This is a genomic window from Scytonema sp. PCC 10023 (assembly GCF_963920835.1).
Lineage (GTDB): Bacteria > Cyanobacteriota > Cyanobacteriia > Cyanobacteriales > Nostocaceae > Kalymmatonema.
The window spans coordinates 1-57,671 of the sequence record NZ_CAWUDP010000044.1; the positions used below are offsets into that span (position 1 = coordinate 1).

47 protein-coding genes and 2 pseudogenes are annotated in these 57,671 nt (G+C 42.5%); 25 read left to right on the forward strand and 24 right to left on the reverse strand.

The features are described 5' to 3' along the window. Positions 1-280, forward strand: a 280-nt coding sequence (locus ACM0OZ_RS24735; RefSeq protein ID WP_414585481.1) for a hypothetical protein, incomplete at its 5' end; no start/stop codon positions are given. Then, a pseudogene (locus tag ACM0OZ_RS24740) lies at positions 280-708 on the forward strand (RNA-guided endonuclease InsQ/TnpB family protein); the annotation flags it as partial. The gene ACM0OZ_RS24735 and the pseudogene ACM0OZ_RS24740, both read left to right, overlap by 1 nt. Position 709: 1 nt before the next feature. On the opposite strand, the gene ACM0OZ_RS24745 reads toward ACM0OZ_RS24740, so the two are convergent. After that, entirely contained in the window at positions 710-1,540 is an 831-nt protein-coding gene (locus ACM0OZ_RS24745; protein WP_332993917.1) for a carbohydrate ABC transporter permease, read from the reverse strand. 4 nt (positions 1,541-1,544) lie between these two features. After that, entirely contained in the window at positions 1,545-2,132 is a 588-nt protein-coding gene (locus ACM0OZ_RS24750) for a 5-formyltetrahydrofolate cyclo-ligase (protein WP_414585482.1), read from the reverse strand. A gap of 80 nt (positions 2,133-2,212) precedes the next feature. Between ACM0OZ_RS24750 and ACM0OZ_RS24755 the strand changes: the two genes are divergently transcribed. Further along, positions 2,213-2,686, forward strand: a complete 474-nt coding sequence (locus tag ACM0OZ_RS24755; protein ID WP_414585483.1) for a GNAT family N-acetyltransferase — start codon at positions 2,213-2,215, stop codon at positions 2,684-2,686. A 182-nt stretch (positions 2,687-2,868) separates the two neighbouring features. Here the strand turns inward: ACM0OZ_RS24755 and ACM0OZ_RS24760 are convergent, their stop codons facing one another. The 4 genes from ACM0OZ_RS24760 to ACM0OZ_RS24775 form a co-directional block, all read right to left on the reverse strand. Beyond that, positions 2,869-3,813 (reverse strand): GDP-L-fucose synthase family protein, encoded by a 945-nt coding sequence (locus ACM0OZ_RS24760; RefSeq protein ID WP_414585484.1) that lies wholly within the window; start codon positions 3,811-3,813, stop codon positions 2,869-2,871. A 23-nt stretch (positions 3,814-3,836) separates the two neighbouring features. Continuing rightward, entirely contained in the window at positions 3,837-4,916 is a 1,080-nt protein-coding gene (gmd, locus tag ACM0OZ_RS24765) for a GDP-mannose 4,6-dehydratase (RefSeq protein ID WP_414585485.1), read from the reverse strand. A 567-nt stretch (positions 4,917-5,483) separates the two neighbouring features. Further along, a complete protein-coding gene (locus ACM0OZ_RS24770; protein WP_414585545.1) occupies positions 5,484-6,248 on the reverse strand; it encodes a sugar transferase in 765 nt (254 codons plus the stop codon). A 307-nt stretch (positions 6,249-6,555) separates the two neighbouring features. Then, positions 6,556-7,695, reverse strand: a complete 1,140-nt coding sequence (locus ACM0OZ_RS24775; RefSeq protein WP_414585486.1) for a glycosyltransferase — start codon at positions 7,693-7,695, stop codon at positions 6,556-6,558. Positions 7,696-7,968: 273 nt separating this feature from the next. Between ACM0OZ_RS24775 and ACM0OZ_RS24780 the strand changes: the two genes are divergently transcribed. The 3 genes from ACM0OZ_RS24780 (at position 7,969) to ACM0OZ_RS24790 (ending at position 11,600) form a co-directional block, all read left to right on the forward strand. Continuing rightward, positions 7,969-8,907 (forward strand): NAD-dependent epimerase/dehydratase family protein, encoded by a 939-nt coding sequence (locus ACM0OZ_RS24780; protein WP_414585487.1) that lies wholly within the window; start codon positions 7,969-7,971, stop codon positions 8,905-8,907. 427 nt (positions 8,908-9,334) lie between these two features. Next, positions 9,335-10,429, forward strand: a complete 1,095-nt coding sequence (locus ACM0OZ_RS24785; RefSeq protein WP_414585488.1) for an RRXRR domain-containing protein — start codon at positions 9,335-9,337, stop codon at positions 10,427-10,429. A gap of 292 nt (positions 10,430-10,721) precedes the next feature. Next, positions 10,722-11,600, forward strand: a complete 879-nt coding sequence (locus ACM0OZ_RS24790) for an SMP-30/gluconolactonase/LRE family protein (RefSeq protein ID WP_414585546.1) — start codon at positions 10,722-10,724, stop codon at positions 11,598-11,600. Positions 11,601-11,882: 282 nt separating this feature from the next. Here the strand turns inward: ACM0OZ_RS24790 and ACM0OZ_RS24795 are convergent, their stop codons facing one another. The 9 genes from ACM0OZ_RS24795 to ACM0OZ_RS24835 form a co-directional block, all read right to left on the reverse strand. Beyond that, positions 11,883-12,014, reverse strand: a complete 132-nt coding sequence (locus ACM0OZ_RS24795; protein ID WP_414585489.1) for a hypothetical protein — start codon at positions 12,012-12,014, stop codon at positions 11,883-11,885. Positions 12,015-12,401: 387 nt separating this feature from the next. Beyond that, positions 12,402-13,817, reverse strand: coding sequence for a hypothetical protein (locus ACM0OZ_RS24800; RefSeq protein WP_414585490.1), 1,416 nt, complete (start codon positions 13,815-13,817; stop codon positions 12,402-12,404). 158 nt (positions 13,818-13,975) lie between these two features. Then, positions 13,976-15,097, reverse strand: a complete 1,122-nt coding sequence (locus tag ACM0OZ_RS24805; RefSeq protein WP_414585491.1) for a glycosyltransferase family 2 protein — start codon at positions 15,095-15,097, stop codon at positions 13,976-13,978. 168 nt (positions 15,098-15,265) lie between these two features. After that, positions 15,266-16,081 carry an FkbM family methyltransferase gene (locus ACM0OZ_RS24810; protein WP_414585492.1) on the reverse strand — a complete coding sequence of 272 codons (816 nt, stop codon included), beginning with the start codon at positions 16,079-16,081 and terminating at the stop codon, positions 15,266-15,268. Positions 16,082-16,111: 30 nt separating this feature from the next. Next, the gene (locus tag ACM0OZ_RS24815; RefSeq protein ID WP_414585493.1) at positions 16,112-17,311 is read right to left on the reverse strand and encodes a hypothetical protein; all 1,200 of its coding nucleotides are present in this window, start codon (positions 17,309-17,311) and stop codon (positions 16,112-16,114) included. A gap of 247 nt (positions 17,312-17,558) precedes the next feature. After that, entirely contained in the window at positions 17,559-18,344 is a 786-nt protein-coding gene (locus ACM0OZ_RS24820) for a hypothetical protein (protein ID WP_414585494.1), read from the reverse strand. Between the two features lie 334 nt (positions 18,345-18,678). Beyond that, on the reverse strand, positions 18,679-19,284 hold the full coding sequence (locus ACM0OZ_RS24825; RefSeq protein ID WP_414585495.1) for a hypothetical protein: 606 nt from the start codon (positions 19,282-19,284) through the stop codon (positions 18,679-18,681). Positions 19,285-19,334: 50 nt separating this feature from the next. Further along, a complete protein-coding gene (locus ACM0OZ_RS24830) occupies positions 19,335-20,849 on the reverse strand; it encodes an oligosaccharide flippase family protein (protein ID WP_414585496.1) in 1,515 nt (504 codons plus the stop codon). A gap of 102 nt (positions 20,850-20,951) precedes the next feature. Then, on the reverse strand, positions 20,952-23,159 hold the full coding sequence (locus ACM0OZ_RS24835; RefSeq protein WP_414585497.1) for a GumC family protein: 2,208 nt from the start codon (positions 23,157-23,159) through the stop codon (positions 20,952-20,954). Between the two features lie 1,384 nt (positions 23,160-24,543). On the opposite strand from ACM0OZ_RS24835, the gene ACM0OZ_RS24840 reads away from it, so the two are divergent. Together ACM0OZ_RS24840 and ACM0OZ_RS24845 are read left to right on the forward strand one after the other, a co-directional pair. Next, positions 24,544-25,479 (forward strand): hypothetical protein, encoded by a 936-nt coding sequence (locus ACM0OZ_RS24840; protein WP_414585498.1) that lies wholly within the window; start codon positions 24,544-24,546, stop codon positions 25,477-25,479. A 149-nt stretch (positions 25,480-25,628) separates the two neighbouring features. After that, a pseudogene (locus tag ACM0OZ_RS24845) lies at positions 25,629-26,162 on the forward strand (exopolysaccharide biosynthesis polyprenyl glycosylphosphotransferase); the annotation flags it as partial. Positions 26,163-26,427: 265 nt separating this feature from the next. Here the strand turns inward: ACM0OZ_RS24845 and ACM0OZ_RS24850 are convergent. Continuing rightward, positions 26,428-27,507, reverse strand: a complete 1,080-nt coding sequence (locus ACM0OZ_RS24850) for an RNA-guided endonuclease InsQ/TnpB family protein (RefSeq protein ID WP_414585499.1) — start codon at positions 27,505-27,507, stop codon at positions 26,428-26,430. Between the two features lie 60 nt (positions 27,508-27,567). Here ACM0OZ_RS24850 and ACM0OZ_RS24855 point away from each other — a divergent pair, with 60 nt between their 5' ends. Then, positions 27,568-27,756, forward strand: a complete 189-nt coding sequence (locus ACM0OZ_RS24855; RefSeq protein WP_414585500.1) for a hypothetical protein — start codon at positions 27,568-27,570, stop codon at positions 27,754-27,756. Between the two features lie 85 nt (positions 27,757-27,841). Here ACM0OZ_RS24855 and pgsA read toward each other — a convergent pair whose 3' ends face one another. After that, positions 27,842-28,378 carry a CDP-diacylglycerol--glycerol-3-phosphate 3-phosphatidyltransferase gene (gene pgsA / locus ACM0OZ_RS24860; RefSeq protein ID WP_414585501.1) on the reverse strand — a complete coding sequence of 179 codons (537 nt, stop codon included), beginning with the start codon at positions 28,376-28,378 and terminating at the stop codon, positions 27,842-27,844. 219 nt (positions 28,379-28,597) lie between these two features. Between pgsA and ACM0OZ_RS24865 the strand changes: the two genes are divergently transcribed. Next, positions 28,598-30,034, forward strand: a complete 1,437-nt coding sequence (locus ACM0OZ_RS24865) for an aspartate ammonia-lyase (protein ID WP_414585502.1) — start codon at positions 28,598-28,600, stop codon at positions 30,032-30,034. Between the two features lie 70 nt (positions 30,035-30,104). Then, entirely contained in the window at positions 30,105-31,076 is a 972-nt protein-coding gene (locus ACM0OZ_RS24870; RefSeq protein WP_414585503.1) for a DUF362 domain-containing protein, read from the forward strand. Positions 31,077-32,179: 1,103 nt separating this feature from the next. On the opposite strand, the gene ACM0OZ_RS24875 is transcribed toward ACM0OZ_RS24870, so the two are convergent. Further along, a complete protein-coding gene (locus ACM0OZ_RS24875) occupies positions 32,180-32,323 on the reverse strand; it encodes a hypothetical protein (protein WP_414585504.1) in 144 nt (47 codons plus the stop codon). Positions 32,324-32,838: 515 nt separating this feature from the next. Here ACM0OZ_RS24875 and ACM0OZ_RS24880 point away from each other — a divergent pair. From ACM0OZ_RS24880 to rpsU, 6 genes are all read left to right on the forward strand, one after another. Further along, a complete protein-coding gene (locus tag ACM0OZ_RS24880) occupies positions 32,839-32,910 on the forward strand; it encodes a hypothetical protein (protein WP_414585547.1) in 72 nt (23 codons plus the stop codon). A gap of 571 nt (positions 32,911-33,481) precedes the next feature. Then, complete coding sequence (locus tag ACM0OZ_RS24885; protein ID WP_414585505.1) at positions 33,482-33,997, forward strand: inorganic diphosphatase; 516 nt, start codon at positions 33,482-33,484, stop codon at positions 33,995-33,997. A 119-nt stretch (positions 33,998-34,116) separates the two neighbouring features. Next, positions 34,117-34,500: an aspartate 1-decarboxylase gene (panD, locus tag ACM0OZ_RS24890; protein WP_414585506.1), complete on the forward strand. Its 384-nt coding sequence runs from the start codon at positions 34,117-34,119 to the stop codon at positions 34,498-34,500. 12 nt (positions 34,501-34,512) lie between these two features. Then, positions 34,513-35,412 (forward strand): MBL fold metallo-hydrolase, encoded by a 900-nt coding sequence (locus ACM0OZ_RS24895; RefSeq protein ID WP_414585507.1) that lies wholly within the window; start codon positions 34,513-34,515, stop codon positions 35,410-35,412. Between the two features lie 397 nt (positions 35,413-35,809). Continuing rightward, entirely contained in the window at positions 35,810-36,139 is a 330-nt protein-coding gene (locus tag ACM0OZ_RS24900) for an RNA recognition motif domain-containing protein (RefSeq protein WP_414585508.1), read from the forward strand. A gap of 952 nt (positions 36,140-37,091) precedes the next feature. Next, positions 37,092-37,277 carry a 30S ribosomal protein S21 gene (rpsU, locus tag ACM0OZ_RS24905; RefSeq protein ID WP_041040619.1) on the forward strand — a complete coding sequence of 62 codons (186 nt, stop codon included), beginning with the start codon at positions 37,092-37,094 and terminating at the stop codon, positions 37,275-37,277. A gap of 116 nt (positions 37,278-37,393) precedes the next feature. On the opposite strand, the gene ACM0OZ_RS24910 is transcribed toward rpsU, so the two are convergent. The 3 genes from ACM0OZ_RS24910 to ACM0OZ_RS24920 form a co-directional block, all read right to left on the reverse strand. Continuing rightward, positions 37,394-38,482, reverse strand: coding sequence for an anthranilate phosphoribosyltransferase family protein (locus ACM0OZ_RS24910; protein WP_414585510.1), 1,089 nt, complete (start codon positions 38,480-38,482; stop codon positions 37,394-37,396). Between the two features lie 80 nt (positions 38,483-38,562). After that, positions 38,563-39,513 (reverse strand): LysR family transcriptional regulator, encoded by a 951-nt coding sequence (locus tag ACM0OZ_RS24915; protein WP_414585511.1) that lies wholly within the window; start codon positions 39,511-39,513, stop codon positions 38,563-38,565. Between the two features lie 107 nt (positions 39,514-39,620). Continuing rightward, complete coding sequence (locus tag ACM0OZ_RS24920; RefSeq protein WP_414585548.1) at positions 39,621-40,835, reverse strand: HEAT repeat domain-containing protein; 1,215 nt, start codon at positions 40,833-40,835, stop codon at positions 39,621-39,623. 368 nt (positions 40,836-41,203) lie between these two features. Here ACM0OZ_RS24920 and ACM0OZ_RS24925 point away from each other — a divergent pair, with 368 nt between their 5' ends. The 8 genes from ACM0OZ_RS24925 to ACM0OZ_RS24960 all read left to right on the forward strand — a co-directional run bounded on the left by ACM0OZ_RS24925 (position 41,204) and on the right by ACM0OZ_RS24960 (position 52,377). Beyond that, complete coding sequence (locus ACM0OZ_RS24925) at positions 41,204-42,940, forward strand: ferredoxin--nitrite reductase (RefSeq protein ID WP_414585512.1); 1,737 nt, start codon at positions 41,204-41,206, stop codon at positions 42,938-42,940. A gap of 175 nt (positions 42,941-43,115) precedes the next feature. Beyond that, positions 43,116-44,618 carry a NarK family nitrate/nitrite MFS transporter gene (locus ACM0OZ_RS24930; RefSeq protein WP_414585513.1) on the forward strand — a complete coding sequence of 501 codons (1,503 nt, stop codon included), beginning with the start codon at positions 43,116-43,118 and terminating at the stop codon, positions 44,616-44,618. A gap of 494 nt (positions 44,619-45,112) precedes the next feature. Next, on the forward strand, positions 45,113-47,380 hold the full coding sequence (locus ACM0OZ_RS24935; RefSeq protein ID WP_414585514.1) for a molybdopterin oxidoreductase family protein: 2,268 nt from the start codon (positions 45,113-45,115) through the stop codon (positions 47,378-47,380). Between the two features lie 709 nt (positions 47,381-48,089). Then, positions 48,090-48,545 (forward strand): phosphate-starvation-inducible PsiE family protein, encoded by a 456-nt coding sequence (locus ACM0OZ_RS24940; RefSeq protein ID WP_414585549.1) that lies wholly within the window; start codon positions 48,090-48,092, stop codon positions 48,543-48,545. Between the two features lie 16 nt (positions 48,546-48,561). After that, complete coding sequence (locus tag ACM0OZ_RS24945) at positions 48,562-49,011, forward strand: nitrate reductase associated protein (protein WP_414585515.1); 450 nt, start codon at positions 48,562-48,564, stop codon at positions 49,009-49,011. A 206-nt stretch (positions 49,012-49,217) separates the two neighbouring features. Further along, positions 49,218-49,817, forward strand: coding sequence for a DJ-1/PfpI family protein (locus tag ACM0OZ_RS24950; protein WP_414585516.1), 600 nt, complete (start codon positions 49,218-49,220; stop codon positions 49,815-49,817). A 105-nt stretch (positions 49,818-49,922) separates the two neighbouring features. Continuing rightward, positions 49,923-50,702 carry a glucose 1-dehydrogenase gene (locus ACM0OZ_RS24955; protein ID WP_414585517.1) on the forward strand — a complete coding sequence of 260 codons (780 nt, stop codon included), beginning with the start codon at positions 49,923-49,925 and terminating at the stop codon, positions 50,700-50,702. Positions 50,703-50,967: 265 nt separating this feature from the next. After that, positions 50,968-52,377 (forward strand): PrsW family glutamic-type intramembrane protease, encoded by a 1,410-nt coding sequence (locus tag ACM0OZ_RS24960; RefSeq protein WP_414585518.1) that lies wholly within the window; start codon positions 50,968-50,970, stop codon positions 52,375-52,377. Positions 52,378-52,607: 230 nt separating this feature from the next. On the opposite strand, the gene ACM0OZ_RS24965 is transcribed toward ACM0OZ_RS24960, so the two are convergent. The 3 genes from ACM0OZ_RS24965 to ACM0OZ_RS24975 all read right to left on the reverse strand — a co-directional run bounded on the left by ACM0OZ_RS24965 (position 52,608) and on the right by ACM0OZ_RS24975 (position 57,503). After that, on the reverse strand, positions 52,608-53,255 hold the full coding sequence (locus ACM0OZ_RS24965; RefSeq protein WP_414585519.1) for a hypothetical protein: 648 nt from the start codon (positions 53,253-53,255) through the stop codon (positions 52,608-52,610). 149 nt (positions 53,256-53,404) lie between these two features. Further along, positions 53,405-54,988 carry a CHAT domain-containing protein gene (locus ACM0OZ_RS24970; RefSeq protein WP_414585520.1) on the reverse strand — a complete coding sequence of 528 codons (1,584 nt, stop codon included), beginning with the start codon at positions 54,986-54,988 and terminating at the stop codon, positions 53,405-53,407. 181 nt (positions 54,989-55,169) lie between these two features. Beyond that, the gene (locus ACM0OZ_RS24975) at positions 55,170-57,503 is read right to left on the reverse strand and encodes a protein phosphatase 2C domain-containing protein (RefSeq protein ID WP_414585521.1); all 2,334 of its coding nucleotides are present in this window, start codon (positions 57,501-57,503) and stop codon (positions 55,170-55,172) included. Positions 57,504-57,671: the final 168 nt, after the last annotated feature.

Genomic DNA, 57,671 nt, shown 5'->3' on the forward strand with positions numbered 1-57,671 from the left:
TTTGCTAGCTTTGATTCCACTCAAGGAACACCAGACGTTAATTGAGCGATCGCTGTCGGTCGAACCTCAAGAAATCCTCGCCAAAGACAAAAGCCCTGACAATGGTTCTTTGCTAGCTTTGATTCCACTCAAGGAACACCAGACGTTAATTGAGCGATCGCTGCCCGTCGAACTTCAACAAATCGTTGCCAAAGACAAAAGCCTTGACAACCATTCTTTGGCATTAAATAGAAACTCTATTTTGCTGCTGGGAATAGGCTTTGGTATTATCACTAGTTAGGCATGGTTCGTAATCACAATTTGGCAAAGGCAATATCTGATATTGGATGGGGAACATTCACCAACTTCTTAGCCTACAAACTAGAACGTAAAGGCGCAAAGTTGGTTGAGATAAACAGATGGTTTCCCAGTTCTAAGCTCTGTTCTAATTGTTTCTATCAGATGGGTGAGATGCCGTTAGATGTGAGGGAATGGACTTGTCCTCACTGTGGTACTCATCATGACAGAGATAAAAATGCAGCCATCAATATTAGAGCAGAGGGAGTCAGAATGCTAAAGGCGGAAGGTTCAGCCGTCTCTGCTGTAGGAGGGGAGGTAAGACCAAAGATGGGGCGAAAGTCTCATTTGAGGCACTCGCCTATGAGTACAGAAGCCCAACCTACCCTTCGGGAACGGCAAAGCCGAACAGGCGAAGCCAAGGTTGGGTAGTTCACCCTTTAACACCGCTACCAGTTTCTGTAGGGACAATGTAGCGTTGTACAAACAGGAATAATAATAGTACTGGAGCGATAGAAATGACTGAGCCTGCAGCTACCAACCGCCAGTTCAAGGAAAATGTACCCGCCAGCTTCGCGACTCCTAAAGGAAGGGTGTATAAATTTTCGTCTTGAATGACAATTAAGGGCCAAAGAAAGTCACTCCAAGAACCGATAAAAACGAAAATTGCCAGAGTGACAAGTGCTGGACCAATTGCTGGAAGCATGACGAACCACCATATGCCTAACTCCGAACAACCATCCATGCGTGCAGCTTCTTCCATTTCTTTAGGAACGCTCATAAAAGCTTGTCGTAACAGAAAAATCCCAAAAGCAGAAGCCAAGCTAGGAAAAATCATTCCCAAATATGTATTTCTCAAACCCAACTGGACTGTCAAAATGTACAGCGGAATCATCACGATTTGGAAGGGAATCATAATTGTGGAAACAATCGCAATAAAAATCCAGTCTCTTCCAGGAAATGAAAGTCTTGCCAATGGGTAAGCAGCTAAAGCGCAAAAAATCAGATTCAGGCACACAGTTAGCACTGCCACCAAGGTACTGTTAAACAGATATTGTCCAAAGGGGTTGGTTTGCCAAACATTGACAAAATTCTCAATGGTTGGTTGGCTTGGCAACAACTGCGGGGGGAATTGAAAAATATTTTCTGTTGAGGATTTCAACGCTGTACTGATCAGCCAAAACAGGGGAAACAGCGTTACTAGTGCGACAGCCCCTAATAGCCCATAAGTCCAGACCCGATTTTGGATTTTCAAATGAGTCATCTGCTTAAAATTTAATAATTTGTAGTGGGTTCAACCCAAATTCCGTACACACGCCCTGTAACCGTTTATCCCACGGTTCAACAGGTAGCTTTGGCAAATAGGCAAATTCAAAGACAATGCCAATGGTAGGCTTGTTTGCCCATTCAGGAGAACTTAGCATACGGTCATAATATCCCCCGCCATACCCCAAGCGATATCCTTGATAGTCGCAAGCAACACAGGGAATGAGAATTAAATCAACTTGATCAGGAGCTACAATTGGCGCATCAGGCTGGGGTTCAGTAATTCCATAACTCCCAGTGATTACAGAGTCTTTATGTGTCCAAATATGCCAAAAAAGCGATTGACCAACGCAGCGAGGAAAACCCCATCGGTGAGAGGTATCTGTAAATAATAGGCTTAAGTCTGGTTCTTGGCGAAAGCTAAAATAAGCAAGTATTGTTTTTGCTTGGTTAAACAGGGGAGAGGTTAAAAGGTGCGTGCAGATGCGATCGCTCTTTTGTTTCCACTCTGCCACAGACATTGAATGACGTGTTTTGAGCAGCGATTTGCGTAATTCTTTTTTCTCTAGTTGATTATCAACTTTCTCCACAGGTTTATTAAAAAAGCTTATTTCTTAGATGGCATTGTGCGTTCTCATTGTAAATTAGGTATCCAGGAAAAGGAGGATGCTTGGCTAAGGTTCATTTACGAAACGTCACGCTCGATAATTTCCGAGAATGCATCAGCTTGGAAGTGGACGAATCTCAAAAGGGGTTTGTGGCATCAAACGTGAAATCATTAGCTGAGGCTTACGTGAACCCGAATCTGTTTCCCCTAGCTATTTATGATGCCAAAGTTGCGGGTTGGGAACAGCCTCAGTTAGCAATGGTCGGCTTTACAATGTACGAAATCACGGCTGGAGTTGGTTTTATTCTTCGCCTCATGATTGACCACAAATATCAGGGGCAGGGCTACGGACGAGCGGCTATGCTGGAGGTGATAAGGCGTCTCAAGCTGCACGCAGAAGTTGAGTTAATCGCGACGAGCCATCAGACAGCTAACGAGGTAGCATCAAAACTTTACCGCAGCCTTGGATTTGTGGATTGGGACATTGAATGGGCGAGACAGCACAAATCTGAAATTTTCCTAAAATTGAACTTTTGAATCAATACCGTTCAGTTAAGGGGTATTCGTGACAATTTTATCCGTGTAAACAACAAGATTCCCGACTTCTTGAAGAAGTCGGGAATCTGAACCTTTTGAGTCCCAAAAAAACAAACAAATCAGATCTAATAAAAAAGGTGGGCAATGCCCACCCTACGATTATTTTGACGTTTTTACAAAAACTATGCGCCGTGCTGACGCCACCACTCAATCGTATTCTTCAACCCTTGCTTGAAGTCTACTTGAGCTGTGAATCCAAAGGCTTTCTTCGCCCGTTCGGTATCTAAACAACGGCGCGGTTGACCGTTGGGTTTGTCTGTTTCCCAAACAATTTCGCCGTCAAACTCCATCAACTCACAGATAAGATTGATCAAGTCACGGATGGAGATTTCATAACCAGTTCCCAAGTTGACGGGTTCAGAGTCATTGTAAGACTGAGTCCCCATGACAATACCCCGCGCTGCGTCTTCTGAATAGAGAAACTCGCGGGTGGGACTACCATCACCCCAAACTGGGAGTTTCTTTTCTCCCTTTATTTGGGCTTCGTGAACTTTGCGAATCAGCGCTGGGATGACGTGAGAACTTCTGGGGTCAAAGTTATCTTCTGGTCCGTATAAATTCACGGGTAGCAAGTAAATGCCATTAAAGCCGTATTGCTGGCGGTAAGCCTGTAGTTGGACGAGAAGGGCTTTTTTTGCGATTCCGTAAGGGGCGTTGGTTTCTTCTGGGTAGCCCTCCCACAGGTCATCTTCTTTGAATGGAACTGGGGTAAATTTGGGATAGGCGCAGATGGTGCCAACGCAGACGAATTTTTCTACGACCGCTTGATAGGATGCATGAATCAACTGGGTTCCCATCATTAAGTTGTCGTAGAACAATTCAGCCGGTTTTTCACGGTTCAGACCGATACCGCCGACGTGAGCTGCTAAGTGGATAATGATGTCTTGCTGATCTACTGCTCGTTGGCAATTTTCTAGGACACGTAGGTCGCAGTCGCGCGATCGCGGCACTGTAATTTTATCGCGATCCGCTCCAGCCTTACATAGCTGGTCTATCACCTGACGCCCCAAAAAACCAGCTCCACCAGTTACGAGAATTCTTTTGTTCTTCAGTTCTAAGGCGTTCATATTTTCTTCCTCGTTGGTGTATATCACAAGTGGAGTGCACCCAGTTCTTGCCGAATCATGGCATTATCCTGCAACACTTTTGCGACCTTACCATTTGGCGAAGTCAGTCCCAATGCTTGCAAGTCAGCTTCTACCATAATGGCTACGAGTTGCTCAAATGTGACCGATGGTTTCCAACCCAACTTTTCTCGTGCCTTAGTAGAATCACCAATCAACAAGTCTACTTCAGCTGGACGAAGATAGCGTTCGTCAAACTCCAGATGATCTTCCCAATTGAGGTTCACATAACCAAACGCCAGTTCGAGAAACTCGCGCACGGAATGGGTTTCACCAGTAGCAATTACGTAATCGTCTGGCTGCTCATGCTGTAGCATCAACCACATTGCCCTGACGTAATCCTTTGCATAGCCCCAGTCTCGCTTGGCATCAAGATTACCCATGTAAAGCTTTTTCTGTCTGCCGCCAAGGATTCTGGCAACTGCCATTGTAATCTTACGCGTAACAAATGTTTCACCCCGTCGAGGCGATTCATGGTTAAAAAGTATGCCATTACACGCGAACATACCGTAAGACTCACGGTAATTTACCGTTTGCCAATGAGCGTAAACCTTAGCACAAGCATAAGGACTACGGGGATAAAACGGAGTTATTTCTTTCTGGGGAACTTCTTGTACCAAGCCATACATTTCTGAAGAACCCGCTTGGTAGAACCGCACCTGAATGCCTGTGCGATGCCGATAGTCACGAATCGCTTCCAACAAACGTAGCGTTCCCATTCCGACTGCATCCACGGTGTATTCTGGAGAATCAAAGCTTACCCGTACATGGGATTGAGCGCCTAGGTTGTAAATTTCTACTGGTTGAACTTCCTCTAGAATGCGGCGTAGCGTGGTACCATCCGTCAAGTCACCATAGTGTAGAAATAAGCGCACTCCCTCTTTGTGAGGGTCTTCGTAAATGTGATCTATGCGATCGGTGTTGAAAGTGGATGTCCGGCGTATTATACCATGAACTTCATATCCTTGCTCTAATAAAAACTCACTGAGATATGAACCATCTTGACCGGTAATACCAGTAATTAACGCTCGCTTCTTTTGCGTCATGCTTTATTATTCCTTGTCGTTACTGAATAGATCAATACAGGCGACCTGGTACAACCTAACAGGTAATTGCTCAATTTCCCAACGGGAAACCTACGAGTCTCACTTGCAGACCAGCTGATTATTATAAGTAAATCTGCCGATTTGTAAGTTTACAACAAGCCCCTCTTACCCTATGCAGATTGTTTTCTGTTATTTCTGTAATTTTTTTTGATCTTCATCAAAACTTTATAGAAATTTGAAAAATTTTTAAATTATCTTAAAATTATCTTAAAATTAGAGAAAATGTAAGTCATACCATTTCTTTATGAAGATGGGCTTTATTGCGGCTCATAGAGACAGTACAGTCTCTACAAAATTTATTTGGCGCAACCTCACAGAGAATTGGTATTAGTAGTTAAATTGCCGCCAAGCAACAATTTATGATTAAAAATTCGTAATTCATAATGACGACTTCAATTACGAATTACGAATTAGAAATCACGGGTTAACTATTACGAATTTAATTTGTAAAGGCACCGACAGGATGTTAGTTACTATTGGCAAGTCCCGTTTTGAACTTTGAATTGCTTAGTATGCCCCATTGTTTTTAGGCATAACCACAACGCCAATTGTTTTAAAAACTATCCACCAATCTAAGGCAAAAGTTCTGAATTTAGCATAATACAAGTCTATTTGAACCCGCCGAGGATAGGGGATATCATTGCGTCCAGAAACTTGCCACAATCCAGTAATTCCTGGTCGGATAGTTAAAATCTGATCTATGTGACAACCATATTTGGGTAGTTCTTCTGCTACTAAAGGTCGTGGACCGACAACACTCATGTCTCCTTTTAAAACATTCCAGAACTGAGGAAATTCATCCAAACTAGTGATTCGCAAAAAACGACCGATTTTCGTAATTCGCGGGTCGTGCTTGAGTTTAAAATTTGCCTCAAATTCTTCCTGCAAATGAGGAGAAGTTTGCATCATTTGCACAAGGACTTCGTCGGCATTAGTGACCATTGTCCGGAATTTAATACAATTAAAAGGTTTGTAGTTTTTACCAACCCGTTCTTGTATATAAAAAATTGGACCTTCTGAGCTTAAAGCAATCAGCAAGGCCAAAATTAAGTAGACAGGAGAAAACAAAATTAGCACCAACAGGGAAAACAGAATGTCGAATAGTCGCTTAGCAAACTCTCCGTTTAAAATCTGAAAAGACAGACCTTTAGTTTGAACTTTAGGCGTCTTTTTCTGTTGACCGCGTTTGAAGAAAGTACGCGAGCGTCTGTATGTTGCCGAGGCATTTGTCTCCGAAACACCTGCCCTGGGGAGCGGTAATAGGGCAGCCACGTTTCTTCGACTTGGGCGTAAAGACGCTCTATGCGATTGCACGGAACGGAATGCCCTAAAGGGCAATCGCCCGATCAACGGCAACCTTGCTTCAGTTGGTTGTGCCCGTCCTTCGGACAGGCGGACGCTGCTTTTAAAACAGCGGCCAGTACCGGGCGTACTACGCGATCGCTTCCCGGAGAGGAGTGAGCTCTGGGCAGTCATCATACTCCTTAACAATCCACACCACACATAGTCCCAATCTTAAAGCCAAAAGGAGGTGCTTCTGGGGTCAAATTTCCAAAAGCCTGCTAAACTTGACCATCATTCAGGTGATGGTCAAGTTTTGTGTACACTTATTTAAAAAGTCTAGGTAGCGCTGTGCAAAGATTTGCGGGGAAAATTGAGCGGTGTGCACTCGCGCATATTCCGGATTCAATTTTCCTTGATACATTTCAAACTGTTTTATTGTGTCTACCAATGCCTCCTCTGTTTGCTCCTTGAAGAATATACCAGTCGCCTGATCGCCATGTTCGCGTACATCTCGCACAGTTTCTAAAGCACCACCCGCACCGTAGGCGATCACCGGAGTGCCGCAAGCTTGCGCTTCCACCAAGGCAATGCCAAAATCTTCACAAGCTGCATATACAAAACCTTTGGCATGAGCCATATATTTTTTTACCATATCATTGGCTTGCCACCCGAGTATTTGTATATTGGATTTTGCGATCCTCCGGATTTTTTTCATCTCTGGTCCTGTCCCAATTACTACTAAAGGTAGTTGCAATTTATTAAAAGCCCTGACTATTAAACATACTTGTTTATAACTGACCAACCGGGAAACGGTTAGATAATAGTCTTGTTTTTGAGGTACAAATGGGAAACTCTCGATATGAACTGGCGGGTAAATGACTGTTGCTTCTCTTCGATAGCAGCGCCAAATACGACGAGCAGTATGCTTTGAGTTAGCAATAAAGTAATCAACTCGATTTGCTGTCAATACATCCCACTGACGCAAACGGTGCAGTAAATACCGCGCCATCCAACCAGCTAAACCACTTTCCAGGTTGCTTTGCCTAAGATAATCAAAAGTCATGTCCCAGGCGTAGCGCATCGGGCTGTGACAGTAGCAAATATGTAACTGTTCAGGAGTGGTCAGGATTCCTTTAGCAACAGCGTGAGATGAAGACAAGATGACGTCGTACGCCCGTAAATCGAGTTGTTCGATTGCTAGTGGCAACAAAGGTAAGTATTTTTGTACACCATTACGGGCAAAAGGAAAGTGCTGAAGAAACGTTGTGCCAATCTTCTGCTGATATAAATAACTTTCTGGGTTACTTGATTCAAAGTCGATGAGGGCGAACAAATCAGCATCGATGTGGTTGAGAATTTCTCGCACAACGAGTTCTGAACCACCAGTGGCTTTAGGTGTCAGCCATTCATGAACAAGGGCACATTTCAAAGGCACAGCTAACTATAGTTGGTAGAGAACACGCAAGGCGGGAGTTAGAGGTTAGTTGACTGAAAGTTTCCCACTGAATGAATGGGCAACGCCCCACTTCTAGCAAAAGACGTAATCCTTTTTAAAGAGGTTCCAAGGAAATACCGCAACCTGATAACCTCAAAGTGGGGACTGAATACTAGGTCTTGGGTACTAAGTACTGGGTATTGATTCCAGTTGCTAGTCACCACCTCACCAGTCCCTAGCCCCTTGATAAGGCAACTTTAAGATTGGGAATTTATGCGAATTCTAATTGTGGGTGGGACGCGGTTTATTGGTGTCTACCTAACTAAACTGCTGGTAGAACAAGGACATGAAGTGGTTGTGTTTAATCGTGGGAACCGTCCTGCACCCGTTGAAGGGGTAGGGCAAATTATCGGCGATCGCACTGATGCTGCCCAGTTAAAAGAAAAATTATCATCCATAAATTTTGATGCCATTTTTGATAACAATGGACGGGAACTTACTGATACTCAACCATTGGCAGAAATTTTTCAAGATCGTGTACAACATTTTGTGTACATGAGTTCTGCTGGAGTGTATCTCAAATCAGACCAAATGCCTCATGTGGAAGGCGATGCTATCGATCCAAAAAGTCGCCACCTAGGTAAGCATGAAACCGAAGCCTACTTAACCCAACAGAAATTGCCCTTTACCTCAATTCGTCCCACCTACATTTACGGTCCCTTGAACTATAACGATTTGGAAGCCTGGTTTTTTGACAGAATTGTGCGTAACCGTCCCGTTCCGATTCCAGGTCATGGCTTGCACATCACGCAACTTGGTCATGTAAAAGACTTAGCAAGGGCAATGTCGCAAGTCTTGGGCAATCCTACGGCGGTTAGACAAATTTACAACGTGTCCGGCGATCGCTTCGTCACTTTTGATGGTTTAGCCCGCGCCTGTGCTGTCGCTGCTGGCAAATCTCCTGATGAAATAAAAATTGTGCATTACGACCCGAAAAAATTTGATTTCGGTAAGCGTAAAGCTTTTCCCCTGCGGGCGCAACACTTCTTTGCTTCAGTGGATAAAGCGAAAACACAATTGAATTGGCAACCAGAGTATGACCTGATTTCTGGTTTAAGAGACTCGTTAGAAAATGATTATCTTGCTTCTGGACGCGATAAAGCCGAAATTGATTTTTCTGTGGATGAGGAGATTTTGCAAGCTAACAGCTAATTGTTGACGCTTAACAGTTAACTGTCTCCGTACTAGCACGACTTCTTTGATCAAAAGTAAAAAGCCAAAACTCAGATTTTGCACCCAACAAGAGCCAGAGGCTCTTATATCTCGTTACCAGGTTGAACCTGGTAACGAGGGTTTGGAGGCTGAGCCTCCTGACTGTTGCAACTCTTGCAAGATCTCAGAAAAGGTAATTATATAATCGTCAACTACCCACACTAACACGGAGTGTATAGTGTGGGCTTGAAAGAACCAGCTTTCAACGTAAGAGATGACTAGCCCAGGAGACTTGTTTTGTTACGGACTTCCGAATATTTCCCTAGTTCGGATTATCTCCAAGCCTACTGGTTGTAGGCGCTTGTAGAAAGGACATGCTGAACAAGTTGGGCTAAGGGACTTACAACTTTACTCAAGGATTATCTCCATGCGAGTACCAGTATTAGATAAAGACGGAAAACCACTCATGCCAACAAAACCTAGTCGTGCTAGACGTTGGCTAAAAGAAGGTAAAGCCAAAATCATACACAACAATCTGAATATTTTCTGCATTCAGTTATTAGTAGAACCATCTGGTCAAGAACAACAACCTATAGCATTGGGACTAGACCCAGGCAAAAAGTTTACGGGTGTTGGGGTGCAGTCTGCCAAGTTTACTTTGTTTATGGCACATCTCGTCTTGCCATTTCCAGATGTTACAAAAAAGATGTCTGGACGACTGATATTACGACGTGCTAGACGAGGTAGACGCATAAATCGCATGGAGCGATTTCGTAAAAGAGCGCACCGCCAAAAACGATTTGAGAACCGTAAACAGAATAAGCTACCTCCCAGTATTCGAGCCAATAAAGAGTTGGAGCTACGAGTTACCAAAGAGATAGTAAAGCTGTTTCCTGTTACTCAAATCACCTACGAATATGTTAAAGCCAAGGGCGATAAAGGATTCAGTCCGGTGATGGTTGGGCAGAAAGTGATGTTGCAATGGCTCTCAGAAATTGTACCAACCAATATACAAGAAGGTTGGCAGACCTCAATTCTCAGACAACAATTGGGGTTGTCCAAAGACAAAAAGAATAAGGAGAAGCAAATTCCTGAGACTCACGCACATGATGGGATTGCGCTGGCTGCGAGTAACTTTATGACTTTCTCGAAATTTCACACTGCAAACACCCGTGGGCATCACTGGGTGGGAGAGGTAGTGGTAAATCACGCACCATTCCGTGTCGTTGCGCGTCTAAGAGTGTTTCGTCGTCAACTCCATTTTGAGAACCCAGTCAAAGATGTACCAGGTAATAGAAAGCGTAAAGGTGGAACAGTCACACCATTCGGTTTTCGCTCTGGCGATTTAGTCAAAGCACAGAAAGCTCTTAAAGTTTGCATCGGCTGGATTGGTGGTTACACGCAAACCGCAAAAACTAAGAATGTCTCGGTTTATGACCACAATTGGCATCGTATCGGGCAATTCAGCCCGTCAAAAGTACAGCTAATAAAACGGAGTACGAGATTGTGTATTGCGTCCTAAGAGATCGGGAATTTGGGCGCTGCCCTCCTCCCTCCTAAAACTGTGTTTTGAATCAGTTGCAGGACGCGCCCAAATTCCCCCGCAATTCCTCCCGACACCGAATCAAGGATTACGGTGTGGGACTCCTTGCGGGTCTAGTTGACAAATTGCGGATTTCAATTTGTGCAAATGGAAGTAGGCGATTGGCTTTGCCACAGAAGCGAATCGCAATCGCCCGTTGCGTCGCTGGTGTAAATTGTGAGTGGGCAAACGGTCGCAAATTTTAACTCGCACTTGGAACGATTTTGCTGATATGAGTTCACCTAACTACCACCTCGATAACGTTTTAGGGGCGCGTGCCCGTCTGGGTGAAGGTCCAACTTGGGATTCAACCGATAAGCTGCTTTACTGGGTGGATATCTATAACCATAGGGTAAATCAATTCAATCCTGCCACTGGACAAAACTTGTTTTTTGATGTAGGAGACGTGGTCGGTTGTCTTGCCGTAGCAGGTGCAAATCGCTTGATTATGGGACAGCGCGATCGCCTGGCATTTCTCAATACAGAAACAGGTGAGGTAACGCCGATCATCGAGGTGGAAGCAGGTATGCCGGAGAACCGCTTTAACGATGGCAAATGTGATCCTCAAGGTCGTTTCTGGTTTGGTTCGATGTGTCCTGGTAAAAGTCAGGGTAGCCTTTATCGCTATGACCCTGATGGTTCATTGCATATAATGGAAACGGGACTGACTATTTCTAATGGTTTGGGTTGGAGTCCTGACGAAAAGACATTTTACCTGACGGATTCTGCCCACCAAAAAATTTATGCTTACGACTTTGATGCAGTCACAGGGAATATTAGCGATCGCCGGATTTTTGTAGATTTAACTAGTGAATCTTTTTATCCCGATGGGCTAACCATAGATAGTCAAGGATATATCTGGTCTGCCATGTGGGATGGGTGGTGTGTGATTCGCTTTCACCCCAAAGGTGAGGAGATATTGCGGATACAATTACCCGTGCAGCGCCCCACCAGTTGCACCTTTGGTGGTGAAGATTTGCAAACACTTTACATCACTACTGCCTCAGTCGGACTCAGCGAACAGGAGATTGAAAAAAGTTTCTATTCTGGTGACTTGTTTGCTCTCCAGACCGATATTACTGGATTGCCCACGTATGATTTTCTGGGCTAGAACAGGAATATAGCGCTTCTCGTTTGGATGAAGTAATTATAAATCTCGTGTTCCATGAGTGTCCCATGAGTGTCCCATGAGTAGTTCTTATTTCTTGATGTATTGCACTCAACACCACCAAGCGCTATATCTTTGGAATCAATGGCAGTGAGTGTTTAGCTGATCGCCTCGGTTTATGCTGCGCCAGCCGGAAAAACTTGTTCGGCGGTTAAGGTCAGTTCGCTGAACGTTGGTGACGCGCCACCTCTCGTCTCTACACATCACCCAATCTCACCAAAATCCTTAACTGAACCATATTGTATTATGACGCGTGTTGGCGAATTCAAAGTCATAATCACTGATGCGAGTGGTGCTTTGATTGTAGGCGATCGCTAAAAGCGGACGCTCCGCTACAATTTGATACGGTTTTGTCATCTTTTTGGGATTGGATTATCAAAAAGGTGTCCCCTTCTTTTTCAGGAGAAACCGAGTTTGGTTAGCGCTAGTTTTGACTGGATTACTCGTCTTGGTGAAAGCCCTGAAGGGCGATCATGTTTGTGTTTTGTGTTAGCTAGTATCATTCCTAGTAGGATAGCGATCGCCTCTACATGAATTATCTGCGCCTAAGTTAGCTCTGCACTAATAGTTCCTGAAATTCCTCAACAAGCTTGGTATGTAGCGGGAAGCTAGTTAGGTGGAAAACAAACTAAAAGAACTCAGTATGTTACTGTCGTATGCAGGTGTATTTGGGTGCATAAGTAATTATCACCGCCTAAAAATTGGCACGTATTTTTTTACCTATAGATAATCTCAATGGGGAAGTTAGAAAGTAAAACTAGGTTCTAACATATATTCTGGTCTTTTAACACCAAAATAATTCAAAATTGCCGGGGCGTATTCAAGATAATCAACAGTTTGGCTTTTGGCTGAGCTAGTTTTACTATTAAAAATAATCAAACTACCTTGGGGACAGTGGCAACCAGAGTGATGGTCTTCAACTTTAAACTTAACAAAACCTAGTTGAGAATAGGTAAAATGCTTGCCTTTAATGGAATAATATTTAGCGTTAGGTTCTAAAGAAGTTGTTAAGGTAATAATATTGTTATTTAAATCTATGTTCAAATGTATATTCTCTAAATTTTCTATAGATTCCTTGATTTCAAGAAAACACATTTTCGCTTCTTGACAATGGGAAAATGCCAGAGAATATTGAGGAACCATTCCAGCTTCTACATTATATTGGAATTTTATAGATGTAAGTTTATCTACAAATTTCCGAGGTTTTTCTAATCTGAAATCATGATTTCTTAACTTTTGTATTTCTGATGGAAGTTTTGTATTTGCATTTTGCCCCATACTACTTACAATAATTAAAATACTGTTTTTTCTTTTTGAAAACTCAATTAGTTTACTTAAGTAGTAGTCTAATAGTTCAAGTGACTCAATGATTTCATGAGAGTATTTATCTACCCAATCTTGGTCATAAACCTTGCAATGATAATCATTAGGAAAAAGTGCATACCAATAGCGATGCATATTTGCTGCAACATGATTAGTGAACAATATTGCTAAATCAGGCTCATGTTTCTGTAGCTGATGAAGAAATATATCGGCTATCAAAGGAAACTGTAAGTTTCTTAATCTTTCTTTGTTAACTTTATTCAACAATATTTTTGAAACCACACTAACACCATCAAGCATTGTTTTTAGGCGTATTCCATATCTAGGTGAATTGAATACAGTAGATAATGTATCTTGGAGTGGTGCTTTCAGGGTTGATACACGAGCATTCAGAGATGTGGTTTTAAGATTTAACTGTTGAAATGCTTGATAATAATAAGGTTTAGTAAATGCATCTTCTGCAAAGCAATCGGGAAGAACAAATTTATAGTTATCGTTCTGTGCATAGAGTGATGCTGGTGAAGAATGGAGTGTATTAACTAAACCAACATTAAATCCATTTTCTGCCAGTATTTTCCAATACAATGGAAAGTCTTGTGGTTTTGGATCATTGTACCAATGAATTTTATGTAATTCATAAGGTGAACCAGTATTGAATGAAGCCCAGGTTTGAGATGGATATAGAAAAGGCTCATCGACATCGTTAGCTATACTTTCTAAAACCAGGGAATTATCTAATAAATATGATATGGATGACTGACTTTTGATTGATTGATAGTATTTGAATGCTCTAAGCGGAATTTCGTTGGTTTCAAAAACAGTAACCTTCTGGATCATTATAAGTACCTCATTTGGTCAATGCGTAAGTCCTAAGAAGGACAAGTCAGAATCTCGTGTGCAAGTGCTGCTTTGATTGTGGGCGATCGCTGTTGTGGATTTTGACTGGGCGAACTAGAGCGAGTTTTAACCTTCGCCTTGAATGATTTGGATTTTATCTACCAACCGCTTACTCTAAAAACTCTGTGCCTGAGTAGCTGATAACTGTAACCAGAAAAGTGGGCGATCGGCATGGTTATTAGGGCAACTCCGCAGAAGAACCAGCGACTCAGCCATGAGGGAATTTCATCTTCTTCGCTGCGCCAAATTTCCCAACTAAAGTCTTTGCTAAACTTTAAAGTGATTCGCAAGCTCTCCAGAAAGGGTAATAACAGACCAAGCAAAACTAATTTTTCAATGGGTAGTCCCAGGAGAGGAAACAGCAAATCGAGGGACAGCATAAGAATAGTAATAGACAGTACCAAAAACGGTAGCTTCCCTCTTAGTTGAAATGTAGTTGAATGCTTAGTATTTGTTAGGTAGCGACCTCTACCATATTTAAAATACTGGAACCATAGAGATTTCCAACTTTTTCTAGGATAATACCAGACACAAATTTTTGAACTGATGTAGATCGCATGAAGATTTTCACAAAGTAATTCCTGATTTAATTCAGCATCCTGATTAGTAATTTGGGAAGTGTCAAATACATATTTTCGTAATTTTAAATTTAATTCAGCATCTTCATTGGGAGTTACTTCACAAGAATAGCCAGATATATCTAATAAAGCTTTTTTCCAAAAACAGCCTAAGTAGACAGTTTCAGCGTAACCATTGTAGTTTGGATCCCGATATTTTGCGCCTCCATTACCTAAAATACTTCTAGAAGCGAGAGCAACTCCTGCCTGAAAAGGAGTTTTGGCAACAAAGCGCTGTGCACCACCAACATTGAGGGCTTTTGATTCGAGTAACGCTTCAACACACCTTTCAATATAGTCGGGTGCATAGTCTGAATGAGCATCAGCTCTAAGAAAAATATCGCCTGTGCATTCCTTAAGTATCAAATTTAAAGCGGCTGCCTGAATTTTTAGAGGGTTATGCAGAAGTTTGACTCTTGAATCTTCTAAAGATAATTTTTTAACAATGTTTTGAGTGCCATCACTGCTACCACCATCAGCGATAAATACTTCTACTATGTTGGGATAATTAGTTTGTAACAATCCACGTATAACTTGTTTTATATGTAGAGATTCATTATAGGTAGGAATAGCAATAGAAACTGTTGGATATGTATCTGCCATAAAGCTTGTATAGTATATAATTACGACAGAAGCTGCTTTTAATTTACTGAGTACTGCTGACCAAGAATTTTAGACTCTCGTAAAACCTAAAAATATACAAATTCGATGCTTGTTAACTCACAAAAGGAAATCTGTATCTATCTGCAGGAGAGTTAGCACAAATCAATTTTACAGAGTTCTGGATATAGCTATAAAATTTGTTGTTGTAAATACTTCCAATGTTTCGTGATATTCCTTGATAGGAGCCAGACCATTTCTAAGTAATCTATATATAGAGTACAAAGGATTCAACAAATCGAAGAAATCTCGAAAGTAGGTACGCGAGTCTATATTACATCCACCAAACTCGAATTGAATCAAATCAATTCTACCTGCTGATAGCATATTTTTTGCCCCTTTTATAACACTTAATTCATGCCCTTCTACATCTAATTTAAGATAGTGTATGTGCTGAATACCATTTTCTAAACAGAAGTCATCCAGAGCTTTTAGTTTCACTGTCTCTGTCACCTTTATTAGTCCGAAGCTTTTACGATAGTACAGTGAAGCACAACCTGATAGTTCATCATCTGCATACAGCGTCACTTCCTCACTAAACTCTCCTAACCCAAAGTTATGCAATTGAATATTTGAGTATCCATCTAAATTTTTCTCTAAACTAGGGAAAGTGATTAGTGATGGCTCAAAACAATGCATCTTTACTCGTGTACCAAGTATCTTAGATGCTGTCTGGGCAAACTGACCCTTATTTGCACCAACATCAAATACCACCGGAATGTTCTTTGAGTCTATAGATTTTGCAAATTTAGTCAATATGTATTTCTCTCCACTATCTTCTACACCTCCACCTAGACCGATATTCATACTCCAAAGGGATAGTCTATACAAGCCTCTAAATAATGGTTGGAATGGAGTCGTGGCTAAAAGACCAAATAAGTAACGTTTTATATATTTCTTTATTATTAACTTTTGAAATAAGCACATATTTTTGATCCTTTTATGGACTATTGTTAGTTATAACCAATTAAGAAATTCAGGTATATTCTCATAAGTTGATAAACTGACAGAATCAGAAGAATACATTGGAGAAAATAACACTAATATTATAGTAACAAAAATAGAAATATTAACAAGCTTTTTCTTTGTTGTAGATGAATGGATTGCAAATAATGAAAATATAAAAGGGCTGTAAGGAAAAATATAACGAAATGAAAGAAGGGGATTTAAAATGACTACCAAGACAGAAATAATAGTACAAAATAATAGGATAGAGATTTTTTTCTTCTTTTCTAAATATAGCAATTTAGTTCTATTAAAAAATAAAATCACTAATGATGCATTGAAAGGAAGATATAAGTAAGCAACGATAGTATATCCAATGTCAAGTAAAGGAAGTGGTATTTGAAAAATATTAAACGGTCTTACAATAGGAGCAAAGAGAATTATTATAGTTTTAGCAATAAATGCTGGATATTGAAGTAATGCATCTTGACTAAAATTCTTAAGAAGCAATGCTATATCATAAACATTGGATGAACGAAATGATGTAAGATCATCATCTTGTAGCCCTGTAATAAAATTATTACCAAATGGTGTTGAGTTAAATAAAAAAAATAATACAACAAAAAATATAATTAATACTCTTGGTTTATTGAATCTGTATATTACCAAATATGTAACTACGCTTATAAAAAGACAAAATGAAAGTACTGGGCGTATAGTAATAGGTACTGATCCTATAATAATTAAAGCTATTATTCTTTGTATTCCTGTTAACAAAAACAAACTTCTCCAGAATAGTAAATAAATAAAAATCAATATAGTTTCTTTATTAGGTCCAATGACACCAATCAACAAATAGGGATTTCCTACGATAGCTAGTCTAGAATAACTTATTGCTTGAGGGGAAATATATTGAAATACATCCCGACAGATATTGAGTGACATAAATAATAATGATGAATTAAAAATCAGAAAACTTTGAGGAGCAATATTATATAATAGGTAATTAAATCTGTAATATAATGCTTTAGGTAATTCATTAAAGTCTTGTTCTATTAAAGCTTTGATTTCATAGGTATAACTATCAGGAATATAAAAATTTTGTAATTCTATTAGATGAGTTTTTGCTAAATACTGAATAATAATAACTAGAGATATTAAAATCAATAAAAGCAAATGCCAAGATATATTTTTTTTTAGTCTTGTTTTCATATTTTCTTAGTTATTTTATATTTTCAATCTAAAATAAATCCATTGCAGTTATAAAAAGCCTATAGATAAGTAAGTAGGCGAGCAAAAATCAAACTATGTCAAGAAAAGTAAAGCTTGAAAAGTAGATCGTAGTAAGAAAGCGCTTACTACATACCTTTAATTATTTACATCAACCTAATTATTTTTCCAATAACCATCAACTGAATAGAGCGATTTAGACAAAAAAATAGCAAGAAAACTAATTTTTTTAAACAGATTTTTTGCTTTTGATAGTCCACTTTTTTAAAAGCCAAAGTATGTAATAGTATAGCTTCCATAAAATTTCATAGAGTTCAAGGTAGATATTTCGCCACAACGTTGCTGTTGGACGATTTTCTAGATAATGAAAGACCTTCTCACGCTTCAGGAGACTCATGCCTCTCCACATGAATTGCCCTTTAGAGATCAGATGGATATCTATAAGTGGAGGATTAGAGAAAATACTAAGAGCTAAAGCGTAAAACTTATCATCTATTTCATTAGCTCGCTGTACTCCTCCTCGTTTCTCAATATCCCATGCTGTTTCACCAGGTTTAAGAATTGTTAGTAGGGTTGATTTCTTCCATAAAGCAATTGTCATAGAGACGCGGTAACGAGAACCTTTAGGAACTTCCCCAATTTCCTCTCCTTCATCTACTAAAGCTGGAGGATTACAAGGAATCAGCTTCAAATACCCTACCTCTTTAGTTTGAGCTAACTGAATCAATTTGACTAATCGGACAGTATCCACAGGAATAGCGGGAGGGCGATCATCTATCCAAAAAATTAGCCATTCTTGTGGAATCTGAGTAAGTGCTTTGATGAGATTGGAACTATAGTCAATATCGGGACCAATTAACAAAGGCGATACTCGTGGGTTAGAGTACTTGAGTGTGTTTGAAACTAAATAAATAGGGAAAGGGCAATCAGACCAATTTTTAAAAAAACAGTGAAAGAACGGATGCCAAACGTCTTTGTAGGCATCACAAGATACTACTAAGATTGGTATGTTCATCTTATTAACTATAAACAAGTACCTTGAAATTATAGATTTTTAGCTTTTAGCTTACTTGTAAAAAAAATAAATTTCAATTTACGTTAACTAAAAGCAGCTGAATTAGTCTCCTAACTTTCTCAACTCAAACTTTCCGCAACCATAACTCATCATTGGTATTTTTGCTAAATCAGCATTTTCGTAAAAATTTCCTTGGTCATTAACATATGAGAAAGTGCCTTAAATTTGTGATGTCATACTTCTCACATCAAGAACTTCAAGATTCCGAAAAACTAGTACATGAGAAATAAACCCATCAATTCTTGATCCAACGTCTATTAGTATTCATAATTTCTTAATTCTTTGGTGTAACACGAATAATGTCTTCTTTGACATAAGTACTCCATTTTTGTTTATTCGTTTCTACGAGTCTGAATAGTTCCTCAACTGTTGGATAATCATTTGAGCCATTGAAACACCTGGCATCATCAATTAAAATGATATGCTTATTTATAGGATGAACGAATATGTTATGCAATTCATCTACAATGGGTGATTCCTTATCACTGCAAGCAGTTATACCGCCAGAGTAATGTGCATCTAACCAAAATAAACAAGGACTTTTTATTTTCTCCAAGATAGCGGGCAATACTGTTTTGCTATCACCACAATAGAGATGTATGTGAGACTGATTAGCAAATCTTTTTACAGATCTTTTATAAAGAAATTCACTTAATTCAATTGAATGAATTTCTTTAAAGATATTTTTTAAAGCAAATATCATCTCTCCCTTATAGGTTCCAGTTTCTACCAAAACATCAAGATTATATTTTCTGGCATAGCATTTGATAATCTCTCGTTTCACTAGATGCGGTGGAGACAGGCTTCTTTTATAACCTATATCGTATACTAGTTTTTTGATTAATTGTACTATTTCAAGTTTTGCCGCCTCAAGATACATTTATAAGCTCCTGGAGTATGAAAGGAATTAGTATTACGAGTTACTATGCATTAAACTCGTTTCACAAATTTACTCGTAATAAGCCGGAGGTTCATATGCTGCTCCACTAGAAACCATGCAAAAATAACGACACTTTGTAGTGCAGCTAGCAGTAACAATCCTATAAGTGAATAGCTGGATATATCTATAAACATGGTTAGTTCTATGTTAATAATTATGATGATTAAAAACCATATAAATGGAAATTTTAGCCACTTAACCAAAAAAATATTAGATAAACTCAATTTTTGCATGGCAAATATGGGTAGTAATAGTGTTGCAATATAACCAACATTTGCAATAGTTGCTCCCAGAAAACCAAAATTAATAGCCCCTATATATATCAGTATGATTGATAAGACTCCACTAATTGAAACATTAAGCATACAGAGGTTAACTGCATTAACTGTCAAAAGAATAAAGTAACCAACAGCATTAACTGAATAAAGTGAGTAAATAATCGTTGCTATTTGAAAAGCTATTGCATTTTCTTTAGTCAAAGCTCCAGGAATCATTACCTGAACAACTAGCGGTGTAAGTGTTAATAATGCTCCACCAAATCCAAGGGCTACTGTTGCATTTAGTTGAACTGCCTGCTTAATTTTCTGCTGTAGTTCAGCTTGCTTACTACTCTGCTTTGTAAGTAAATAACTTAAAGTTGAGAGTAAGGGCTGTACAGGCAATGCTGAAAAGGTGTTAATTGAGCCTGTAACATCTACAACTGCTGCGTATACCCCAAGTGTGCTAGAACCAAGTAAAGCTCCTACAATTAGGCGATCGCCCCTTAAAAAAAGCATACCTCCTAGTGATGTGAGCCAGGTCATCAAGCTATAGCGTGCTATTGTCAGTCCTCTTTCTCTTCCACAAGTTAATCGTATACGTGTGTTCAAAAGCAGCGATCGCACTACCCAAAAATGGCTCAATAATACCGCTACACTGGTTAAAGCTTGCCACTGCATTAGTGCAACCGTCCGACCGCCTTGCCAAGCCACTGAAAATAGTCCCAAACTAATCAGCACCCATTGCATTGTATTCAGGATATTTAGCAAGCCATAACGCTGATAGGCTTGCTCCACACCAATCAAAACCTGCTGTAGCAATCTTGCCCAAACTGCTAAACCGCCTATCTTCAAAGCCTGTACAGCTTCTAATTGCTGTAGCTGCTCTAACTTCGGGAATAAGCTGACAATGCTTTCAGCACCGATCCAAAGTGCGATCGCAGCCAAGGTTGCTAGTATCAGCATTGCCCCAAAGGTTATTGTCAATGTTTGGGATAAACCGTCTGTATCTTCAGTTGCTAAGTCTTTTGAAACAAATACAGTGGTTGCTGTAGATAAACCCCCCTCAGCTAAACCAACCATGCTCATTACAGCAGAAGCCAGTGTCCACAAACCATACTCCTCAACTCCTAGTATGCGAATTAGTACGGGAATTGTGAGTACAGCTAGTCCAATCCGGACTACTCCACCTACAGCGTTGTAAAATCCATTCTTTAAAAAGCTGTTGTTCGCTAAAACTGTTGCCATTTAATAGGAGAAACTTCAACGGTACGACTGTGTAAAATCATCACTGTGCTGAAATTAACAAAAAGCTTCACCTAAAGATTAGGAAATATGAATTTACGGAAGCTAGACCTCAGCCTTTTGAGTTTTCTCTGAATTTTTCCGCCCGTAGTACTTATAGCCATAGTAGTAGCCGCCGTAGCCATCGCTATTTCTAGCACTTACGCCATTCACCACCATTCCTAAAACCTGCGATCGCGACTGTTCCAGCAGTGTCTTTGTAGTAGTAGTCGCAACAGAGTTAACTACGCCAGGACGTGCAACCAGCAACACTCCATCCACTAGCTTGCCTAATATCGTTGCATCAGCAAACACATTTAAAGGTGGCGTGTCGATAATCACAAAGTCATAGTCTCTCGCCACCTTCTTGATCAACGCAGCCATTCGCTGTGAATCCAGCAGTGCTGCTGGATTAGGCGGAATCGTACCAGCAGTTAGCACCTCTAAATTAATCAGTGTTTCTTTGGCAGTATTTTGTAACTCAGCTTGTCCCACCAAAGCATTGCTCAGCCCTGTCAAGTTTGGTATTTGCCAAATTTCCTGTTGACGTGGGCGACGCATATCTGCATCCACCAACAACACTCGGCGTCCCATCTGAGCTGTAGCTACTGCTAAGTTAGCTGCAACAAAAGACTTACCCTCACCTGGAATGGCACTTGTTACCACAATCACTTTTAGTGTTTTATCAGAGAGTGTGAAACCCAAGTTAGTCATCAGCATCTCAAACGCTGCATTGACTGGCGAATAGGGATTGTTGAGTACGAGCAGTTCTGGCTTATCCTCGGTACTGTCTGTAGTTTTGTGAGTATTTTTATTTTGAGCATAGAGAGGAATCGTACCCAGCAAGGGATAGCCCAAAAGCTCCTTAGCTTCTTCAACCGTCTTCACAGATTTATCGACACTTTCCAGCATCAGAGCTGTTCCTACAGCTAGTAGAATTCCCAAAAATCCGCCCAACGCTAAGTTCAAAGCAATACGGGGAGAAATTGGTTTTTTGGGAATTAAAGCTTCTTCGATAATCCGTGCATTGCCGACATTTTGGTTTTCCACCACCTCCACTTCTTGCAGTCGCTTCAGCAGTTGTTCATAAGTTGCTCGCGCCACTTGTAACTGTCGTTCTACCTGTAGCTGTTTTTGTTCTAGTGCAGGTAACGCTTTTAAGCGTGCTTGAAAAAGCAGGAAGGCGTTCCTTAAAGTGCCTACTTGACTCTCCAATCCCAACCGTTCTACCTCTGTTTGCACTAAATCAGCAGTCAAGGTTTGCTTGAGTTGTCCAATCTGCAAATTTTGCTCTGGTACAGATTGGGAACTCCCGAGGGTTTGAGTAACTCGTTGTCCCAGTTGCGCTCTCAAAGCTTGTTCTTGACTCAACAAATTGATAATCGTCGGATGTTCATTTGTTAGGCGAGACCGTTCCACAGCTAACTGGTCCTGCACCTTCTGGTATTCTATGAGGACTTGCTGCACCGCATTGGATTCACTTAAACTGTTGAGTGCCACAGCCTGCTGCTTATTCAATGCCAATTGACTTTGTAAAGCTTGCGAGCGACTCGTGACATCCATCAGCAGAGCCTGAACTTTGGTAATTTGGTCTGATAACTTACTCAGTCTTTCCACCCCTGCTTTCGCTTCTTCTTGTAAAGCAACAACGCTGTTTTGATCTTTAAAGCGACGCAATGCGGCTTCTGCTTCCAAAACTCTTTTGTCTACCTGAGGTAATTGCTTGCTCAAGAATTCTCGGGCTGCCGAGGCTTCTGCTCGGTTTGTTTTAATATTACTCTCAAGGTAATAACTCATGAGCGAGTTAATCACATCTGCTGCTTCTTGAGGGTTGGTACTGCGATAGGAAAGCTGCAAAACATCCGTCCCTCGGATACTTTTGAGCTTCAATCGTTTGACAAATTCATCTTTTTCTAGGGGTTTACCCTGATTATCCTTAAGCTGGAGATTAGTAATACTTTTCTGGACAATCTCGTGTGAGCGGATGACCTCAGCTTCTGTATCCAAAGGGTTGCTGAGGCTCGTTATACCACTGAGTCCTCCGACCTGTTCATTCAGTCCTTCTGTCAACGAAGATAAGGAAGAAGCACGGTTTTGCTTGTTGAAAAGCAGCTTAGCTTCTGCTTCATAAACTGGTTTTTGAATAAAGGTAATTAATCCTGTCAGTCCAAAGACAAATGCTATGACAGTAGCAATCAGCAGCCAACGCCTTTTTAGGATTAGCCAATACTGTTGCACATTAATAAAGTCTTGGTCTTCTTGCTTAGAAGGCATGGTTAATGTAATACCAGTGACAAAAATTTCGTACTGATTCTCGTTTTTCAAACATTTAAAATTTAAAAGTCAGCCCTTACAGCGCTTTCTTGTAAGTTGGGCATTGCTTCCCAATATCTCAAATGCCCATGACGCAAGCTTTTAGGGGCAATGCCATCCTACCATTTGTGGTCTAATCATTTGAAAAAAACTCCTCTCTAGGAGGCACAAAAAAGGCATGAATTTTGAGTTAATAATTTTGAATTTCCACGTAAGGGTATCAGACTTTTCATTTTGAATTGATACGTGAATTTCAAATTCTCCCGTTCGCCCCATCAGTGCCGAAGGCATAGGAAAAGGCGGCTGATGCTGCTCCTTTCTGAATGCGATTTAGTAGTAAAAACACAGAATAGCGTTACTTGCTGATCAAAAATTATCAAGTATTTTCCTAAGAAAAACCTACGTATTTTTACTGTTTTTTCAATCTGCTTTTACTTATTTTTTGTAAGTATTACATATTACTTGATTGCTATAAGTGATTTGACTTTTCATTCGCCCATGAGACTTCTTACATAAATACCTAGATACCAATTCTCGTTTGGCTGCAGTACACTTTGACCCCACCCCGGTTTTGTCTCGTGCTAAAACCTCCCTACCCCTAATCTCCAGAGGGAGTCCCGAGTTCCCCGAGCTTCGGGGAGGGGCGGCGCGGGGTGGGGCAAACCAACGTGGGATAAACGTTTGAACGTTAAGTTGGCACCAATGTTCTATGCCGTGCCCCTACCGTGTAGCGTGTATTCTATGCGAGTGAGAATCGCTATATAGCAGTTAAATCATTCGTGAACAACAAGATTCCCGACTTCGCAAAAGAAGTCGGGAATCTAAGCCGAAAAATGTCTATTTTTGTCAATCAGTAATGTTACTGAAATATTTCACTTTTCCCATAATGGAGTGATTTGGGGTAGCAGGTTGTGGAATGCTTACCGCAAGATTGTACTCAGAACCGCTTCTAAAAACCTACGCATATCTAGGCATAAATTCGTAAATATGAGCAAGCCCAACTCCACGGTGTAAGTTCGCTCTTAACTGAACCGTATTGATATTCTTTCCAAAAAATACGTAATTTCCACATGATTATTTCGTTGTATTACTGACTATAAATAGGTGTTTCTTATTAAAAAAATGGCTGATTGAAGTCATCCCTTGAACTAAGCTGTCGCGCCTACAAGTTGCAAAGCGACTAATAACAAAGTTCTTGTGGGATGAGCTGGCAGGCCGTCCAGACAATTCAAGTTAAAAGCGCGACAGCTTAAAGGCTTAGATTTTCAGTTTTAGTATTACCAGGTTCCATATTTTGTTTAGTGTTGCCAGTCAACACTATAATCACGTGTCCTAATTAATACAAATGAGTATTACCCTTGCCCTCAGCAATAAAGCAAATAAGTTACATCAAATCAAAAATATCCTGCCTGTATTACTTTTAGTAGGGGATATTCTGGGCTTAGTTCTCAGTTTGACGCTTGTTTCATGGTTGCGTTTAGGTGAAAAATTCGATTCGTTTGATCCAGTTGTTTATGGATTTATCCTACTGGTTCTTATAGGGCTTTATCTGGCAAATACTTACCACCCAGATACTCAAATTGCGGGTTTACGGGCTCCATCTCGTATTTTCATCAGTAATGTGATCGTGGGTGGCATAACTGCTGCCCTGATTTACCTGACAGGGACTTGGGGACAAAATCCACTCTTTGGACGGGGAGTTTTGCTATCCAGTCTGGGAATATTCACAATCTGGGCGGTGATCTCACGTATGTGGACGCTCAAGTGGGTGCGATCGCATGCCCAGCAAAGTCGTTGGTTGATGCTGGGTACAGGCGAGAAAGCGATCCACTTTGGACAAACCTTTCTCAAACTTGACTTATTCGGGCGGTTAGTTGTCCTAGCGGAAGGCGAACAACCTCCAAAACATTTAGCACAGAGCCGTATAGATTGTCCCGGTAGCCTAAGTGACTTGCCAAAATGGAGTCAACAGCCTTGGTCAGGGGTGGTCGTCGCAACCCAAATGGACTTACCTGATACGCAAGTGCGGCAGTTGATGCAAATGCGCCTACAAGGCATCCCCGTTTACACGCTACCAGATGTTTGTGAAACCTTGTGGTATAAACTCCCTTCATCGTTGTTACAGGATAGCTGGCTCGCTTTTGGTGGTGGTTTTAACCTAGCTTCCGGTAGCTTTAATCTGAAGCTAAAGCGATTTGCAGACAAGATTCTCGCATGGCTGTTACCGAAGAAAGGCAGAGGGCAGAGGGCAGAGGGCAGAAGGAAAGAAGGTAAGCTTTGATACAAAAATAAGTCCTCTGTTCTCTGCCATAAGGTTTAAAGCCCCTGAATTTATTTATGGAGAAAAATAAACGCGTAGCAACTTTATTAAATCCCCCGAATTCATTCGTGGGGACGCCTTCTGCCTTCTGCCTTCGTACTTCTGCCTTCTTAATGCTGTTTCTGTCTCCACTTATGCTGCTTGCGGCACTGGCAATTAAGTTAGATAGTCCAGGTTCAGTCTTCTACACTCAAATACGAACAGGCTTAGAAGGTAAACCTTTTAGAGTTTACAAATTCCGCTCTATGTATCAGGATGCTGAAAAACGAGGGGCGCAATGGGCTAATGAACGCGATCCTCGGATCACCAGAGTAGGACGCTGGCTACGTCTCACCCGCATCGATGAACTACCCCAGATTCTCAATATCTTACGGGGAGAGATGAGCCTGATCGGTCCTCGTCCAGAACGACCAGAATTTGATCTCAAACTGAGACAAGAAATTCCTTACTATGACCTGCGTTATTTGGTCAAACCGGGAATCACCGGTTGGGCGCAGGTGATGTATCCCTACGGCGCGTCTGTTGAGGATGCCTACGAAAAGTTAGCTTACGACCTGTACTACATTAAGAATTATTCTTTGTGGTTAGATTTAGCTATTGTGTTCAAAACCATCCGCGTGGTGTTATTGGGTAAAGGCAGATGAAGAATATTTGAAAACCGCAGATGGACACCGAAGTAGATAGACGCAGACAAATACAGATAATTTATCTGTGTGCACCCCCCTCATTTTCCCCTACAAGAGCTATGGTGTACACACAAATCATCAAATGACTCAAAATTTCTTCCCTACACGCACGGAACTTCACCTTGCCCTGTCGGGTATCCCTGCTATATAAAACCTAGACTTGTCTAGACATTTACTTCTTTCTTCATCGGGAGCATGGGAGCGGTTAGCCCTCAGAAAGCATTCACGCCTTAGCCAGACGCGATAAGTTAATTGCGGCATTCAAATCCCTGTCTATTACGTACCTACAATGTTCACACTCGTAAATACGTTGACTTAACAACAGGGTTTCTTTTTTGCAACCGCATCTGCTACAGGTTTTAGAGGATGGATACCACCTAGACGCCAAAACTAGCTTGCTTCCAAACTTCTTGCACTTGTATTCAAGCTGTCTTTTGAATTCATGAAATCCGCAATCAGCTATGGATTGGGCAAGCTTATGGTTTTGCATCATGCCTGAAACATTCAAGTCCTCAATCACTATCACAGCGTGGTTTTTGCATAAGTGATTGGTTACTTTGTGGAGCGAATCTTTGCGAATGTTTGAAACGCTCTGGTGATGCTTTGCTAACTTGATTTTTGACTTATGGCGATTGTTACTGCCTTTGGTCTTCCGTGCCAAAGATGCCGACAGTCGCTTTAACTTTTGAATGTTTTTCTTGTAGGCTTTAGGGTTTGGAAACACAATACCAGTACTAAGTGTAGCCAGTTCTTTTATTCCCAAATCCACTCCTACAACCTCTACGGGCTTTGGCGTAACCTTGGTTTCAACTTCATACGCGAACGCAATATACCAGTCATCAGCTATCCGAGATATTGTTAGTTTGGTAGTCGTTGTGTGAGGCAATCCCTCGTAAGTTTTAACCCATCCAATGGTTGGTAGTTTGACGCGCACACCACCCACAGGTATAGGCTTTCCGCTAGCGTCAATAGTGAAAGCATCGTTCTGACCTTTCTTTTTGAACTTTGGATAGCCGCCCAGTCCTTTAAAGAATCGGTCGTAAGCTGCACCTAGTTGCTCAAAAGCGTATTGAGTAATCTTCTGACAAATTCCTTTCTCTTTTATCCATTCCAACTGTGTCTTAACTGAGTTGTTAAAGAACTTCTTGAGAAGGTATTTGTTAGGCTTAAGTCCATCTTCATACAAGCTTTTCCAAGTTGCCAAACCCCAATTGTAGGTAAATCGCGCTATACCTGCGTGTTTACTCATTATAGTTTTTTGTTCCGCCGTTAGTTTCAGCTTAGTCTTGATGGATAAAAGCATTGATCGACCTCAATGTTTGTGTTATAAATATTAGTATACTGATATATAAAATTTGCGTCAATGCCTTTCCAGAAAAAACATAAGCTTGGGGCGCTTCCTTTCAATGAGGAACCCTTTGATAAGTCACCAGTGTGTTTCAAAGTACGCGAGGGTGTTAGAGAGAAGCTTAAAACCGTTCCTGGCTGGCAAGAACGGCTAAGAGAATTCGTTGACGAGTTGATTGAAAGTGCGGGGGATAGTTGTCAGTAGGTGACTAGGCTTGTCTACGATTACGGCTACTTGGGACAAACTCTCCTTAATAAGGAGAGGGAAAGATTTTAGCTACGCGATACCGTTAAATTTTTTCTTCTTTTGGGCTAGTCATGTTACCTTTTTCAGGCAAAAGGTAAATTGCCCCAGAAATTAAAGTGAGGCTCACAGAAATCCAGAAGGCAACCACAGAAGGTAATTGCCACGCTTGAGGTAATGGTGCAATCAAAAGTGCGATCGCCACAATTTGACTCACAGTTTTGAGCTTACCCCAAATATTTGCTCCCGTAATCTTGGTTTGACTGACGCGCCAACCTGCAATTGCTAACTCCCGCGCCAAAATCAGAAACACTCCCCAAGCAGGGACTTGTCCTAGTTCTATTAAAACCAGTAACGGCGCAAGCACCAGTAATTTATCAACTAAAGGGTCAAGAAACTTGCCCAAGTCGGTGATTTGGTTAAGTTTCCGTGCTAAATAGCCATCTAACCAATCAGTCAGCGAGGCGACGAGAAAAATCGCCAAACAAATCCATCTAGCTTCGGGTGCCGGGTTGTGTAAACCATACAGCAGAAATGGTATACCCAAAAGGCGAGAGAAAGTAATCCAGTTAGGTAAGGTCATAAGCAATTCAAAATTCAAAATTCAAAATTCAAAATTAGAAAACCCAATGCTGATAATGCGTCTAATTGCTAACTATAGGTGTAAGAGGTTAGGAACAGGGGGATAAGGGGACAAGGGCGGACAAGGAAGTCTTCTTTAACCCACTACTTATGACCACACCTCTTGACTAATGACTAATGACTAATGACTAATGACTAATGACTAATTTCAACAAATAGCATGACACAACAAACAGATTCTGGCGTAAGAATAGAACGCGATTCGATGGGCGATCGCCAACTACTGAGTAGTGCTTACTACGGTATCCAAACGCTGCGGGCTACAGAAAATTTTCCAATCAGCGGAATCAAGCCTTTGTCTACTTACGTGGACGCGTGCGTAATAATTAAAAAAGCTACAGCTATTGTCAATGGTGAACTGGGCTGTATCCCCCAAGATATAAGTAAGGCAATTGTCCAAGCTGCGGATGAAGTGCTTGCTGGAAAGTTCCGCGACCAATTTGTGGTAGATGTCTATCAAGCTGGTGCTGGTACTTCCCATCACATGAATGTTAACGAAGTCTTGGCAAATCGCGCTTTAGAAATTCTGGGGGAAGAAAAAGGCAATTACCAGCGCGTGAGCCCCAACGACCATGTAAACTATGGGCAGTCTACCAATGATGTGATTCCGACAGCAATTCGTATTGGTGGCTTATTGGCTTTATCAAAAACGCTACACCCAGCTTTAGAGAAGGCAATAGCAGCACTAGAAGAAAAAGCTGAAGAATTCAAAGATGTCGTTAGATCCGGTAGAACCCATATGCAAGATGCGGTACCCGTGCGTTTGGGTGAGAATTTTCGCGCTTGGGCGTACATCCTCACAGAACACCAAAACCGCATCTACACAGCCTCTTCTGATTTAATGGTGCTGGGTTTGGGAGGGAGTGCAGCCGGTACGGGGTTAAACACCCACCCTCAGTATCGTGCGCTTGTGGTAAAAACTATATCAGAGTTAATTAATTTGCCTCTAGAACCTGCACCCCATCTTATGGCAGCAATGCAGAGTATGGCACCGTTTGTTAATGTTTCCGGTGCTTTACGCAACTTAGCTCAAGACCTAGTCAAAATATCTCATGACTTGCGTCTGATGGATTCGGGACCAAAAACTGGCTTAAAGGAAATTCAACTACCGCCAGTGCAACCAGGTTCCTCGATTATGCCAGGGAAGTACAACCCAGTGATGGCAGAGATGACATCAATGGTATGCTTTCAGGTGATGGGTTACGATAGTGCGATCGCCCTTGCCGCACAAGCAGGACAACTAGAACTGAATGTGATGATGCCCCTGATTGCCTATAACCTGATTCACAGTATCGAAATTCTAGGCAATACCATTGCTGCACTCACCGAACGCTGTATTCAGGGAATTACTGCTAACCAGGAACGTTGTTTGGCATACGCTGAAGGCAGTTTAGCTTTGGTAACAGCATTAAATCCGCACATTGGTTATTTGAATGCGGCGGCTGTCGCCAAAGAATCTTTGGAAACAGGCAAATCTCTACGGCAGATTGTCTTGGAACGCGGACTGATGAGTGAAGCCCAATTAGCTCAAGTGTTAAACCTGGAACAAATGAGTACGATTTTGCCTCTAAGTATAGACGACGGCATATCGGATTAAAGAACAAAGAAGGAAGATATAAGAAAGAATTCTTCCTTCTTTATTTTTCTTCTTTGTTCTTTACTTAATCATGCAAACCCAAACACCGTCGGTTAGTCTTATTCGCGCTACTTCCTACGAACGGGAAGCACTTAGGGAATCTTTAGAAACGCTGCTGGAACCTTTGGGAGGAATGGCGGCGTTTGTCAAACCAGGAAACCGCGTTCTACTCAAACCAAATCTGCTGACAGGCGCACGTCCTGGCAAAGAGTGTACCACTCGCCCAGAACTCGTTTACGCAGTCGCCCAGATGGTTATGGAAGCAGGTGGCAAGCCATTTTTGGGGGATAGTCCCGCTTTTGGTAGTGCCAAGGGAGTTGCAGTGGCAAATGGTTATCTGCCTATTTTAGAAGAACTTAATCTCCCCATCATCGATTTTCACGGTCAGCGTTACCAAACAGTCAACGAAGCCTTTAACCATCTGCTGCTGTGCAAAGAGGCGATGGAAGCGGATGTGGTAATTAACTTACCGAAGGTGAAATCCCATACCCAACTGGTGCTAACTTTGGGGGTAAAAAACTTGTTTGGTTGCGTTCCAGGCAAGATGAAAGCTTGGTGGCACATGGAAGTAGGAAAAGACGCGAACCGATTTGGTGAAATGTTAGTGGAAACCGCTAGGGCAATTGATCCCGACTTAACCATCACTGACGGGATCATTGGTCATGAAGGCAATGGTCCTAGTGGCGGTGAACCTCGCGCACTGGGCGTTTTGGCAGCATCACCAGATGTTTTTGCTTTGGATCGGGCAATGGTAGAAATCCTTAATGTTCGACCAGAACAAGTACCCACCGTTGCTGCATCAATACGGCTCGGGTTAATTGATGCGCTAGACACCATCCACTTTCCTCAACTGCATCCCGATTTACTAAAAATAGATGATTGGCAGCTACCAGATAAGTTTTTACCCATCGATTTTGGAATGCCTCGCGTTATTAAGTCTACGTTTAAACATCTTTACATAAGATTTATCAAAGAACGCATGAGTGCATATGCCAGACGATAGTTGAATTTAGTGCTTGATGCTAGCAACAAGTGCAAACTCTGTTACAACAATTCCATGCATTGGCAGAGTAAGCTGTAAATACCCTCCGATTGCTTAACCAGACCGCCCTAATTAAGTGGCGGTTTTTTTCATGAGTTATTAATCATGACGTGAGTTCGATGAATTTAATTTGACCAAGAAAAACCGCAGAGTAGGAACTCAGAAATCAGAATATTAAACGCGTTTTTGGGTAGGAATTAAGAGTAAGGTTGCGCTCGTATTGGTCTGGTGCCCCCGTCAATATCCTTTGGAGACGCGCGAAAGTTTTTCCGCACTTATTTCCCCCGGATTCCATCCGTGGGGATATTCCTAGCTGCGGTTCTGTGTTCTGCGTTCTTCTTAACTCGCTTCCATTCCTCTCCCATATAAGGCTGGAGTGATTTTCTAGATGTAGGGCGTGGAGTGCAGGGGAAATCATCAACTTTTCTCACTACCTCGTACATTTTAGTGTTGATCTATCAATGTTTGTGTGACGAACTATCAAATTTTTTCACCCACAGTTAAAAACATTTTTTGAGTGTAATCACTGACAAATAGTTTACCTGCTCGCTCATTTATTTGTACTTATTCTGTGTGGATATGCGGTCAAAAAACTGATTAATAGCTTCGTTCTCCCAAAGTCTCAAATCGTTGTAAATAAAATTACTTGCACTTTATTTTACTTATATTTACATAGTAAGTCTTGGGTAAAAATTTAAGGTATAAAACAACAATTGATGATATAAAAGCTGGTTTTATATAAGACTTTGAGGATATTAAAATGCGCAAATATGACCTACATCTAGTTCCACTACAAATATAATCTCAAAAATATTTTTGTATACTTTAATACTACTTAATTCTTCAATGCGTAAAACCATCATGACTTTGGAAAGTAAAGTAGCTTGCAAAATTAATGACAAACTGAAAAATCAAATGTTTGATAGCAACTTTGTATCAAGTGTTTCATGTATAAAAAAAATAGTATAATTTGCTGAAAAAATGATTGATATTATTTATTAATAAACAGTATCCGGTGAAAAAATAGCTAAAATAGTAGCAAGACTCTTTTAAAAAGAGCCAAACTAAAATTCAGGGAACGAAATTCGATTTTCTATGCATTCAAATACCCAATCTGCCGACTCTGCTGATACATATTCCCATAGATTGGCAGAGATTGTGGGAACTGCAATTGGTCTTTTAACTCTGACGCTACCCTTGTTTGTCATTGGACACTACTCTTCAAGCAGCGTTCAGAATGACCACCTACCCATTACATATAATGTAAAAACAAATGCGGATTAAAGAAAAATTGAAAAGATGAAGTCTTAGCAAGGAAGCTATTGAAAACAAAAACAGAAAACAGAATTTTCTGCCAAAGAGCTTGTAGAGAGATAATCAGGAATAATCCAATGTGAAATTTTGTTTTGCGTTAAAAGTAGGACTTTACGTCACTGACCCCACCCTACTCGGGATGGGGCTTGAAAAAAGAAAACTCACCACTTTCTTAATTCAAGACCAAGCCAGTGTCTAGACAACTAGCCCACAGGTTGCGTTCACGTAGTGTGCGCTTGCGCTTACGATGGGTTGGGACTGAACCAACTAGCATGGTAGCTCGTAGGACGGAAGAATGCCTCCCTAGTTCTTCTCCACTCCGTTGGTCAGTGTCGAAGGGATACATACACCCAATTGGGACTTATCGTAAATGTTCGTACCAGTCGTAGATTCAAACAATCGACCCTTGATGCCAACAACCCCTAGCAGGGCAAGACGTTGGATTAAGTCAGGCAAGGCTACACCATTCTTTAAAAATTAATTGTAAAGCCGTCAAACGAAGGACGGGGTAAGAGACCCAAGAATTTTCGATGAAGTAAAGTTGCACAGGCTTAATTAATTCGGGAAAATAAACAGGACAAAGGAAAACAAGGGAAATAAGAGACAAAAATCCGAGCAGGACTGGTGTCATTTTCTTTTTCTCTTGTTTTCTCATTTTTTTGCGTCTTTGGCGAAACGATGGACACTTTGCTTCCGCTTCGGGGAAATCTCTGAATACGGTTTGGATAAGATTTGATCCCCCCAGCGTTGCTTACTCCCGAACCGCTAGAAGAATACCGATTAAATGAACCACGTTCAAAGCAGCGTGTCCTCTAGACCACGTAGACAGGAGAAGAGAAGGAAGAAAGGAAGAAAATAGGTAATTTAGTACTACCGAAGCAACTAAAAAGCGGGGCTAATTGGCATAAACGTCAATTTAACGTTCAAAAAATGCAATAATGTAGGGCGTTTGTATAAGTTTTACATAGCAGTAGTCCATCTTAGCCTAAAATTCTACACGGGGAGCTAAGGATGGAGCTACCATAATTCACTGTTATCTGAGGAGTTTTGTTGTGGACTTATCGCGTATTCCTGCCCAACCGAAACCAGGTCTGATTAACGTTCTGATTGAAATTCCAGGCGGGAGTAAAAACAAATACGAATTTGACAAAGAACTGCAAGCTTTTGCCCTAGACCGGGTACTTTACTCGTCAGTACAATACCCATATGACTACGGCTTTGTACCCAACACCTTGGCGGATGATGGCGATCCATTGGATGGTATGGTAATTATCGATGAGCCAACTTTCCCAGGATGTGTCATAGCAGCAAGACCAATCGGTATGCTAGAGATGATAGACGGTGGCGATCGCGATGAGAAAATCCTTTGCGTTCCTGACAAAGACCCGCGTTACGCTTCTGTCAAATCTTTGAAAGACCTCGCACCACACCGACTAGAAGAAATAGCCGAATTTTTCCGCACATATAAAAATTTAGAGAAAAAGGTGACGGAAATTCGTGGGTGGCAAGATGTTGATCAAGTCTTGCCTTTAGTAGAAAAGTGCGTTCAAGCTGGCGCGAAAAAATGACCTGAAACTTTTTCACGTTCCTAGAACCAGTAAATACGCTGACAATAACACACTCACAGTAATCAGTTAATTATTGTCTAGACTGGTATCTGATAACTGATAACTCAAACTCAAACTCAATGCAGCGCACGCTTCTTTTGGCAAAAATTCACAACTGCACGCTCAGTGCGGCAAACATCAACTATGTAGGAAGTATCAGCGTAGACCAAGTTTTATTGGATAAAGCGGGTATCTTACCCTACGAGCAAGTGCAGGTAGTGAATGTTACCAATGGCGAGCGCTTCATCACTTATGCGATCCCGGCGGCAGCTGATTCAGGAGCAATTGAACTGAATGGAGCAGCAGCACGTTTAGGCATGATTGGCGATCGCTTGATTATAATGTCTTACGGGCAGTTCACTTCGGAAGAGTTAAAAACATACTCTCCCACAGTAGTCATTGTAGACGACAGAAATCGACTGTTGGAAGTGCGACGCTACGATGACCTGCTTAGTCAGACTTAGTTTCGAGCAAAGATGTCAAATTTTGAGCTGTCGCCTTCCTATAACCACTTAATTTCAGAGCAACGCCTACAGCATCTAGGCCCAAGGTCGGAATTTGTGGTGCAATTTTGGGGTGTGCGGGGTTTAATTCCGACACCAGGCAGCCACACCAGCCGATATGGTGGCAATACTGCTTGTGTAGAAATGCAGGTAGCCGGAAAACACTTGATTTTTGATGGGGGTACTGGTTTACGGCTACTTGGAAAAAGTTGCTTGCAACTGCAATCGCCGCTAGAAGTTCATTTATTTTTTACCAACTCCCAATCGAATCGTATCCAAGGATTTCCCTTTTTTGCCCCCGCATTTGTCAGCGAAAATTGCCTCCACGTTTACGGGACAGCCGCCTTAAATGGAGCCTCGATCAAACAATGCCTGTGTGATCAAATGCTCCAGCCGCACTTCCCTTACCCTTTACAGCTCATGCAATCTGACTTGCACTTCCATAATTTGACATCTGGTAAGGTGGTGAAGATAGATGATGTTACGATTACAACGGCAATCATTAATCACCACCAAAAATCAGTTGGCTATCGAGTCAGTTGGAAAGAGTACAGTGTTGCTTATGTTACAGATTTGCCGAAAAGTTCAAATGAAGTGGATCGAGGACGCATAGCACAGATCACAAAAGGCGTTGATTTGCTGATTGCTAATGCAACTTACGCTCCTCCAGCAGCACGTAATCACCATGAACCTGACTTTGACTGGGATACTGCTGTGGATTTGGCTAAAACTGCTGAAGTGAAATGGTTAATCATTTCTCATCATCATCCAGATGACAATGATGATTTTCTCGATCAAGTTCAGTTAGAAGTTCAATCTATCTTTCCTAAAGCATTACTAGCCCAAGAAGGTTTAGTTTTCCCTATTGTTTAATTGATTGTTAATTGTTAATAGTTAATGGTTTCTAATGAATAATAAATAATCGCTTATACATATTAACTAATTCTGAAACCGCCTTCACTAATTGAGTTGGTGGTTGCAGTTTTTTAACTACGGCACTAGGTTGTAGGGCAACTATAGCAAGGATTTCAGCATCTGCAAAGAAGTTGGTTCACAAACCCTTATCTCATAGAATTTTTAGCTTCAAATTGTATTTGATAATAGCACACAGTTTATGATAACTTTACTATATTTGACTCTTGTTGCGCAAGTGTAATCACGTTTTCTATGTTATCTTTAAAAAAGTGAGAATTATTTTCGGCTGTGTGACTAGTATTATAGTCGTCTCTCCGAATCTAAATCTCTACACCCCTGATTCTGGAGAGGTTCTATGTCAATTTTTGTCGGCAATCTATCTTATGATGTAGAAGAAGAAGACCTCAAAGAGGTCTTTTTAGAATATGGAACTGTTAAGAGAGTTCAAGTAGCGACAGACCGGGAAACTGGTCAAAAGAGAGGTTTTGCTTTTGTAGAAATGGGAACCGAGGCTGAAGAGGCAGCGGCGATTGATGCCCTAGATGGCGCTGAATGGATGGGTCGTAACCTCAAAGTTAATAAAGCTAAGCCCAAGACTGAAGGAGGTTCGGGTGGTAATAGACGCGGGGGAAACAATAGAGGAGGAGGAGGAGGAGGATACTCTTCTCGTGGTGGACGCTACTAAGCTTTGAGATAAGTTATAAGAGAAATGCCGAAAACCTCCGAGCTAGAGGCGCATAGCGCTGTATGCCGTACTTTAGGCGGAGGATGAAGGCTAGTTGCAGCCAAAAGGGCTGCCGTGATACAGTCGCAACATTAGAAAAGATTTAAAAATCCTACCTGTGGACTGCACCGAAAGTAGACGCCCGAAACAACCTTGAGGAGATATCACTACGCCCTATGGGCTTTCCGTGGTGAGCCTGGGAACCCCAGCGATGGGGATATTAAGGCAGAAATGTCTTAAGAATCTCTGCTCCTTTAGAACAGAGAGCAAAATTAAATAGCCAAAAACATTATTAAACTTATTCGTACTTATTTAGTATGAGTAAGTTTTTGATGTAAGAAGCAGGCATTGTATTATAAAATTGACTTAATGCCGAAAACCAAGGCTAAAAAAATCTGGTTTGTAAACCACAGTCGCGGTCATTACTAGCAAGCCTGTAAAAAGGTCAAACGGGAAGTCCACGGTTTGTTAAATTAGCTGAAAATAACGGGTGACAAATGGCTAAAAGCTTCAAACTTTAAACAGTTCGATATGTAGGATGGGCTACATCCGAATTTACGCCCGTGGACTGTTGGAGCCGACTCCCTTGATTGAAGCGGGAAACAGACCCTCTAAAGGAAACTTTAGTTGAATCATAAGCTTTAAATAAGTTTAGTCATGTTCTGTGTAGCAGTGTCAAGTACTTTGAGAAGGAGCCAGGTTTTTTTGGGTTATCACACTAGCCCCTCACTATTACTCGTGGAGAAGGAGACTCGCTATACGCTGCCAGGCTCCTTCTCCAATTGTTTTATCCTAAACTAAAGGATTTAACTCTCAAGTCGCAAGGGCAGAGAAGGGCTCTGCCCTTTTTGCTCACACGTTACTATATTATTTGTACCCAAGTACCAATTAAGTCAATTTAGTAGGAGAGAGAATGACCCAAATAGTTGTGGGCGAAAATGAAGGAATTGAGTCAGCCTTACGTCGATTTAAGCGACAAGTTTCCAAGGCGGGAATTTTTCCAGATTTAAAGAAACATCGTCACTTTGAAACACCTCTGCAAAAACTCAAGCGTAAAGCAGTCGCCAGATCAAAGCAGCGTAAGAGCCGTTTCCGCTAATCAAGACAACTGAAAGCTTGTGTGTTTTGTTCTGATGGCTTCGCACTCGGTGTGTCATGTTGACATTAACCAAGGGAAAGTCATATGAGCGCAATGCCATGAGGAAGATGAACCTCTTAGACAGGCTGAAACACTGTGGAAACTGAATTGACTGCCCCAGAAAGTTCTTGTAGTTTCTGAGCAATCACACCACGAGTTAACAATTCCTCTACCTTGGCTATACCCTCACGGATATCTGAACAAATTCCACAACGCCACAGGTAAAACCCTCCATTCCACAAGGCTGTTTGCATAAGTTCGGAGGGTTTGCCATTCAATACCCCTTGCATATCCGCAATCAATTCTTGAGTGGTACCGAGGGGTACATTCTTGGTTGTAAACCCATAATCACGAGGGGTTAGGTGTAAGCGTTCTATGGGTATAATCCCTATGTCATCTGGCTTGGGAGTTGTTGCTAAGCCGATGATAGCAGTGCGATCGCGTGGTAAGTCGCAGCTACCCTCCAACCCCTTCACTGTTGTAAACTTCGTCACTCCTCGCAAAGCCAAGGTGGTTTGGAACAAGGTTTCCGTGGGAGGATGAACAAACCCAGTGATTATATGAGCATCCCCCGCATAAGGACACCAAATGAGTTCCATTGTTGCCAAAGGCGGACGCTTGCCTAGTTGGTCACGATACTCCCAGAGACTATTTGTTAAGGGAAAATGCTTAGGAGTATAAACAAGGCAAATTCCAGTTTTTTCAAACACCTCCTGGGTTTTCTCCAGGGATAGTCTAGTCCAATCAACTCCTAACCCCTGCCAAATATCTACCAGCGGTACTCCGTATTTTGTGGGCAAACAATCTCCACCATGCATAACCACTGGTTGTCCACTTGCTGCTAGAACCAAAGCCGTTACGGGGCTAATGGGTGCAGTGCGAGTTCTGCCATCATAAGGTATGCCTAAAACTATTACTGGTTTTTCGGAGGAGACTGGTTGCAGTGAGGGCCCTAGTTCATCATATGCATCCAGCATTCCTGCTAACTCATCCGCTGTAGGACGTTTGATGCGGTGAGCAATTAAAAAAGCCCCGATTTGGGCTGGTGTCGCTTCTCCTAGCAACATCATCTTGGTGGCTGTAGCGGCTTCAGCACGAGTTAAGTTCTGTGCAGTATGCTCCCCACCACCTACCTTTTTGAGTAAATCCCTAAATACTTTGCTCATATTTTTATTTTTTGTCTTTTGTCAAAAGTTTATAATTTTTAACAAATGAGAAATGACAAATGACTAATAACTAACAACTGCTAACAAGCCGATGATGCAACAGAGTCAAATAGTGGTGGTACATTGTCCTTAACCAAGTGCCAAAAGTGCTTAATTGGAGGAATTTGAAGTCGGTCTTGAGTCGTGACCATAACCACCTGTCGAGTCAAACTAGAATTGTCGGGTAAAGAACTATGACTGTTACTAGCTAAAGGACGAACTGCAAGGCTGGGGTCAATACGTGCTTCGACTAATGCGGAATACGGCAGCATGGCTACGAGTTCTCCTTGGCGCACGACTCCCCGGAAAGCATCCAGGGTATTAACTTCTAAAGCAGCTTGTAGTGTGGCTTCTAAGCGATCAAATTTATCTTGTACCAGGCGTTGCATCCCATAACCATCCTTAAACACTACTTGCGGATAACGAATCAGTTCCGACCAAGGGATGCGTTCATATTGCGCTAGCGGGTGATTGTTCGCCACTAAAACTTCTATCGGTTCATCATACAGTACTTCTACCACCATTTCTTTTCCAGCGGTTAAGAAGCGATTATTCATGACTATTGCCAGATCTACGAGTCCATCTTTGAGGACTTTTAAGGCGCGATCGCTACCTAATGAGGTCACGCGCAATTGTATCTCTGGATAATTATGACAAAATTTTTGCAAAACTGGTGGCAGATAATAAGCACATAACGAGTGAATTGCTGCTACACAAAGTTCTGGCTGTTTTCCTGCCAAGAGATCAGCTATTTCCTGCGTGGCGCTGTGCCACTCTTGGCAAATTTTTCGGGCGCGAGGTAGCAAGCGTTCACCTGCCAATGTCAACTTTGCCTGACTTGTTCTGTGGAATAATTCCAACCCCAAATCTTCTTCCATTGCCTGAATTTGGCGACTGATAGTCGATTGGGTTACACCACATTTTCTTGCTGCCCCCTGAAAGCTGCCAGTTTCTGCGATCGCCAGAAAGGCTTGCAACTGCTCTAATCGCATGTTGATGTAGCCTGAATTACACTTATGGTTTCATTAAGTTAACTTAGTTTCCGGCGTAAATTAGTACTGCTTGTTACAGCTCAATGTTTGCCAAGAAATTTTTTTACTCACTTGATTGGGTTTGCTGGATCTAGTTTCTTGATTGCAGCGCTGGCGTGTAGTCTAACTTGAACATCCTTATCTGTTAACATCTCGGTTAATGCACTCATTGCCTGCATTTTCCCTAACTGCCCTAAAGATAAGGCGATCGCACTTTTGATGCTAGGAATCTCAACTCCTGGATGCTTGTGTTGCAACATTCCCAGCAAAATTTCTGCGGCTTTGTCGGTTAAAGAACCACTGACTCGCCCCAAAACGGTAACAATTTCCTGCCATACAACGGCTGTTTGTAGTTGATCAAGTGCTGTTTGTAGATACTCTAACCCGGATAGTGTCCCCACCCAACTTAAAGCGCGGATAGTTTCTAGTTGCAGCTTTCTCGGTGTATTTGGCGATATCAAAACCTGAAATAATGCCTGTGCCGCTGCGTCACAACCCATTCTAGAAAGGGCGACTGCTGCGGCACAACAAACGTCTTGGTCAATGTCATAAAGCCTCGGTTGCAATTTCCCCACCAAATCGAATGTTTCGCGTAACTCAGGGCGAAAACCTAAACCAAGCACTGCTTCCCGCCTCACTGGGGCGGCGACATCGTTCAAAGCATTAAGAAGCACTGTTTGCACGCGCTGATCGTGAAAGCTGCTGAGTGCTTCAATCGCCACAACACGCACAGCTACTTGTGGATCTTGCACGACGCTCAACAAAGGTGTGATAGTTTCTTTTTGTCGGATGAAGGAAAGCATTTGAGTTGCTAACAACCGTGTTTCTTCCTCTGCTAAAAGTTCCGTTAAGGGGGCGATCGCAACAGCGCCCATTTGCCCTAAAGCAGTGGCTGCTATTTCCTTGAGTTCCTGACTTTCATTGGTTTTCAGTAATTCCACCAAAGGTGCTATTGCATCTGGATTTTTCAAATCCCCCAAAATTCTTGCTGCATAAGCGCGCAGTTCTTCATCTGCGTCATCTTTTAAAATATCTATCAATGGGGGGATGGCAATACTTCCTAGGCTAATTATCACCTTAGCAATCTCCCAGCGTTGCTGAAAATCGCCTGTTTCTAAAACCGAGAGTGCTAATTCCAGCAGATGTTCTTGATTTTTAACTACCTCTGGATGTTCTAAGTGCTTTGCCAGAGTCAACTGTTGCAAGCATTGAATCAGCGATGACCAGTTAGACGCATTGTATGCTGCTTGCGCCTGCACCAAAAGCTGGTTGATGTTATCCACAATCTGCAAATTTCCAAATAGGCATACCAAATTGATTTTACTTGGCACTTGAGTTCGTAGATATTATGCAAAAAATGCATCAAATCGATACATTTTGAACAATATATATAATTTTTCGTAACAAAATATACGAATTGAATAGCTTTGTAACAGTAAGGTATGTGTATCGGAGCAATTACACAATCTGCATCTAAACGGTGTAGAGGCAAATTGTTTCTAGCAAGTATGTAAACACCATAAAATACACTTTCTTCCACTATAAACCTCATAAACCTATAAAAGCGGGATGTTATGAGGTGACAAGTTGATGTTGAGCAACGACCACCAGAAGTTTTCTAGAACTAGCAATTTGCAATTGAGTTTAACTCATGACAGAAGCAGCAACTACCACCACACCCAGCTTAAACAAGTTTGAGAAATTCAAGGCAGAAAAAGATGGACTTGCCATCAAGGCAGAAATAGAAAAATTTGCCTCTCTTGGCTGGGAGGCGATGGATGAAACTGACCGGGATCATCGGCTGAAGTGGATGGGCGTGTTTTTTCGCCCAGTCACTCCCGGCAAGTTTATGATACGGTTGCGGATGCCTAATGGTATTCTCAGTTGCGAGCAAATGCGTGTACTCGCTGAAGTGATTCAGCGTTACGGTGATGACGGTAGCGCTGACATTACAACCAGACAGAATATCCAACTACGGGGTATCCGAATTGAGGATTTACCAAATATCTTTGATAAATTTCGTGCAGTTGGCTTAACCAGTGTGCAGTCAGGGATGGATAACGTCCGCAATATTACAGGTGATCCACTCGCTGGGTTGGATGCGGATGAATTGTTCGACACGCGAGAGTTGGTGCAACAAATTCAAGACATGATCACCAACCAAGGTGAAGGCAACCCTGAGTTTAGTAACCTGCCACGGAAGTTTAACATTGCGATTACTGGTGGACGCGATAATTCCGTTCACGCCGAAATTAATGATTTGGCTTTCGTTCCCGCCTTTAGGGAAGTAGGGAAAGTAGGGGGAGAAATTTCTCCCTCATCCTCCTCATCCCCCTCATCTCCACGCCAGTCGCCTCAACGGGGGGAACCCCCGCACGGTGAGCCAGCGCTGCAGGAGGGTCTCCCTCCGCAGGCGACTGCGTTCACCGAAGGTGTGCCGAAGGCATACCCGAAGGGCGCTGGCTCCTCATCCCCAATATTTGGCTTCAATGTCCTCGTCGGGGGCTTTTTCTCTGCCAAGCGTTGTGACGCGGCTATTCCCCTGAATGCTTGGGTTCCTCCAGAGGATGTCGTCGCTTTGTGTAGAGCTGTTTTGGAAGTTTTTCGCGATCGCGGCTTACGCGCCAATCGGCAAAAAGCCCGCCTCATGTGGTTAATTGACGAATGGGGTCTTGAAAAGTTCCGTGCAGAAGTTGAAAAGCAGCTAGGTAAGTCATTGATCAGCGCAGCAGCGCATGATGAAATCGACTGGGAAAAACGCGACCACATTGGGGTATACAAACAAAAGCAACCAGGCTTGAACTACGTAGGACTGCACGTTCCTGTAGGGCGGTTGTATGCCGAGGATATGTTTGAAATAGCCCGTTTGGCAGAAGTTTACGGCAGCGGTGAAATCCGGATGACGGTTGAACAAAACTTTGTGATCCCCAACATTCCTGATTCACGTTTGGAAGTATTTTTAACAGAAGATTTACTGAATAGGTTTACAATAAACCCCAAACCGCTGACGCGATCGCTCGTTTCTTGTACAGGCGCACAATTTTGTAACTTTGCTCTCATTGAAACCAAAAACCGCGCTTTGGCAATGATTAAAGCATTGGAAGCGGAGTTAGAACTGACTCGTCCTGTGCGAATTCATTGGACTGGTTGCCCGAACTCCTGCGGACAACCGCAAGTAGCAGATATCGGCTTGATGGGCACCAAAGCTCGCAAAAATGGTAAAGCCGTGGATGGAGTTGACATTTATATGGGCGGCAAAGTTGGCAAGGAGGCACAACTGGGAAGTTGTGTTACCAAAGGCGTTCCCTGCGAGGACTTGCAGCCAGTGTTGCGCGAGCTGCTGATTGAACACTTTGGCGCACGCTTGCCAGAACCAGCCACAGTATAAAAAAATTCAAAATTCAAAATTCAAAATTCAAAATGGTGAAGCTGAATGCTTTCAAGCATCCTACTAGCTGCTAGCTTTATGCATCACAGCTTAGTGCCATTCGTTTAGGGCAATTGCAACCATTGCCCCTAGATTTCTCTATGCAATTTTTCTGTTGTGTACTTGGGAAAGTTCAATGCTCAAAGGCTTATTGTCATTCAACGGTCGCTATCGCATCCTGCATCTCTCTTGGTTAGCCTTCTTTCTCACGTTTGTTTGTTGGTTTAACTTTGCTCCTTTTGCAACAACCATTGGCAAGCAGCTTCATCTAGCGCCAGAGCAAGTTAAAACTTTGGGCATCTGCAACCTAGCCCTGACAATTCCGGCGCGAATCATCATCGGTATGCTTCTGGATCGTTTTGGTCCGAGGATTACCTACTCAATGCTGCTGATGTTTGCTGCTGTTCCCTGTTTTGCAACGGCGCTGTCACAGAATTTTAACCATCTCGTAATCAGCCGCCTGCTAATGGGCATTGTGGGCGCTGGATTTGTGGTGGGTATTCGGCTCGTGTCGGAATGGTTCCCCCCAAAGGAGATTGGAATTGCCCAAGGTATTTATGGTGGTTGGGGTAACTTTGGTGCTTTTGGGGCAGAGTTTACGCTACCTCTGATTGCAGTTGCTGCTAGCTTTATGAGTGGTGGCGCTTCTAACTGGCGGTTTGCGATCGCCCTCACCGGGATCATCTCTGCTATCTACGGTGTGATTTATTTGAATAGCGTCCAAGACACACCTCCTGGCAAAGCTTACAAAAGACCTAAAAAAAATGGTGCCCTGGAAGTAACCAGCGTCAAAAGTTTCTGGGCAATGATTATCTCGAATTTTGGTTTGATTTTTGCCTTGGGTTTATTAGCTTGGCGCTTGGCTCAAAAGAACATTCACTTTTTAAATCAGAGCCAAATGTATCTGGTTTGGGTACTGTTGGCAGGATTATTTGCTTACCAAACATACAAAGCTTGGCAGGTTAACAAAGAACTTCTTATTGGCAAGAAAACTTACGCTCCCTCTGAACGTTATCAGTTTAGTCAAGTCGCTTTACTCGAATTCACTTACATAACTAACTTTGGTTCTGAACTTGCTGTCGTTTCGATGTTGCCTGCGTTTTTTGAAAAAACTTTTGGTTTAGAACACGTGGTAGCTGGTATGATTGCCGCCACTTATCCCTTCTTGAATTTAATTTCTCGTCCCAGCGGTGGTTTAATTTCTGATAAATTTGGCTCTCGCAAATGGACAATGACAATTATCAGTGCTGGCATTGGTGTGAGCTATTTGACGGCACATTATATTAACGGCAGTTGGGCGCTTCCAGTGGCAATTGTAGTTACTATGGTTGCCGCTTACTTTGCTCAAGCTGGCTGTGGTGCAACTTACGGTATTGTACCTTTGATTAAAAAGGAAGCTACTGGACAAATTGCCGGAAATGTGGGAGCTTACGGTAACTTTGGAGGCGTTGTTTATCTGACAATTTTCAGCTTAACCGATGCGCCAACACTCTTTACCACAATGGGTGTAGCTGCTCTAATCTGCGCTTTTATGTGTGCCTTCTTCCTCAAAGAACCAAAGGGTTCCTTTGCTGCTGCTTATGAAGGTGAATCGCCAGAAGTCGCACCTCAAAATACTGGCATCTTAGCTAAGGAATAAGACAAAAAAAATTAATGCCTTAACCTGCATTTTTTGAACAAATTCTTTACATAACCCTGGTTGAAGAGACTTTTAAACCGCAGATAAAAGCAGATAAAAGCAGATAAATCATCTGTGTCCATCTGTGCCCATCTGTGGTTTAAATTTCTCAAAAATAGATTTTTTAAGAAATTTCGTGAATGGCAGAATTTGCGTCATGAAAATCTATTTAATAAGCCAAAAAAAGAACAAAATGTATCTGTAATAACATTTTCTTTTTATCAAATCATATTTAATTAAGTAGAAATACTTCCGCAAACGGTTACTGAGAATAAGTAAACCAGATGAAGTAAAGCTTGCTCACTAAAATTTCAGGTTTTATCAATCAAAATTCGATAATTGTGTCCTTGCTGTCAACTGAATAGAAAAGGTTTGAAAACAGAGCAATTTGATGAAATTGCTCTTCTACAAACTAAACATTTAAACAATTTATAAACATACATGGTGCTATTACCATGACAGAATTTACCAAAACCCTCTGTCCATACTGTGGTGTTGGCTGTGGACTGGAAGTTTCTCCACCAGCACAACATGGCAAAGCAACTCATCGAGATAGCCAAGGAAATCCAATTTGGCGGGTGCGAGGCGATAAAGCGCACCCTTCAAGTCAGGGTATGGTTTGCGTTAAAGGCGCGACGATCGCAGAGTCGTTAGACAAAAACAGACTGCATTACCCAATGGTACGAGACTCTTTGGATCAGGAGTTTCGGCGCGTCAGTTGGGATGAAGCTTTTGATATCATCACCAAGCGCATTCAAACCGTGCGCTTCACCACTGGACCAGAAGCTATATGTATGTATGGTTCCGGTCAGTTTCAAACCGAGGACTACTACACAGCTCAGAAACTCCTTAAAGGGTGTCTGGGAAGCAATAATTTTGATGCCAACTCGCGCTTATGCATGTCGAGTGCTGTGGCTGGCTACATTCAAAGTTTTGGTTCGGATGGTCCCCCATGCTGTTATGAAGACTTGGAGTTAACCGACTGTGCGTTTTTAATTGGTACCAACACAGCGGAATGTCACCCGATTGTTTTCAACAGGCTCGAAAAATACCACAAAAAGAACCGCAAAGTCAAAATGATTGTGGTTGATCCCCGGCGCACACCGACCGCAGAAGCCGCTGATCTACATTTAGCCATTCGTCCTGGTACAGATATCGACCTGTTAAACGGTATCGCTCACTTGTTGATGCGCTGGGGCTACATTGAGGCTGGGTTCATCGATGACTGCACCAGCAACTTTCCCGCCTATGCTGAGGTGATTCGCCACTATTCCCCAGAAGTGGTAGCTCATCAATGTGGGATCAGCATTGAAGATTTAGAAACAGCAGCCAAATACTGGGGTCAATCTGGGCGGGTGCTGTCTTTGTGGTCAATGGGTGTAAATCAATCTTCAGAAGGTACCGCTAAGGTCAGAACTATCATTAACCTGCACCTGATGACTGGGCAGATTGGCAAACCAGGAGCAGGACCTTTCTCGCTTACAGGTCAGCCAAACGCAATGGGAGGACGGGAAGCCGGAGGTTTGGCGCACTTGTTACCTGGTTATCGGGTCGTGAAAAATCCCCAGCACCGCGCAGAAGTTGAGGCTTTTTGGGGGCTGAAGCCAGGGCAAATTTCACCCAATCCTGGTCTGACAGCTTGGGATATGATTACTGGGTTAGAAAATGGCACTGTAGGGTTATTATGGGTTGCTGCAACGAATCCTGCTGTAAGTATGCCGGATTTGGAGCGGACTAAGAAGGCTTTGTTGCGATCGCCCTTTACAATCTACCAAGACGCCTACTACCCCACAGAAACCGCTGCTTACGCTCATGTTCTGCTACCAGCTGCCCAATGGAGTGAGAAAACTGGCGTGATGACAAATTCGGAACGAATGGTCACGCTGTGTCCAGCATTCCGCCAACCTCCAGGAGAAGCGAAAGCAGATTGGGAAATTTTTGCAGAAGTTGGACGTAGGCTAGGTTTTGTGGACAAGTTCGCCTTTACCAACTCTGCTGAAGTTTACGCTGAGTTTGTCCAACTGACTGGCGATCGCCCTTGCAATATGACCGGGATCAGTCACCAGCAATTACAGGCGCAAGGTCCCACACAATGGCCCCACCCGAAAGAGGACACGGAAACGGGGGGACACGGGGATGCGGGGACAGAAGATAATTCTTTTTTCCCTCACTCTCTCCCTCCCTCCCTCTCTCCCTCCTCTTCAGCGAAGCGACTCTACACCAACCTCCGTTTCCACACCCCAGATGGACGTGCGCGGTTTGCAGCATATCACTCGCGGGGATTGGCAGAACCACCAGACCCGAATTATCCCTTTGTCTTGACAACTGGGCGACTTTACGGACATTGGCACACTCAAACACGCACTGGTCGAATAGAAAAAACTCGTTCCTTACATCCTGAACCGTTTATTGAGATTCATCCTCGTGATGCTGCACAGTTAGGTATTACAGAAAATCACTTGGTGGAAGTGCGATCGCGCCGGGGAAAAGCTAAATTTCCAGCGAAAGTCACAAGAGCGATCGCACCTGGTACGGTGTTTGTCCCTATGCATTGGGGCGCACTGTGGGCAGACAATGCCGAAGCCAATGCCCTAACTCATCCAGAATCTTGCCCCGACTCACTGCAACCAGAGTTAAAAGCTTGTGCGGTACAGCTAGTGCCAATTACTGTTGATATTGAGTTGCGTAACCAAGTGTCATTGACTACTGGATCTGTTAACTGATAGATATCACATTATTACTACCTTTGGTAATAATACAATCTGTGGAGTTACCAGTTAAAAAACAGGGCGGCTCGAATAGGAGAGTGTATAGTCTTCAGTTGCGGCAGCCGTTCTGTATTCACTTACATCTTGTACCTAAAAGTTTGAATGTTATTTAACTATTAAGTATTAAGCCTGAAGTGCCTGATTTCCGACAAAAACAACGTAATAAAATGTATATTTCTTTCGACCCTTTATAGCGAATCGTGGTTTATACGGATAGGTGCAAGGTATCAATCAATTAATCAATATTATACTATGCATTGAAAGAATTATTATCAACTGTCACCCTGATAATGTTAAGCTGCTAGACATACAGTATTTTTGGAAGAAGAATTAGTCAATAGTTAAGTAGGTCGGTACAAATAAAGTTAACTCGTTAAAGCAGTCCTTAGTCATTAGTCATTGGTCATTAGTAAGGGTTTTAGAGGGTTTTACATTTCTTAACATAGTTCGGTTTATTTCTACCTATCTACTTAATAGTGTTTCTAATTCTTGACTATTCTTTCTTGATTGTCTCTTAGCTTTAGCTATGCAAAAGAAAAAAGTGCCCTTTAAACAGAAAGGGCAAATCGACAAAACATCCTTTTTCCATCCTATAGATTTATCTATGGGGTTTTTCTTTTTTCTTTTTGCTGTTGACTTTTTAATTCATAGGGGAGTGCAGCACATGAGGAAACTACTCAAGCAAGTTAAAGAAAGCCTCAAAGATGAAAGCTTCATGCACCTTATTGAAAACATAGAGGTGATCGTTTCCAAAGTTTTATCTTTGTTGATGGTACTGGTTATTTTTACAACAATTGCGGATTTAGCGGTTTTTCTGCTTAAAGAATTATTTGACACACCTTACGGTAAGTTTAATACAACATTATATAAAATTTTTGGTTTATTTTTGAATATTTTAATTGCTTTAGAAATTTTAGAAAATATCACTGGTTATCTCAAAAAACACGTTTTGCAAGTTGAATTAGTTATTGTTACATCCCTCATTGCTGTTGCTAGAAAAATTATCATTCTTGATTTAGGAAAAGTATCAGGTATTGATATAATAGGGTTAGGTGTTGCCATCCTTGCCTTATCAATCAGTTATTTAATAATTCGCATTAGCAATAAACAAAATTATTAAATCTCAACAAAAAAATATGCCTGATTTCTTTGAATTTGAAGCAGATTTTGTTGATTCTCTGCGTTGTATTCCCATGCAGGTACGCTGTAAACTTGATACCTGTGGCATTAAGTTAAAGTTATCTGATTGGAGCCATCTGACAAAAGCTGATCGTGAAGCTTTGGTTGAATTACCTTGCTCTACAGAAACCGAAATTCAAGCTTACAGAGAATATCTCCAAAACCTGATTCTACAACGTACTGGTACATCGGCTGCCGAATTGCCAATTGAACCGCATCCCGCGTGGTTGGATACTAACATACCAATAAACCTTCAAGAAAAAGCTAAAGAATTTGGTGTGACGCTTTCGCCTCAACAGTGGGCAGAATTAACTCCCCTACAACGTTTTGCCCTGATTAAACTCAGCCGTCCTAGTCATGAAAATCAAAATTTTCCCAAAGCTTTGAAGGAATTTCATTTGCTTTAAGTTGGATAAACAAGATCCCCGACTTCTTTAAGAAGTCGGGGATCTGAAGAACCCTCAAAAGACAATGAGTTTTAACCAGATTTAACAGGTTTTAGCTAAGGGGTCATTTTTTTTACTGGCTTAAGTCAGTGCCATTCCACTCTACAATAAATTAGTATTGACAAATAACTAATGACGAATTACTAAAGACAGAGGATATCAAAGCAATGGCAGCTAAAAAAATTTTGATGCTTGTTGGGGACTATGTAGAAGACTACGAAGTGATGGTTCCCTTCCAAGCTTTGCAAATGGTCGGACATACCGTTCATGCAGTTTGTCCGGACAAAAAAGCTGGAGAAAAAGTTAGAACTGCTGTCCACGATTTTGAAGGTGACCAAACTTATAGTGAAAAACCCGGTCACAACTTCGCTCTCAATGCCTCTTTTGCTGAGGTACAAGCCGAAACCTATGATGCCTTGGTCATTCCTGGAGGACGCGCACCTGAATATATCCGCCTCAATAAGCAGGTGCTAGAAATTACCCGCCACTTTGCCCAAGCAAACAAGCCTATTGCTGCTATTTGCCACGGCTTGCAATTGTTGGCTGCAGCTGATGTGCTGCAAGGGAAGAACTGTACAGCTTACCCTGCTTGCGGTCCCGATGTGTGGCGTGCTGGTGGTACTTATGTGGATGTTCCAGCTGATGAGGTTGTCGTTGATGGTAATTTAGTAACAGCACCAGCTTGGCCTGCTCATCCCCGTTGGTTGGCAGAATTCCTCAAGGTACTTGGTACTAAAATTGAGCATCTAGAACTGGCTGCTGTTTAGGGGTGTGGTCAACAGGGAATTGAACACGGCGCTCGCTCAGTTATAGTGCAATAAACACTTTCTCCAAACTGATCTTGGAGCAACCTTATGAAAGGTATTTGAAGCATGAATTTAGGACTGAGTGGAAAAGTTGCTATCGTCACAGGTGGTAGTTCCGGGATTGGTCGAGCGACCGCAGTTGCGTTTGCTCAAGCGGGGGCAAAGGTTGTTGTAGCAGCGCGGCGTACTCAAGAGGGGGAAGAAACCGTTCGTCTCGCCAAAGATGCAGGTGGTGAAGCTCTATTTGTGCAAACTGACGTGACAAAAGCTGGGGATGTGGAAGCACTAGTCGCGAAAACGCTAGAAGCATTTGGTCGATTAGATTGTGCCTTTAATAATGCTGGCATTGGAAAATTTATTCCGCTTACTGAACGTTCAGAGGAGGAATGGGATGCTGAGACAAATGTTAACCTGAAAGCGGTCTGGCTGTGTCTGAAGTATCAAATTCCGGCGATGCTCGAAACTGGAACTGGTGCGATCTGCGCGGAGCGCAGCAGCAAAGCTATCGTCAACATGGCGTCTATAGGAGGTGCTGTTATCGGTACATCTGATTTCTCTGCCTACGAAGCCGCTAAAGCAGGAGTTATTGGGTTAACGCGCTCGGCAGCGATAGAATATGCAGGACAGGGAATTCGGATCAATGCTGTCAGTCCAGGGGTGATTGCAACGGATATCCTATCCAATGTTCCAGAAGATAGGCTTCAACAAGTGAGTAACGCAATTCCACTTAAAAGAATCGGGGAAGCAGCAGAAGTCGCAAATGCAGTTATTTGGTTATGTTCTGATGCTGCGTCCTATATCACAGGGCACAAGTTAGTCATTGATGGCGGTTTTACTGTCCAGTAGAAAGCAGCATAATTCTTCTAAAAAAGGGAAAGTCAGGCAAATAGGCTTTTGATGGTGGCAGAGAATTTACAGATAGTGCTGGCTGTTAACGGTTAACTGTCAACAGTCATACTGACCAAGACTATGTTTATTTTGATTTTTTTAATTTCTCATTGATAAGCAGTGACTGAAGCTATAGTGGATTTAGCAATTTTGCTGTTGTGGCTTGGGTTAAGTCCTACTGCCAATTCCTACAATAAATAGTTTAGAAACACCCTGTAACTCGATGACAGGCAAAAACGCAAGACAGAATGCAATCCTGCGGCAAGTGTCTGGTATGGGAGCGTCTTTTGGATCGGAAACTCGCTACTCGCTGCTTTCGAGTCAAGAGGTAGTCATTGGACGTGATCCCAGTTCCCAAGTTGTATTAGATGCCATGTTGTACCGCATGGTATCTCGTCGTCATGCGGCGCTTCGTCCTCTTGCTTCATCCCCAGATGCACAACCTAGCTGGATAATCTGTGATTTGAATAGTGCCAATGGCACGTACCTGAACGGACAACGGTTGCAGGGTTGTCAGCAATTGATCAACGGAGATCGCATTACTCTAGGTCATGATGGTCCAGAATTCGTTTTTGAGTATGAACTCAAAGAACAACAAGCCACTGCGATCGCTCCAGCAGCAGCGACACCGCTTCCTCCAGCAAATAGTTACCCAACAGCGACCTCAACGTTTTACCAACCTCCTCCAAACCCCCCAAAGCCAGCAGACTCCATCAGCTTCACCCAACTGTTTCCGATTATTTCTACTGGCAAAGATTTAACTCGTAAAGCTTACCTGATACCCGGAATTCTTACAGTTGTCTTCGTGGTACTGATGTTTGCCACGGTAGGTCAACCAAGCGCAAATCAAGTCATAGTCGCGATTTATATAGCTTCCGCTGCTTACTACTTTATTTACCAGTTGTGTGGTAAACCAAAGCCTTGGTGGGTGCTGCTTGCTTCGGCGTTAACAACGACAGTGGTTTTGCTCACTCCCGTGTTAGATTTGTTTATCTTTGTGTTTCGCGGTCTCTTACCTGGTAACTTGCCCTCAGAACAAGAGTCCATCACTTTCACAGAGTTGCTGGTGCGGATGCTTTTCGGCGCTGGCTTGATGGAGGAATTACTCAAGGCAATACCTGTACTAGCAGCATTTCTCATTGCTAGACGACTACCATCGCCGTGGCGGGAACGTATCGGTGTTGCTGAACCTCTTGATGGTATTCTCCTGGGAACGGCTTCTGCTGTGGGTTTTACCTTGTTGGAAACTCTCGGACAATATGTACCTAATATTACTCAAGCTGTTTCAGCCCAGTTCGGCACAGGGGCTGGTGATCTAGCAGGTTTGCAACTGGTAATTGCTCGAACTTTAGGCTCCGTTGCCGGGCATATGGCTTATAGTGGTTATTTTGGGTATTTTATTGGGTTAGCTGTACTCAAGCCCAGCAAATGTTTACAAATTCTGCCAGTTGGTTATCTAACAGCCTCTGGGCTGCACGCTTTGTGGAATGCAACAGGAGTTATCAACGGTTTGCTGTTGGTGGTTGTTGGAGTATTGTCTTACGCCTTTTTGATGGCAGCTATTCTCAAAGCTAGGGCGCTTTCACCAACGCGATCGCAAAATTTCGCTACCCGTTTTCTTGGGCCTAAATAAAGCAGTGCGAGGAGATGAGAAAAATGAGGGAGAGAAGAGGGCAAATAATTTTTATGTCTTTGGATAGATGATGGTCGTTTTGGGGCTAGCTAAGGTTAGGTTACATTGGGCATTTCTGTCTGAAGAGAGATGAAAATTTATGCATTTTGAGGTGTGCTACAAAATTGCCGCTTGGAATCAGAGCAACTTGTGGCTTCAATGAAATGAAAGCAGAAAAGAGAAAGTTGAAATTAGGCTTCATCTGGAGACTTGTTGAGCTGATTGAGGGCTTGATAAGCAACTGCTAGACTGACTTTTGCCTTTTCAACTTCTGAGAGATTTGTCCACTCACGATTTTTTACGTTTTCTACCACGGAATTTACGTTTTGCTGTTCGCCGCTTCTCATAGCGTAGGCAAAAGGACGCGCCATAACCAAAAGGTCATCTGTTTCCCAACTAGGTAAGACAGATTCAACGCACTCAACCAGTTTTTCACCCATCGATTGCCCGGAATTAAAAATCTCAGCAGCTTTTTGCGCAATAACTGTTATCCAATCTTGAGGCACAGTGGCGGCAAAACCAGCTTGTAAATTTTTTTGAAGATTCGCCACCAAAGAAGATTTTGTATTATACTTGTAGCTCTTGGAATTGAAATTATTAGACCAAAGCGTGTCTAAGCGATTGTAAAAATTTTGTGAGCGTGTTGTCAGTTCCTCATCGAGGAGATCCTCTAACTGGAACTGCTGTTCTAGTTGTGCAAAATAGTTTTCTGATTCTTCGTCTGCTGGATTCCAAGGATATGTAGCATCCTCTGGTTCCAAGAGTGCTTCTAAAAGCTCTAAATCGACTTGAGGTGGCATGGAATGAAAAGCATTTGAACCGTTAATTTTGTTAGCCATGTGTCGCTCCTGTTGAATTATTTATCGGTATTGACAGCTACAACTGCCAGAATCTCATTTCCGCAAAAAGAATGCAATTTCACCGAAAAGTGTTGGTTGACTTGGCTATGTTCAGGTGGTTTGAAAATTCATGTTTCCAATCCTTAAGCTCAAACATTATCAATGATGAACTCCCAAGGTTGACTTTTCGTACTACCAAACTTTAACTGCATACCAGATTGTAAAGGGACTTCCTGACGATGGATTTGTTGCCAACCATTAGCAAGTAAAACCCAGGTAGTACCGTAGGTGGACAAATCTTGCAGGTAATAGGTTCGCACTGGGGTAGATCCTGTCAGAGTATTGCGAGATAAGATTTCGGCATGGCGTTTGGAAACTGAAGGTTCTGGAAGCACAATATCATTGTCTGCCGTGCGACCAATGCGGGTGACACCTGGTCGCAGTGACCAAGTTCTACCTCCTGGTGAGAGCGATCGCAAACAAGCATTGGGAAGCATCGAAGCTATGCCAGGAATAGAAGTTTCTGGTAGTTCTGTAATCCCCTCATCAAAACTCTTTATAAGTTCACCATTATAGTCTGGATGCAGGTAAAGAATTGGCAATGTCCAAGCAGGTTGATTGAACCTGTAAGTTGTCAATAGCTTTTGTCTTGCTTCCGCCACCGCTTCATCAATTGGTTTGCGCGATCGCAAAGCAGCAGCAAAAGCTTGAATAAAAGTGTGGCTTTCGTGAGGTGCTATTTCATCACGCATTGCCAAAACCGCAGGCACACCTTGACGGATCAGCACTTCTGCCAAGCTGCTGTGGGGCATAGCTTGGTGTGCAATAGCAGCCGGTTGTGCTCCCCAACAAGAATTGAAAACCGCCAGTTTCACACCAGTATGAGTCAAAACTTGGGCTAATTCCATTCCGTTGAGGGTCATACCTGCTGCCAAAAACAGTAACCCTCCGTCTGGTCCTTTCTGACCGTGACCGGCGTAAAATAAGACGTTGTATGCCTTTGTTTCTAGCTGTTGAATCAACTCCTGTGGAGTGGGTTGCAGGAGTGTTGTCACCATGCAGGGTGCATAACCATTGTAACTGCTTGCTACAAGCGATCCATTGGAAAGGGTTTGTTCTAGGATAGCGGCTTCTTCTTCAAGTTGTAGCCGCTGTTGATCTTCACCCAAAACCAGCAGTATGTTTAACGCTTGCTCTGAGCGTAGATAAGGTAGGGGTTCGACTTCGCTCGTCGTACGACTAAAGAGTATGTGTTGCGACAGAGAAATGGCAGATTGACCTGGTTCGCGCTGCATAATTTCCCAAGGCAGGGCAATCAAATCCGGATCACGAATTTCTAGCAGCACGCGCAAACGCGTATGTTGACCCATAGCAATCCCGCGACTGCGTTCAAAGCTATTAAGAATTTGTCCGTCAAATACCCAATTCCACAGGCTGATGCCCAAGTATTGCATCAGACGGCTGCTGTAACTGGTCGTTTGACCAGAAGTTGGGACAACAAAATCCAGAGGTAGAGGATTTGCCGCTTTGGGCGTTGCTTTTGGGGAAATCTCCAAGCGGCTGTGTTCGGCAAACATTTGCTGCCACTCAAGCCAAGCTTGAGACAGATGTGGAAGCCACACGCAATCACGCAAAACATAGCCACTGGGATAGGGAGCGTTCACCACCCAAATGGCGAAACTGTCAGTGCCGGTGTTCACGAGACGCGCGATCGCCAGGTTAAGGGATGGCATGGATTCGTTAATCTAAAAGGTAAAATTAAATATCAAATAACAATTTTAAAAGACAAAAATTTTCGCCTTTAAACTTTTTTATTTAAAGTTATCACCTGTAATATTTCAGTCTTCTACCAGTTTATCGAGTTTTTGACGCTATGCTGCTCTTCGACTAGCAGGTGTCACCTATTTTAATACCTCACTGTTTGGGCACGGCTGGCTTAGGCTCAGTTGCTGATTCTTCAACAGTCGGGAGAGAAGCATCTTGCGGCTGACATAGGCTTACCACTTCTGGTTTAGCATTGGGGAAATTGAACGATTTGAGTTTGGAGAATAAAATTCTGACTTCGTCCCCTGGGGTGAGCAAAGGTTTTTTGGCAACAGAAGTTGATTGTGAGTTTGATGGGCTTGCTTTGGCAACAATTGAGCAGACTCGCAAATAGACCCAAGTGTCTTTGTCTGTTTTTTGCGTCTTGAAAATTTGCAAAACACTACCGTTTGGGGCAATAGCTTGGGTTGGGGATCCGCTCGTCCTCATGAATTCTATTTCGCTGTTAGTCTGAATCACCCCTTTGGCATTCACACTGGAATTGCCCGAACTGCCTTGAGAACCACTTGTCACCGCTGGTGGTAATGGTGCGGCATCCGTAGGATTTGCCACCGGTGAAGATTGAGGTATTTTCGGCATAGCAAGCAATCCCTGTAGCCACAAGTATCCTACTATACCACTTGCTAAAAACAGCAGCAGAATAACCATCAACTGTAGCGGTACTTTTATACCTTTAGCAGGCTTGTTTGTTGAGATGACGTGAGTTTTCTGGTTTTGGCTGTACTCTGGTGTGAGTGCTGTTCTTAGCTGGCTTTGCGGGGCTGTGGCTGCTGGTATTGTGGAGAGGTCAGCAAGCACGGTTTTGAGGCTTGATTTTGGTTCTGAGTATTTAACTTGGCAGTGTACGACAGCGATAGTCACATTATCATGTCCATTTTGATTATTCGCTATTTCCAATAATTTATCTGTTACTTTTGATACATTACCTTTTTCAGTAATAATGGGTAAAATTTCTGTTTCCCAATATTGCTCCACCCGGTCAAAGTCACTCAAACCGTCGGAACACAGCAGGAAAATACAGTCTTCGTCGAGAATAAACCGTTGTGACGTCGGATGCAATGAATTGCTAGCACTCATGCCTAACGCCTGCACCAAGGAACCGGATGCTCCCTGTTGGACGGCATCCCGGTATGTGGCATACCCTAAGCGTACCTCACGCGAGGCTACATCATCATCTAGGGTGACTTGATAGCAACCGTGGCGTGTGATCCAGTAAGCACGACTATCACCAACGTGGGCAATGTACATTTCGTGGGCAATGGGCAATGCCATCACTAGGGTAGTGCCCATGCGTTGACGCCCCTGTCGATGTTCGTTGTCGTTGCGCTGGCTGATTTTGTCGTTAGCAGCAGCTGCTGCGCTTTCTAAGTCCGCAAGTAGAGTTGCGGGGTCTGTGTGCTCAGAGAACGCTTTTGTCAGGTCCTGCAGCTGCTGCTGGATGGTTTCAATCGCTAAATTGGATGCAACATTGCCTCCCTCGTGTCCGCCAATGCCGTCACATACAATAGCCAGGGCTGTCGGCTGAGGAGGTTTGCTGATAACGCTGCCACTAGGCGGATAACAAGCATCTTCATTACGTTGGCGGCTCGGTCCGGTATCACTCTTGGTGGCAATTTTGATGACTGGTGTTTGGTGTTGACCTAATTGTGCCAATCCTCTATCTAGAACGGCAATAAGTTGCTCACCTGATTGTATGTCTCCGGCAATCAGAGAACGACAAATTTCACTCAAAAATTCCGCGATCGCTCCTTTGGCATTTACCTGTAACTGCTGCCAAAATTCCCCAAGTTGAGGTAAACCAGGGGAAGTTTGATTGTCATGCTGCAATTCCAGTAAACGTACTAACGGTCCTTCTACTCTGACTAACTTTGGGTTGAGTAAGCTAGAGCTTACGCCTTCACTGGAAAGAGGTTGCCACAGATGAGCTATTTGCCACAGCCAATTGAGTTGGCGCATTGATGTTGCAGAACTCCAAGCAGTGGTTAGCTCGCTCGCCAGCTCCACTTCCAACGAAGCTGTACTTTCTAGCGCTGTATTCTCTAGCACAGAAAGTGGAGGTTTTTCTAAAAGTAATATTTCTTTGCCAGAACTGCTGTCCGTCAGCGCCAGCACTCCATACACCTGCGGTACGTGCAAGCGGTAGGCAAATAGCCGCAAGTAAGGTCTGATTCCCTGTAAATGTTCTACATTTGGTGTTTGAGGTAAGAACGCAGGCTTGGTATCTAAAACAAGCCCTTTGCTGATAACCAGATAGCGATCGGCTAATAATTCTCCAGCGTTAGCCACGCTCTGCCCGTCTGCCACAGCCCAGAGGAAACGTTTGGGTAGGGGTGTGGAACATCGCAGGCAAAACTTGTGTGTCAAGGGATTTGGAGCTTGACAGAGTTCATTGGGGCAGTAGAGCGTTGGCGCATCATTTTCCATAGTCTTCGCACCGATCAGCAGATTGGCTTTGTTTTCAACAGCATTGGCAGCGGCACTGTTGACCGCTCATATCTGATATATCCAATTTTGGATCACGATTTTAACTTGCGGACGAAACTTAAGATGCTAAGAGTTTTGAAAAATTTGCTCAATGATCAAGGAGGGAGA

Excerpts from the sequence above, each read along its gene's own strand:
- gmd (WP_414585485.1), bottom strand. The coding sequence starts at position 4,916 with ATGACGCAAAAGAAGCGAGCGTTAATTACTGGTATTACCGGTCAAGAT.
- ACM0OZ_RS24815 (WP_414585493.1), bottom strand. The coding sequence starts at position 17,311 with ATGAAAACAAGACTAAAAAAAAATATATCTTGGCATTTGCTTTTATTG.
- ACM0OZ_RS24915 (WP_414585511.1), bottom strand. The coding sequence starts at position 39,513 with ATGCGATTAGAGCAGTTGCAAGCCTTTCTGGCGATCGCAGAAACTGGC.
- ACM0OZ_RS24790 (WP_414585546.1), top strand. The coding sequence starts at position 10,722 with ATGAGTTCACCTAACTACCACCTCGATAACGTTTTAGGGGCGCGTGCC.
- pgsA (WP_414585501.1), bottom strand. The coding sequence starts at position 28,378 with ATGACCTTACCTAACTGGATTACTTTCTCTCGCCTTTTGGGTATACCA.
- ACM0OZ_RS24805 (WP_414585491.1), bottom strand. The coding sequence starts at position 15,097 with ATGGCAGATACATATCCAACAGTTTCTATTGCTATTCCTACCTATAAT.
- ACM0OZ_RS24800 (WP_414585490.1), bottom strand. The coding sequence starts at position 13,817 with ATGATCCAGAAGGTTACTGTTTTTGAAACCAACGAAATTCCGCTTAGA.
- ACM0OZ_RS24785 (WP_414585488.1), top strand. The coding sequence starts at position 9,335 with ATGCGAGTACCAGTATTAGATAAAGACGGAAAACCACTCATGCCAACA.
- panD (WP_414585506.1), top strand. The coding sequence starts at position 34,117 with ATGCAGCGCACGCTTCTTTTGGCAAAAATTCACAACTGCACGCTCAGT.
- ACM0OZ_RS24825 (WP_414585495.1), bottom strand. The coding sequence starts at position 19,284 with ATGTATCTTGAGGCGGCAAAACTTGAAATAGTACAATTAATCAAAAAA.
- ACM0OZ_RS24810 (WP_414585492.1), bottom strand. The coding sequence starts at position 16,081 with ATGTGCTTATTTCAAAAGTTAATAATAAAGAAATATATAAAACGTTAC.
- ACM0OZ_RS24925 (WP_414585512.1), top strand. The coding sequence starts at position 41,204 with ATGACAGAAGCAGCAACTACCACCACACCCAGCTTAAACAAGTTTGAG.
- ACM0OZ_RS24930 (WP_414585513.1), top strand. The coding sequence starts at position 43,116 with ATGCTCAAAGGCTTATTGTCATTCAACGGTCGCTATCGCATCCTGCAT.
- ACM0OZ_RS24745 (WP_332993917.1), bottom strand. The coding sequence starts at position 1,540 with ATGACTCATTTGAAAATCCAAAATCGGGTCTGGACTTATGGGCTATTA.
- ACM0OZ_RS24795 (WP_414585489.1), bottom strand. The coding sequence starts at position 12,014 with ATGACAAAACCGTATCAAATTGTAGCGGAGCGTCCGCTTTTAGCGATC.
- ACM0OZ_RS24850 (WP_414585499.1), bottom strand. The coding sequence starts at position 27,507 with ATGCTTTTATCCATCAAGACTAAGCTGAAACTAACGGCGGAACAAAAA.
- ACM0OZ_RS24950 (WP_414585516.1), top strand. The coding sequence starts at position 49,218 with ATGGCAGCTAAAAAAATTTTGATGCTTGTTGGGGACTATGTAGAAGAC.
- ACM0OZ_RS24910 (WP_414585510.1), bottom strand. The coding sequence starts at position 38,482 with ATGAGCAAAGTATTTAGGGATTTACTCAAAAAGGTAGGTGGTGGGGAG.
- ACM0OZ_RS24865 (WP_414585502.1), top strand. The coding sequence starts at position 28,598 with ATGACACAACAAACAGATTCTGGCGTAAGAATAGAACGCGATTCGATG.
- ACM0OZ_RS24840 (WP_414585498.1), top strand. The coding sequence starts at position 24,544 with ATGAGTATTACCCTTGCCCTCAGCAATAAAGCAAATAAGTTACATCAA.
- ACM0OZ_RS24820 (WP_414585494.1), bottom strand. The coding sequence starts at position 18,344 with ATGAACATACCAATCTTAGTAGTATCTTGTGATGCCTACAAAGACGTT.
- ACM0OZ_RS24945 (WP_414585515.1), top strand. The coding sequence starts at position 48,562 with ATGCCTGATTTCTTTGAATTTGAAGCAGATTTTGTTGATTCTCTGCGT.
- ACM0OZ_RS24760 (WP_414585484.1), bottom strand. The coding sequence starts at position 3,813 with ATGAACGCCTTAGAACTGAAGAACAAAAGAATTCTCGTAACTGGTGGA.
- ACM0OZ_RS24955 (WP_414585517.1), top strand. The coding sequence starts at position 49,923 with ATGAATTTAGGACTGAGTGGAAAAGTTGCTATCGTCACAGGTGGTAGT.
- ACM0OZ_RS24970 (WP_414585520.1), bottom strand. The coding sequence starts at position 54,988 with ATGCCATCCCTTAACCTGGCGATCGCGCGTCTCGTGAACACCGGCACT.
- ACM0OZ_RS24895 (WP_414585507.1), top strand. The coding sequence starts at position 34,513 with ATGTCAAATTTTGAGCTGTCGCCTTCCTATAACCACTTAATTTCAGAG.
- ACM0OZ_RS24855 (WP_414585500.1), top strand. The coding sequence starts at position 27,568 with ATGCCTTTCCAGAAAAAACATAAGCTTGGGGCGCTTCCTTTCAATGAG.
- rpsU (WP_041040619.1), top strand. The coding sequence starts at position 37,092 with ATGACCCAAATAGTTGTGGGCGAAAATGAAGGAATTGAGTCAGCCTTA.
- ACM0OZ_RS24900 (WP_414585508.1), top strand. The coding sequence starts at position 35,810 with ATGTCAATTTTTGTCGGCAATCTATCTTATGATGTAGAAGAAGAAGAC.
- ACM0OZ_RS24780 (WP_414585487.1), top strand. The coding sequence starts at position 7,969 with ATGCGAATTCTAATTGTGGGTGGGACGCGGTTTATTGGTGTCTACCTA.
- ACM0OZ_RS24960 (WP_414585518.1), top strand. The coding sequence starts at position 50,968 with ATGACAGGCAAAAACGCAAGACAGAATGCAATCCTGCGGCAAGTGTCT.
- ACM0OZ_RS24940 (WP_414585549.1), top strand. The coding sequence starts at position 48,090 with ATGAGGAAACTACTCAAGCAAGTTAAAGAAAGCCTCAAAGATGAAAGC.
- ACM0OZ_RS24830 (WP_414585496.1), bottom strand. The coding sequence starts at position 20,849 with ATGGCAACAGTTTTAGCGAACAACAGCTTTTTAAAGAATGGATTTTAC.
- ACM0OZ_RS24965 (WP_414585519.1), bottom strand. The coding sequence starts at position 53,255 with ATGGCTAACAAAATTAACGGTTCAAATGCTTTTCATTCCATGCCACCT.
- ACM0OZ_RS24835 (WP_414585497.1), bottom strand. The coding sequence starts at position 23,159 with ATGCCTTCTAAGCAAGAAGACCAAGACTTTATTAATGTGCAACAGTAT.
- ACM0OZ_RS24975 (WP_414585521.1), bottom strand. The coding sequence starts at position 57,503 with ATGGAAAATGATGCGCCAACGCTCTACTGCCCCAATGAACTCTGTCAA.
- ACM0OZ_RS24875 (WP_414585504.1), bottom strand. The coding sequence starts at position 32,323 with ATGACAAACAAGGGTAGCGTCAGAGTTAAAAGACCAATTGCAGTTCCC.
- ACM0OZ_RS24935 (WP_414585514.1), top strand. The coding sequence starts at position 45,113 with ATGACAGAATTTACCAAAACCCTCTGTCCATACTGTGGTGTTGGCTGT.
- ACM0OZ_RS24870 (WP_414585503.1), top strand. The coding sequence starts at position 30,105 with ATGCAAACCCAAACACCGTCGGTTAGTCTTATTCGCGCTACTTCCTAC.